Genomic DNA, 57,074 nt, shown 5'->3' with positions numbered 1-57,074 from the left:
GCTGCTGGCACAGCTGCTGGAGGTGGATGAAGAGGGGGAAGTCGGGCTCGATCGCCGCATCAAGGCTATGCTCCGTGATGCCCAGCTGGTTCAGAATCGCAACGGCAAAGTGGGTGTGGTGTCCAAAATGGACCTGATCGCCGGCCGGGTGCAGGGCCACAAAGATGGCTTTGGTTTCCTGATTCCAGACGACAAGACCCAGGGTGACCTGTTTCTCGCACCCCGGCAGATGGAAAACGTCATGGACGGGGACCGGGTGCTGGTCAGCAATGCGGGCTACAACCGTTTTGGCAAGAAAGAAGCCCGTATTGTCGAAATCACCGAACGTGTTGCCACAGAAGTGGTGGGCCGCTATTCCCGGGAAGCGGGGATCAGCTTTATTGAGCCGGAAAATCGCCGCATCACCAAAGAAGTCTTGATTGAGGACAAGAACGGCATCAAGCCGAACCCCGGCGACCATGTCCGCGCCACCATTACCCAGTACCCCAGCCGCGACCACCATGTACTGGTGCGCCTGGAAGAGATTATTGCCACCCCGGACGAAGCCGGCATGGAAGTTGAGGTGGCCCTGCGCCGCTTCGAGATTCCCCATGTCTGGCCGGAAGGAGTGGAAGCCGCCGCTGAGAAATTTGGCGACAAGGTGCCCCATAAGCCCAAGGCCCATCGGGTGGATCTGCGTGATTTGCCGTTGGTCACCATTGATGATGAGACCGCCCGGGATTTTGATGATGCGGTCTATGTAGAGCGTCGTCCCCGTGGGGGCTGGCGCCTGATCGTGGCCATCGCCGATGTGAGTCATTATGTGCATCCCGGCTCCGAACTGGATCAGGAAGCGGCCAATCGCGGTAATTCCGTGTATTTCCCCAATCGGGTGATCCCGATGTTGCCGGAGGCGCTGTCCAACGGATTATGTTCCCTGAACCCCCATGTGGACCGTCTGTGTCTGTACTGCGACATGAAGATTTCCGCCAACGGGCGCCTCACCCGGTTTATTTTCCGTGAAGGGGTGATGCGCTCGCGGCACCGTCTGACCTACAACAAGGTCGGCGCGATCATTGAAGAGCCGGAGTCCGAACTGGCGCAAGAGACTGTGGCCAGCCTGGATGATGAGTCTCTGGACATGATCTGGTCGTTCCACGAAATGTTCTTGGCCCTGCGCCGTCGCCGTGAAGAGCGCGGTGCCATCGACTTCGATAGCGATGACACCCGCATCATTTACGACGAAAACAAGAAGATCGAAGCGATTGTGCCGGTGCAGCGCAATGTGGCGCACATCATGATTGAGGAGGCCATGCTGGCCGCCAATATCTGTTCCGCCAAATTGCTGGAAAAAGCCGGTGTGCCGGCGCTTTACCGGAACCACGAGCCGCCCAAGGAAGAGCGCCTGAGCAAGTTGCAGCAATTCCTGGGTGGGCTGGGCTTGAGTATCGCCTGGTCGGAAGGGGCGGCACCAAAGCCTTATGTATTCCAGGACCTGCGCGAAGAGATTCTGGAGCGCCCGGATCGCAACGTGATCCAGACAATGATGTTGCGCACCATGAGCCAAGCCAAGTACGAGGCCGAGAACAAAGGCCACTTTGGTCTGGCCTACAAGGCGTACACCCATTTCACCTCGCCGATCCGTCGTTATCCGGATCTGCTGGTGCACCGGGCTATCCGGTTCCTGATCCGCAGTAACGGCGAGCCGAATCACGTGGATAATCCGGGGAGTTTGCCGGAGATCCCACGCGAGAAAATCCTGCCTTACAGCCAGGCGGACATGGTGGCGATTGGTGAGCAGTGCTCCATGACCGAGCGCCGCGCGGATGAAGCTACCCGCGATGTGGTGTCCTGGCTTAAATGTCAGTTCATGGAGGCGCATCTGGGGCAGGTGTTTGAAGGCACCATCAGTGGCGTGGCCAGTTTCGGGCTATTTGTACAGCTCAATGACCTGCACATCGATGGTCTGGTGCATGTGGCCAATCTGGACAGCGATTACTACCACTTCGATGAAGTGAGTCTGACCCTTACCGGTGAAAGCAGTGGTCGTCAGTTTGGCTTGGGTGATGCTGTCACGGTCTGCGTGGCGGCGGTGCACACTGAGGACCGCAAGATTGACCTGCAGCTGGAATCCTTTACCCCCAGCGGTAAAGGTCGCCCCAAAGCCGGCAGCAAGAAAAAGCCGTCCGGCAGAGGCAAGGGCGGGCGCTCGGGGAGTGCTGCAAAGGCGGACTCGGGCACGTCCGAGCGGGAAAAGCTGGCCAAGGGCGATATTTCCAAACCCAAGACCAAGCGCAAGGGGCCGCCCCGCGGCAAGAAAGCCGCGCGCCGTAGTAAAAAGAGCTAGCCCGCAGGAGCGGCACTTGAGCTGAATGGGTTGCCTTAATGGCAATGATTCGCCGCTTAAGCGCCGCTCCTGTGTTTTGATTTCACCTCCACTGCGTATCGCGTGTTTGCGTGGTGCGTCCAGCGTGCAGGCGTCGTTATGAATAAACCCTTGATGTATTCCGGCTTTCACGCGGTGGAGGCCTTGTTGCGGCATCGCCCGGAGGCGGTGTTGGAACTGTTTGTACAAGACACCCGGGTAGACCGGGATGACCCGCGCCTTGCCGCCATGATACAAGCGGCAAAGGACTTCGGGATTGCCGTGCAGCGGGCTCGCCGCGAGGTGCTGGAAAAGCACGCGGGGCCGCAGCATCAGGGTATCGTGGCGCGGGCCCGCCCTCGTCGGCCGGCGGACGAAAGTGCCCTGCTGCAGTGGCTGGACGGCAAGCCGGCCAGCCCGCTGTTGCTGATTCTGGAGAATGTCACCGACCCGCATAACCTGGGTGCCTGCCTGCGTAGTGCGGATGCGGCCGGGGTTCAGGCGGTGATCGTGCCGCGCCGCAATGCGGCAGGGCTGACGCCGGTGGCGTGTCGCACCGCGGTGGGCGCGGCGGAGAGCCTGGCCTATTACGAAATCGGTAATCTGGCCAGTTTGCTGGATCAGTTGCGTGATCGCGGCGTGTGGGTGGTGGGCACGGCTCTGGAAGAGCGAAGTGAGTCCTTGTTTACCTTTCGGCCCCCGGAATCACTGGCAATTGTCATGGGGGCCGAGGGTAGTGGGCTGAAGCGTCTGACCCGTGACAAGTGCGACCAGCTGCTGGAAATCCCCATGGCCGGAGAGGTGCAGAGCCTCAATGTGTCGGTGGCCACTGGTGTGATGTTGTTTCAGGTGAGGGCTCAGCGTAGCTGAGAATGGCTGACGAAATGCTGACGGTTAAGTTCGGGCGGCGGCAAGTTCGCCCGGCTGGCGGCCATTTCCCGTTGTAGGCGGGCATTCTCCTCCAGTAATTCCTCAGGGATCTCTTCTTTGGCCGGGTCTGCCGGCACGGGGCGTTCGCCGATCAATGCCTTCTCTGACAGCTGCTGTTGCGGCAATGGCGGCAGCGGAAAACTCAGGTGGGTGGTGCGGTCGTAGCGAATGGGTTCCTGGTAGTTCGGTTGTTTGTAGCCCTGCGCATTGTGCAGGGCGGTGTCCAGGTCTTCCGGGCCGGTAACATGGTGCCAGTTTGGCTGCGGCGCTGGTGCAGGAGGTGCAATGGACTCCCCCCGGGCGAGTTTGGCCTCCAGTTCGCTTTTGTGGCGCTGCCAGGCGAGCAGGTCGGTCACGAACCGGTCCTGACGCGTGTAGTCGCGAATTTCCGGCCTCGGTCCCAGCGCGCGGGCCAGCGCCTCCTGCGGTGATCCCACGTCCTGGGCGGCCAGTGCTTGTCCGTTCAGGGCCAGCATCATGACACTGATCAGCATAATGAAGGTAGGCAGCACGCACCCGGCCATGGTTACCTCAATCTCCCCTCTGCGGTGCCTTCTATACGTAAGGTTTCGCCGCTGTTATCCAGATACAGGAGCAGATTGCCGCTGCGATACACGCCGCTGAATTGCTGCTGAGTGTTGGCAATAAACGCTGCGCGGCTGGCTTGGCGCTCCTGCTTGGGAAGCAGCTCATAACTGAACTGGACCTCTTGTTGCTGTGCTTCGCCGCCATCATTGATGCCGTCGAGCTGCATGCCAACAATGGTCATGGGCAGGAATAGTGGTGTATCAGAGCCTGCGTTCGCCAGCAGGGTACGGATGCGTTCGCTGGCCAGGGAGTCGCCGCCGAGAGGGGGCAGCACAAAACTTTTCGAGGTGGAGCGGTTATACCAGGTGCGATTGCGCTGGTAATCGATCTGCTCCAGTTTGCCGGTGCGTGCCAAGGCGCTGGACAGGGTTTCCGGTTCGTCAATGACGGTCGGGTCGCTGCTGGCCATGGGCTGGGGCTGGTAGTCGTCGGGGCAGGCGTTGCGGTGGGCCGCCTGGTCTCGCTGGGCCTGCTTGTATTTCATGATCTGCAGCAGGAAATTGCTGTAATCCGGGTAGTCTTCCAGTAGCGGTTTGTCCGGCACCGCCACCGGGCTGCCACAGGGGGGCGGTGGCTCCTGGGCGTGAACTGGAGTCAGCAATAAAAAACCGCACAGGCCGGTGGCCAGGGCTCGGATGTACATTGTCGTATCCCATTGTTGTTGTTTTCCCCTGTCTTTTCAGGGGCTTGGGGTTGACGACGCTTTTTGTAAGCGTTTGTAGCGTTTTGTTTTATTTGAGCATACGTCCGTCGCCGGCAGATGGCAATGGATATGCCTTGAGGTTGCCCCCTGCAATGGGATAGAATCGCGCGCTTCCTGCGTCTCCCCCGGTTTCTCGGGGCGGGGATGCAGGTCTCCTTGCTTCACCGTGCGTTGATCATGATCACGGCGGGAAGCTGAATTGGCGCCGTGAGGCGTCGCAACCGTAAGGAGCTAACATGCGTCATTACGAAGTTGTGTTCCTGGTTCACCCGGACCAGAGCGAACAGGTCTCTGCCATGGTCGAGCGCTACAGCGCGATCGTGACCGATGGCAAAGGCACTATCCACCGTGTTGAAGATTGGGGCCGTCGTCAGCTGGCTTACCCGATCAACAAGATCCACAAAGCTCACTATGTGATGCTGAACATCGAATGTGACGGCGAGACCCTGGGCGAGCTGGAAAACACTTTCCGCTTTAACGATGCCGTAATCCGTCACCTCGTAATTCGTCGCGACAACGCCGTAACCGAGCCGTCGCCGCTGGCGAAGAACGACGAGAAGGAAGGGGCTGCCAGCTAATTTTGGAAAGCAACCACTGCGAACTCACTGGTGTGATCGTCACCTTGGAAAAGGTGGCCCTGACTCCAGCCGGAGTGCCCCGTCAGCGAGTCTGGCTGGAACATCGCTCCCGGCAACTGGAAGACGGACATCCCCGTGAAGTCCAGGCCCGCATCGCCGTGATTCTGGCGGGTGGGATGACCCAACAGGCCCAGGGCCTGAAAGAGGGTCAGCGAATCAAGGTAACCGGATGCCTCAGTCGCGCCGGTTACAAGGGAGACGCCCGGGACCGTTTGCAATTGCTTGCCCAAACGCTGCAAAGCCTTAACTAAGGATTCGACAGGAGATTATCCAATGGCCCGTTTTTATCGCCGCCGCAAGTTCTGCCGCTTTACCGCGGAAGGTGTTGAGTACATCGATTACAAGGATCTCGACACCCTGAAAGCCTACATCACCGAGACTGGCAAGATCGTGCCCAGCCGTATTACCGGCACCAAGGCACGCTACCAGCGTCAGCTGGCCTCTGCTATCAAGCAGGCTCGCTTCCTGGCGCTGCTGCCGTACTCTGACAGCCACGACAATTAAGCCGAGGGGACCATCATGCAAGTGATCCTGCTGGAAACGATCAAGAACCTGGGCGATTTGGGCGCAGTTGTAGACGTACGTTCCGGTTACGGCCGTAACTTCCTGATCCCGCAAGGCAAAGCGCTGCCTGCCACCAAAGCCAACCTGGCGGAAGTGGAACAGCGTCGTGCCGAGCTGGAAAAGCACGCTGCAGAGCAGCTGGGTGCTGCCCAGGAACGCGCCGAGAAGCTGAACGAAGCCGCAGTTTCCATCGCCGCCAAAGCGGGCGACGAAGGCAAGCTGTTCGGTTCTGTGGGTACCCGCGACATCGCGGAAGCCATTTCCTCTTCCACTGGCGTGGACGTGGAAAAAGCAGAAGTGAAGCTGCCCCACGGTGCACTGCGCACCACCGGTGAGTTCGAAATCGACCTGGCGTTGCACGCCGAGGTAACTGTGACCATCAAACTGGCTGTGGTTCCTGCCGAGTAATCGACAGAACTGACAACCGGTTTGCCCCTGCGGGGGTGCGGTGACAGAATCAGGGCATTGTCCGAAAGGGCAGTGCCCTTTTTCGTTAAAGTGATTTTGAGTTTCGAGAAGCGAGTATCGAGTTACGAAAGGCCGGGTTTCGGTGCTTTTCGGTACTCGCTTCTCGAAACTCGTTACTGATTTTCTGGTCTTGTGGAAGCCACCATGAACGAACCTATGTCGCTGGACAAACACCTGCCTGAGAACCTGCGTATTCCTCCCAATTCGGTGGAGGCGGAGCAGGCGGTACTGGGCGGTTTGCTACTCAATAACAGCGCCTGGGATGATGTGGCCGAGCGAGTGGGCGCGCGGGATTTCTACCGCAAGGAGCACCGCCTGATTTTCGACGTGATTGCCCAGCTGGTGGAAGAGGAAAACCCCAGTGACCTGGTCACCGTCTCCCAGGCGCTCAATAACCTGGGGCAGCTCGAATCCATTGGCGGCATGACCTATCTGTCGGAACTGGCCCGTAACACGCCCAGTGCGGCCAACATTACCGCCTATTCGGATATCGTCCGTGAGCGCAGCATCCTGCGGCAGTTGATCAATGTGTCGCACAAGGTGGCGGATAGCGCGTTTAATACCGAAGGGCGTAAATCCCTGGAAATTCTCGATGAGGCCGAGTCCTCCATTTTCGAGATTGCCGAGCAACAGAAAAAAGGGGATGGCCCGCAGAATATCAAGTCGGTGCTGAAAAAGGCGGTGGACCGCATTGATGAGCTGTACAAAACCAAGAGCTCACTCACTGGCCTGACCTCCGGTTTTGAAGAGCTGGATAAAATGACTGGTGGCTTGCAGCCCGCCGACATGATCGTAGTCGCCGGCCGACCCTCCATGGGTAAGACCACCTTCGCCATGAACCTGTGCGAAAACGTGGCGATCAAGAGTAACAAACCTGTCCTGGTGTTCTCCATGGAGATGCCGGCGGAATCCATCGTCATGCGGATGCTTTCTTCACTGGGGCGCATCAATCAGGGCGCCATCCGCTCCGGTAATCTGGAAAAGGATGACTGGCCGCGTATCACCTCTGCCATTCACATGCTCAGTGAGCAGCGCTTTTTTATCGACGACACGCCGGCACTGAGTCCGCTGGAAATGCGCGCCCGTGCCCGCCGGGTGGCCCGCGAATGTGGCGGCGAACTGGGGCTGATCATGGTCGATTACCTGCAGCTGATGCAGGTGCCGGGGGTGGAAAACCGGGTCAACGAAATCTCGGAAATTTCCCGCTCCCTGAAAGGGATCGCCAAGGAGCTGAATTGCCCGGTGCTGGCCCTGTCACAGCTTAACCGTTCCTTGGAACAACGGCCCAACAAGCGCCCGGTAATGTCGGATTTGCGTGAATCCGGGGCGATTGAGCAGGATGCGGATTTGATCGTCTTCCTTTATCGGGATGAGGTGTACAACAAGGACAGTAACGAACGCGGTGTGGCCGAGATCATTATCGGCAAGCAGCGTAATGGTCCTATCGGCACCGTGCGGCTGGCCTTCCGCGGCGAGTTCACCCGCTTCGATGACCTGGCTCCGGAATACTATGCCCAGCTGGCGGCAGGGGATGAATAGTGATGCAGCACGCTTCACGCAACATGCAACACGCAAGCGCACCTGAATAGGTAAAAGCCGAGCATGGGTATCCAGGTATTTTCGTTAACGCAGCGTGCTTTATTTTTTGCGTGGCTGCGTGATGCGTGCAAGCGTGGGAGCCTGCTCTAATGCGAGGCACCCGAATCGAAATTCGCCCTTCTGCGCTGGCTCATAATGCGCGCCTGGCCCGGCAGCTGGCTGATGGGGCTGAGGTGTTTGCCATGGTCAAGGCCAACGGCTACGGGCACGGCCTGTTGAGGGCGGCGGATGCCATGCACGACAACGTGTCGGGCCTGGGGGTGGCGCTGGTGGAAGAGGCGCGTGCGCTGCGAGAACACGGCATGACCTTGCCGATACTTGTGGCCGAAGGCTTCTTCGATGCCGAAGAGCTGAAGGAGGCGGAGCGGCTATCCCTTGAAGTGGTGGTGCACTCGCTGTGGCAAGTGGATTTGCTGCTGGCCAGCCCTTGCCCGGTTCGCATCTGGTTGAAAGTGAACACGGGCATGAACCGTCTTGGTTTTCGTCCGGACATCGCCCTGCAGGCAGCGGCGCAATTGCGGGCAGGGGGAATGGCACCGGTGGGTGTTATGAGCCATTTCGCCTGTGCGGATGTGAGTCGGGATACGTATTCCGAGAAACAGTTGCTGGTCGCCGGGCAGATAGCGGAGCAGTTGATGTTGCCGTTGTCGGCGTCCAATTCGGCAGCGCTACTGCGTTACCCTCAGAGCCGCGCGCAGCGAGTGCGCCCTGGCATCATGCTGTACGGCTCGTCTCCCTTCGACTGGCAAACGGCCAGCGAACTGGGCTTGGCGGTCAGCCACCGGTTCACCGCCCGTTTGATCGCCATTAATACCGTGGAGGCCGGTGAAAGCGTGGGCTACGGCGCAACCTGGACTGCCGCCGAACCCTGTCAGGTCGGTGTGGTGGCTGTGGGCTATGGCGATGGTTACCCGCGCCATGCCCCCAGTGGCACTCCGGTGGCGGTGAACGGGGCTGTCACGGAATTGGTGGGCCGCGTTTCCATGGATATGCTTACCGTTGACGTGACCGGGCTTGATGCCCGCGTGGGCGACGAAGTGGAGCTGTGGGGCGATGTGGTGGATGTGGATGACGTGGCCCGCGCCTGTGGCACCATCAGTTATGAACTATTCTGTCAGATTACCGATCGGCCAGAGCGCATTGTCGTTTAATCCGAAGGCCGCTGTAGGAGCACCGCTTGAGGTGCGAACAAAACAGTTACGAGTTGCGAGAAGCGAGTTTCGAAAACCAAACCTGTCAGGCTCGGCAGATTAAGGTTGCGCTTTTTTCTACTTGTAACTCGCTAACGCTCGTATTCGCACCTAAAGCGGTGTTATTTTCGCTGCGCTCACCCTTTGGGGCCGCACTCCGTGCGTTACTCCGCTGCGCTACGTTCCTGCAGCAGCTTTGTAGATAGCAATACACGAGAAGGACTTGTTTGTGGCCAAGAAAAAAATCGCGTTTGTATGCACGGATTGCGGAGCGGATTTTCCCAAATGGCAAGGGCAGTGTCCGGCATGCAATGCCTGGAATACCTTGCAGGAATTCGTTCACGATCCCGCCACGCCCTCGTCAAAAGGAGCGGGCAGCCGCGGCGGTTTTTCCGGGCAACTGTCAGAGGTGCAGAATCTCAACGATATTGTTCTGGAGGAAACGCCGCGCATCAGTTCCGGCATGGGCGAGCTGGATCGCGTGCTGGGTGGTGGGTTGGTGCCCGGCTCGGCCATTCTGATTGGTGGGCACCCCGGCGCAGGCAAATCCACCTTGTTATTGCAGACATTGTGCAAACTCTCGGACAGCCAAAGCTGCTTGTATATCACCGGTGAGGAATCCCTGTCCCAGGTGGCCATGCGTGCAGACCGGTTGAAGCTGCCCAAGGAAAAGCTTCGCCTGGCGGCGGAAACGGATGTGGAGCAGATTCTGGAACTGGCTCGTAAGGAAATGCCGCGCATCCTGGTGGTGGATTCCATCCAGGTCATGTTTCTGGCGGCGTTGCAGTCCGCACCGGGCAGTGTGGCCCAGGTGCGCGAATGTGCCGCCGCCCTGACCCGTTTTGCCAAACAGACAGGTACCGTGCTGCTGCTGGTGGGGCACGTGACCAAGGACGGTACCCTGGCAGGCCCTAAGGTGCTCGAGCATATGATTGATTGCTCACTGATGCTGGAAGGTTCTACGGATTCCCGCTTTCGTACCTTGCGTGGCCTGAAGAATCGTTTCGGTGCGGTGAACGAGCTGGGTGTGTTCGCCATGACCGGCGAGGGCCTGAAAGAAGTGAAGAACCCGTCTGCTATTTTCCTCAACAGGGCGGATGAGATTGCCTCGGGCTCGCTGGTTACCGTGGTCTGGGAAGGTACACGGCCGTTGCTGGTAGAGCTGCAGGCGTTGGTGGACGCCTCTCATTTTGGGAACCCCAGGCGCATCTGTGTGGGGCTGGAGGGAAACCGGTTGGCTATGTTGCTGGCCGTTCTGCATCGTCATGGCGGTATTCAGGTGGGCGATCAGGATGTGTTCATGAATGTGGTTGGCGGGGTGAAAGTCACCGAAACCGCCGCGGACCTGGCCCAGGTGCTGGCTATTGTGTCCAGCTTCCGGGACCGGGCGCTGGAGCGTGAGCTGGTGGTGTTTGGTGAGGTGGGGTTGTCCGGTGAAATTCGACCCGTTCCTCAAGGGCAGGAACGGCTTTACGAAGCGGTGAAGCACGGCTTCAAAAAAGCCATTGTGCCCAAAGCGAACCTGCCCAGAAAACTGCCCGACGGCGTGGAGATTATCGGCGTGAGCAATGTGGCTGAGGCGCTGGAGTACCTGTAATCAGTTGACAGTTGATAGTGGACAGTTGGCAGCTCGCGAACTGAGCGTTGTCGTTGTTTTAGATGGTTGAGGCCGCGTCCAGAGTCTCGGCGCGGGATTAAACACCTGATGAAATGACGGCGCTACACCCGCGCCGCTGTTAACTATCAACTGTGATCCGGGTGGAGGGTCAGGCGATCGCCCTGGGCCCAGCACCAGGCATCGACTACATCGAAGAACAGGCTGATGGCGTTGACCATGAATACCGCAAGGGTGAAACCCCATAGTGCCGGTGCCAGGTGATCGTCGCCCCAGCGCCCGGCCAGCTGCCCCAGCAGGGCGATTTCCAGTGGAATCCAGGCCAGCAGGTGCACCAGTGACATGTCTTTGTTCATGCCGCGGTGGTGCCACATCAGGGGCAGGTTTACGGCGAGAACCAGAAACAGAGCCAGCGTGATGGCCTGGCCGGAGAAGGTGTCCAGAAAGAACAGGCTGGCCCCGTTGAGTGGCATCAGAATGAGGAAGACCCAGCCCTGCAGCCAGTGAGGCAAGTTGCGAAACGACAGCCAGATACTGTGCAGGCGATGTATCGCGGTTGCGTGATAGGCGTCCATGCCATGTCCCTCCTGAGCCTGGTTGGATTACTGCGTATTCAGTGACCAGTCATAAGGTAAAAACTGCACCTCCATGTCCTCGCCGTCCAGTGCCTTTTGGCGATTGGCGGGTATGCCCAGCGTGTCCGAGTATTGCAGAAGGTAATGGGACAGGCTGCCGGCGGCGCCTTCAAAATCGTCTTCATACCAGTCGAAAATCTTCGAGACTTCCAGGGTGTCCTGTTCGCTGTTGTAGCGATTGCGCTGTTTGTCGCTGAGAAATTGCGTCGTGCTTTCCTCCAGCTGGGCTTCCAGCTGCTCACCGGTGTAGGCGGTGGCGCGAAGGGCAGGGCAGCCGATGGAGGCGCAGTTCACAGCGAAATGAATACGCGGGTCCATCAGGTCTGGATTGCCACGAATCATTTCATGTTCCAGTTCATCCAGCGTCCGGGACTCCCCCAGCAAGGAAAAGAATGCCTTGTCCCAGGGGCTGGAAAAGAGCGTGCCGATATCACGAATGGAGTCAGGCTGGTTTTCCTGAAGGATTAACTCAACCGTAAAGGCGTTGTAGGCATTGATCAGGAACGCGAGTTTTTCATCGCGTTCGAAGCTGTTGAACTCACCTTGAGTGGCCGCGGAAAGGCTATCCAGATACGATTGCAGAGCCTCACGGTTCGCGGCGATCCCGTCATAGTCCACGACAGTGGCAACACCGCCGCGTTGCGGTTGCACATGCTGATGAAGCAATGTGTTCCAGCGGCTGTGGTCAAACGCGATGACCTGGCTGCTTAGCAGAAGCAGGCTGATCACCAGTGCGGACATCCATTGACGCATGTGAGGCTCCTTGTGGTCTTCAGCTTTCAGTTAAGCATGGAAGGGTGACAACAGGGCGTCAACGTGCCTGTTGTCGTGCCAGCTTGCGGCGTTGGGCCTGCAGGCGTAACTGGCGTTTCTGCCACCACATGTAGGTGCCAGTGATAAAGAACAGCAGGGGCGTCAGCCCGCTGATCAGTACGATGATGCGCCCCGGCATGCCCAGGGCATCACCATTATGGAGTGGGAATTGCCAGATCATGAACTGGCTTCCGGCGGCCACATTGGGGGCGTCCCATACCGCCAGTACCTCGCCACTGTATTGGTCTACCCAGATACGACTGGCACCGTAATGCTGCCAGGGTTCTCCGTCCCGGTTGAACGCCAGCGAGTAGCTGCCGGTTTCGTTGCGGGGAAAATCCAGGCGAATCAGCGGGGCTTGTGGGAAAACGGTGCGGGCGATATCCAGTGATTGCTGAGGAGAAAGGGATGGGGCCCCGGGAGTGTCAGGGAGCGTTGACGAAGGCGAAGGCCGTTTTTCCAGAGGCAGAACCGTATCCACCAGTGCCGCTACTTGTGTCGGGAATATCAGGGTGACACCGGAAAAGGCGACCACCAGCAGTACAGGGAGAAAATAGATGCCGATGACCTGGTGCAGGTCAAAGTGCAATCGATAGGTGCCCGCGCCCCGTTTTATGGTCAGGTTACGGCGCCACTTTCCCTTGCGCTTGCCGGTGGGCCACCACAGATAAACACCGGTCAGGCAGAATCCCAGCAGGCACAGGCCGAGCACACCGACTACAATCTCGCCAATCTCGCCGGACAGCAGGGTGTAATGCAGGCTGTAGATCCAGGTCATCAGGTAATCGCCCCAGGTGCGAATCGCAAGCACCTCGCCGGTATAGGGGGAGACGCTGACCTGAATCGGGCCGGGTTCGCCCGGTGGAGCAAAAAAGCGCAGGGTGTGGGGGCTGCCGGGGGCCTGTGCCGGCTCGATACGCAATGCTTTGCGGCCCAGCTCGGCTTCGGCGTTGGCGACGATGTCGTTAAGGGGAAGCGTGCTTTTCCCCTGAGTCATCAGTTGCGGATTGAGCGACTCGTCCAGCCCCTCATGGAAGACCAGCAAACTGCCGCTGAGGCCGATAACCACCAGCAACAGTCCGGTGATCAGGCCGGTGTATTTGTGCAAAGTGAAAAGCAGGTTGCGCATAAAGTATCAGGCTCGGAAATAAAACGGGCAGCCATTGGCTGCCCGTTAGCTAGCTGGGCGACTTACTAGAAGTCCAGATTGTAGCCCAGAGTGACGGTACGACCACGGCCCTTGAAGTTCTGGTCATCACGGGTGGTGGCTGTTTGCGAGAAGTAGCTGAAGTAATCCTCGTTAAGCAGGTTTTCGATGCCGGCAGTGACTTGGCCTTTGGGCAGCGCGTATCCCAGAGACAGGTCAACCAGTTGGTAGGAGCTGAAGTCGTTCGTGTCGCCTTCGAAATCCTTGTTGAAGTAGTGAGTCCCCTGAAGCTGGGTATCCAGCTTGCTGGTCCATTTGGCATGCCAGCGCAGCTGAATGCTGTCAGGGGCGATATTGCGGCCATCCAGACGGGTGTCTACGGTGCCGTCATCATCACTGTCGAACTTGCCGCTGATGTGGGCATAAGTGGCGTTCAGGTAGTGCACCGGATTGATTTGCCATCCTGCGTCGGCCTCGATGCCCTGGATTTCGGTTCGCTCACGGCTGACTTCGAAGATGCCGCCGTTATTTTGCAGTCGTTGGCCCAGGTCGGAATCGGAGCTGAAATGGCTGAGCTCAAAGTGGGCGCCGCCGTTATGCAGGCGGATACCGATTTCGGTGTTGTCGGTCACAATGGGTTGCAGATCGAGGAAGTCTTCCACGCTCTGGTTGGCCTGGTTGATGCCTCGCAGAACACGGCCCACATCGGGCATGCCGAACCCTTCAGAGTAGTTGGCAAACAACTGCGCGTTCTCGGTGGCCTGGAAGACCAGGCCGTAATTGAGCAGGGTTTCGTCAAAATCCGGGCTGCCGCCTTCGACTTGCTGGCTGCCGTAGGAGGCCAGGGTGGTGAAATCGTCCACGTTCAGTTTCGCGTATTCATAGCGCACTCCGGCATTCAGGGTCAGTTGTTGCATGGGGCTGACTTCTGCCTGCAGGAAGGGCGCGATGTTGCGGAACTGGGTTTCCGGTACCCATTCGCGATTGGTCTGTGCCAGGATCTGGGTGGTTTCGTCCTGCAGCAGGTCCAGGCCGGTGGTCAGCTTCAGGCGGTTATTAAACATGCCGTCACGGGACAGGGTCAGTTTGCCGCCAATCTTGTCGGATTCGTTCTGGGACTGGTCGTAGACATTGGTCCCATAGGCCGGATCCTGGAAGGTAGCGAAGACCCCACCGCCGTAACGGGCCTTGAAGCTCTGGCTATAAAGCTGGGCAATAAAGTGATTCCCGGCAAGATTGCTGTGGGTGTAGTTCAGCCCGACGGTCAGTACTTCATTCATGGCGGGATCGCCTTGCGGGTCACCTTTTCGTGATGTGGTGGGGATGCCGTTAACCCAGTTGCCGTCCACCGCTTCGTAGTCATGTTTCCCTTCCAGGGAAAAACGGTTAATGCTGAGCTCTACGTTTTGTTCATCGCTGATCCAGTACCCCAGCTTGAGGAAGATGTCATGACTTTCGCTGTTCATGATGTCCCCTTGGGTGTTGTCCACTCCAATGAGCTCGCTTTCAGCGTCGTAGAACATGCCGCGATCGGTGTAGCTAAGGCCCAGAAGATAATCCCAGTTCCCTTTGATGCCATCGGCGCGATAATCCACTTTGTATCCGAGGCTGTTGGAATGGATGTCATTGGTGGGCGCGGTCATTTTTACGCCGACATGCTGATTCAGGGTGCCGGATTCCGGGCGACGGGTAACAAAGTTAATGATCCCGCCTGTGGCTCCCAGCCCGTGTTCGGCGCTGGCGCCATAAATCACCTCGATGCGTTCAACCATGGACAGGTCAATGGTGTAGCCATCACGTGACCCGTCGCGCAGGGGGTTGGATTGCGGAATGCCGTCGATGAGAAAGAGAGGATTGCGTCCCCGGAATGTTTCCCCTGAGTTGCTAAGCTTTTGACGGCTGGGTGTGTATGACGGAATCAGGTTGCTGAGTACCTGGGACTGATCAGAAGTGATGCGCAATTGCTCATCAATTTCGTCGCGGGTAATGACGGTAACTTTTTGGGAGGTCTTGCCAACTTCGCTATTGGCGCGAGTGGCGGAAACCGTAATGGCCCCCAGTTCGTTAGCGTCCGACTCCGCGATGGCAAGTGGTGAAGCAGCAAGCGTGAACAATGAGACAGGCAAGCCAATAAAGTAAGTACGGAGCACGGGGGCTCTCCTTATTGTAAGCAATGTAAATTCAGGCGTTGAAAGCTAAGGTTGGCGGGAATGATTGTCAATATCGTTTTGGTGGCGCCGGCAGCGTGGTTCTTTTAATGGGGAGGGCACGGGCTGCGGTAGAGCCCGTGCCGATGAGGCTAGAAATCTACGCTATACCCCAGGGTGTAGGTGCGACCACGCCCCTTGAAGTTGTACTCGTCACTCACGCGGGCGGCCTGGGAGTAGTAGGTGAAGTAATCTTCATCCGTCAGGTTCTCAATACCCAGATCCAGTTTACCCGCGGGCAGTTTGTAACTGAGCATGGCGTCGACCAGGCTGTAGCCGTCAAAATCCAGATCCGGGTCATCAAAGCCCCGGCTGAAGAAGTGGCTGACTTGCAGGTAGGATGAGACGGTGCTGTTCCAGCCGGCATTCCAGCTCATCTGTACCGTGTCGGGTGCAATGCTCAGGCCGCTCAGTTCGGTATCGACAACGCCGTTGCCATCGGTGTCCGATTCACCATCCTCATGGGAATAGGACAGTTTGACGCGGTGGGCGTCGTTAATCTGCATGTGCCCGGACACTTCCACGCCCTGAATTTCGGTTTTCTCCCGGCTGCCTTCGAAGGTGCCGGTGGCGCTGTTGAAGGTGAGGCGCTCGCCCAGATCCGAGTTGGACTCGTAGTAGCTCACTTCAAACCCGTAGCGTGCCCAGTTGAAGCGCCCACCAATTTCCTGGTTGTCGGTAACGATAGGCTGTAGATCCAGCAGGGTATCTACGTCCTGCCCGGGGGTGTTGATGCCACGCAATACGCGGCCCACATCGGGCATACCAAACCCTTCCGAGTAGCTGCCGTAGAGCTGTGCCCAGCTTGTTAGCTGGTATACCAGCCCGGCGTTGTACAGGGTTTCGCTGAAGTCCGGATTGCCGCCTTCCACGACCACGTTGTCATTAACCACGTTGGTCCGGTCGATGGTGGAGTAAGTGTCTACTTTCAGCTCGGCTTTTTCATAGCGGGCACCGGCATTCAGGTTGAGTTTGTCGGTGAGCTTGAAGCGGCCTTGCAGGAAGGGCGCGTAGTTGCGGTACTGGGTTTCCGGCACATAAGTGCGACCGGTATGCACCAGATCCTGGTTGGTTTCGTCCTGCAGCAGATCCAGACCGGTGGTGATGCCCAGTCGGTCGTTGAGCAGGCCGTTGCGGGTCAGGGTGAATTTGGCGCCAACCTTGTCCGATTCATTGCGGGTCTGGTCGAGCTGATCATTCCCGGCACTGTCCACGTAAGGGAAGAACGGGGTGGTGGCAAACTGGGCGCGGAACTGCTGGCTGTACAATTGCACGTCCGCCTTGTTGCCAAACCAGTCTGCATGGCTGTAGGAGAAGCTGGCGGTGGTCACCTTGTTGAAGCCCGGGTCGCCTACAGGGTCGCCTGGGCGCGCTCGGGTGGGGATGCCTTCATCCCGATTGCCGGGTACCGGCACATAATCGCCTTCGCCTTCCAACTCGAAGTGATTGAGCATCAGTTCAACGTTCTGGTTGTCGTCAATCCAGTAGCCGACCCGGCCCATCACGTCAAAACTGGTAGAGTTCTGCAGTTCGCCGGGGTAGGCGATGCCGACAAGCTGGTCGTCACCGTCATAGAAAACGCCACGCTTTTGCTGGCTGATAGCGCCCAGGTAATCCCAGTCGCCTTTCTGGCCACTGATGCTGTAGTCCACTTTGTGGCCCTGACCATCGGAATCAAAATCATCGTCAGACGTCAGGCTGACGGAGGCTTCCTGATTGATGGTGCCGGTGTCGGCACGGCGAGTAATGTAGTTGATGATACCGCCGGTGGCGCCCAGCCCATGCTCGGCACTGGCGCCATAAATGACTTCGATGCGCTCCACCATGGACAGGTCGATCGTATAGCTGTCGCGGGCACTGTCTCGTAGCGGGTTGCTTTGCGGTACCCCATCAATCATGAACAACGGTGAGCGGCCACGGAAGCTTTCCCCTGCATTGGAAAGCTTCTGGCGGCTGGGGGAATAGGAGGGAATCAGGTTGCTGAGCACTTGGCCCGGATCGCTACTGATGGCCAGCTGCTCTTCGATTTCTTCACGGGTGATGATGAGGACCTTCTGCGGTGTCTCATCAACTGTGGAGTGAGCCCGGGTTGCAGAGACGGTAATCTGGCCCAGTTCATGGCTGCCAGAGGCGTCTTCGGCCAAGGCAAATGGGGAACACGCAAGGGACAGAAGCGATATAGGCAAGCCATAACGGCAAAAGCGAAGCACGGCGCTCTCCTTGTAAATATCTTGGAGGTAGGACGGCCGTGCACCGTAATGATAATGAGAATAATTGTCAATTGTGTGGCGGTGATTAGCGCCGGATTTCGTGGAGACGCTCTACCCAGCGCAACAATCCCTCTGGCTTGCGGGCTTTTTTCCACTCTCCGGCGGCAAACTTGTTGGCTTCTGCCATGGTCGGGTAGATATGGATGGTGCCGAGTATCTTGTTCAGACCCAGCTTGTACTTCATGGCCAGTACGTATTCGGCAATCAGTTCGCCGGCGTGCTGGCCAACAATGGTGACGCCAAGAATCCGGTCGCTGCCCTGGGCAGTAAGTACTTTTACAAACCCCAGGTCGGCACTTTCGGCGATGGCCCGATCCAGGTCGTCGATGCCGTAGCGGGTGACCTCATACTCAATACCCTGCTCGTTGGCTTCCTGTTCATTCAGCCCGACCCGGGCTACCTCCGGATCGGTAAAGGTGCACCAGGGGATCACCCGGTAATCCACCTTGAACTTTTTGGCAAAACCAAACAGCGCATTGACCGAGGCATACCATGCCTGGTGCGAGGCAGTATGGGTAAACTGGTAAGGGCCAGCCACATCACCGCAGGCATAAATGTTCGGGAAGCGGCTTTGAAGGTGATCGTTGACGGTGATGGTGCCGTTGTCATTGGTGGGCAGTTTCAATGTTTCCAGTCCCAGTCCGGCGGTGTTGGCCTTGCGGCCCACGGCCAGCAGCAGCGTATCGAAAGCGATCCGCTTTTCTTGCCCGTCACCGCTGACATACAGCACTTTTTCACCGTCTTCCCGGGTGAAGCGTACGGTAGTGTGGTCGACCAGTACCGTTACCCCGCTTTCTTGCAGGGCGGTAGTAACCAGGGCTGCAGCGTCTTCATCTTCGCGGGGCATCAAGCGTGGGCCTTTCTGGACTTGCGTCACCTGGCTGCCCAGGCGAGCAAAGGTTTGCGACAGCTCACAGCCAATGGGGCCGCCACCCAGCACCACAAGGCGCTGGGGTTGTTCTTCAATGCTCCACAGCGTGTCGGAGGTGAGGGCCTCCATATCTTCAATGCCGGGCACTGGCGGAATAAATGGCTGGGCACCGGTGGCGATAATAATACTGCGTGCGGTCAGCCGTTCGCGGTGATCGCCGTTACGGATTTCCACTTCCCATGGTGAGACAAAGGTGGCCTCTCCGTAACGGCAGTCTACACCCAGTTCGCTGTAACGCTCCACAGAATCATGGGGTTCGATTTTATTGATAATGGTGTGAACTCTTTCCATTAGTGTGCGGAAACGGAAATCGTTGCGAATGCTGTCGAAGCCGAATTTCTCCGCCTGCTTTTCATAAAAAGCCACACGGGCACTCTTGATCAAAGCCTTGGACGGCACGCAGCCAGTGTTCAGGCAGTCGCCGCCCATTTTGTGTTTTTCGATCAGGGTCACTTTGGCTTTAACCGTGGCGGCGATGTAGGCGCTCACCAGGCCGCCGGAGCCTGCGCCAATAACGATCAGGTTGCGGTCGAACTGTTTCGGTTTCTTCCAGCCTTTATAGACTTTTCGTGACTGCAGGCGAGCCATAATCGCTTTGGCGATCCAGGGGAATATACCGAGCAACACAAAGGCGCCGATCAGCTCTACAGACAGCAACCCTTTGAGGCTGTCGATCTGGCCAAGCTGGGTGCCGGCGTTCACATAGACCGCCGTGCCGGCCAGCATGCCAACCTGGCTGACCCAGTAAAAGGTCCGCGCTTTGAGTGGGGTTAAGCCCATGACCAGGTTGATGATAAAAAAGGGAACAACAGGCACCAGACGCAACGTGAAAAGATAAAATGCGCCTTCTTTTTTGACTCCCTCGTTAAGTTTTTTCAGTCGCTCACCAAAGCGGTTTTGTACTGCGTCGTGGAACAGGAAGCGGGACGCAAGGAACGCCAGGGTGGCACCGGCTGAGGAGGCAAAGGAGACCAGTGCCAGGGCAATCCAGAAACCGAACAGGGCGCCGGCGGCCAGTGTCATAATGGCGGCGCCGGGCAGGCTGAGTGCCGTGACAATGACATACAGCAAGAAAAAGCCGCCAAGGATCAGTGCAGGGTTGCCCTGATACAGGGCATCAAAAGCACTTTGCTGCTCCTTGATATAACCGAGGCTGAAATACTGGCCCAGATCAAACACAAAGTAGCTGGCAATCAGCGCGGCGAGGATGGCAAAAAGTAGGCCTTTCTTGATGCTCATGTCAGGTCCTGTTGGTGGTACATGGATGAATAAAAAAGAAACAATAGTTTGTACGGTTTTGATGTTCGGACGGACGGAATATTACGGTGCAGCGATCAGTGATCAACAGCAGGCGCCAGTCGAATCGTTATTTCCTGCCTTGGCAAATGGCACGTTCAGCCCGCAGCCTTCGAAGATACCGTAATGGGTTGCAAAGTTGCCGATAAATTCAAAGTGTTCAACGAAGCGGCTTTTCTCCAGCATCAGCCAGGTGTTGCCACAAACCGGGAAGACTTTTCCGGCCTCAATGACGTGATGGTCGTCCAGTACAAAGCGGTCTGGGCTGTTTTTAAGGCTGCCTTTGTAGATGACTGCCTGACCGTAATCCTCGCAGGCTGGTTCCAGCGTATCGATATTGAAAAGCCGGTAGGTGGCCGAATAAAAGCGGATGTTGCCCAGCGTTTTTTCGATGGTCGGATTTTCAATGGTTAATGGACGGGATTCCACCAGTCTCGGGTCGGCAAAACCGCAGCGTTTGCTAAGGTTGATGAAGTCATTCCAGTACAGGGCGCCAGATAGGCACTCTCCGTACAAGACCGGGTCGTTGGCCAGAGAGGCAGGAATACGACGGTCTGCATAAACATCGGAAAAAAAGAACTCGCCGCCGGGTTTTAGCAGGCGTTTTACGTCGGTGATGACCTTGGTCTTGTCGGTGCTCAGGTTGATGACACAGTTGGAGATGACGATATCGAAGTAGCCGTCCTGCAAGTCCAGTTGGTCGAGTTCTTCGATATAGCCTTTCAAAAAAAGCACATTGCTGTTGGCGTAACCAAAAGCGTCACGGTGATAGTCGAGGTGGCGATTGGCTACCGCCAATTGTTCGTCGGTCATGTCCACGCCAACCACCTCGCCGTGCTCCCCAACCAGTGCTGAAAGCAGATAGACGTCACGGCCGGAGCCAGAGCCCAGATCCAGAATACGCATCCCTTCCAGTTGCTCGGGGGCAACCAGACCGCAGCCATAGTAGCGACTAACCACTTCATCATGGAGTTGTGCAAGCAAGGGCTTAAGGTGTTCCGGCGGCGCTTGATCACAGCAGGCATTGGTCTGCAGGTCTGCACTGGAATGCAGTTGTTTGCCGTAATAATCCTGCACGTCTTCACGCATTGCTGACTCTCCTGAGTATCAAGCTGTTAGGGTAATAATAGGATGCAGCAAATCGCTGCAGGTTACAGTGCTGATGGAATCTTTCGTGTGTTTGGGAGTAATGAGACCAATAAGACGCTCATCAATGTAATAGTTCCATGAGTGTTGCATCAAAGTGCCGCGGGTAACGTGAAGACAGCGGGCAGCCAGGAAGGAGAAAGCCGTGCAGTTTGTATTGAGGTGGTTGGGAGGGGCTGTGATTGTGCTCTTTCTGGTGGGGTGCGGAGAGTCTGGCAGTACGTTAACCGTTACCGGTTCCAGCACGATTGCGCCGCTGATGGCGGAGTTGGCGGAACGCTATGAAACTGAAACCGGCGTGCAGGTGGATGTGCAGAGTGGCGGGTCCGGGCGGGGTATTGGCGATGTTCGCCAGGGGCTGGCGGATCTGGGCATGGTGAGCCGCGCGCTGAAAGCGGATGAACAGGATCTGGATGGGCACCTGATCGGGCGCGATGGTATTGCCATTATCGTTCATCGCGACAATCCGGTAGTGGCGCTCAATGATGACCAGATTCGCGCCATCTACACCGGCAAGGTGCAGCGCTGGGACGCTGGATCAACCGAAGGCAGGCCCATTACCGTTGTTCACAAGGCGCAGGGGCGATCCACCCAGGAGCTTTTCCTCGCCCATTTTCAACTGGAAAACAGCCAGGTCCGGCCGGACCGGGTGATTGGCGAAAATCAGCAGGGCATCAAGGCGGTGGCGGGGGATCCTTTTGCCATTGGCTATGTGTCCATCGGTACAGCGATTTATGAAGCTGACAATGGCACGGCTATCCGGTTGCTGCCGCTGGAAGGAAAGCCTGCGTCCCTGGACGCACTGGCGCAGGGAGGTTACCCCCTGGTCCGCGAGTTGAATCTGGTGACCCATGGCGAGATATCGCAACCGGTGGCCGACTTTCTGGCCTTTGTAACCCGTACAGACATGGCGGATGTCTACCATGATTACTACTTCCTCCCTGCCGCTGAGTGATCGCCTGCTGGGGCTGGCGCTGCGCCTGTGCGGGTTGCTGGCGGCACTGGTGCTCGGCGGTATTGTGGTGGTGCTACTGGTGCGGGCATTGCCGTTTCTGATCAATGAAGGCGCGGGGATATGGCAAAGCACCTGGCAGCCTGGGCAGGGCGAATACGGAATGGCGCCGATGATTGCCGGGTCGCTTTTCGTCAGTGTGCTGGCATTGGTGCTGGCAGCTCCGGTGGCGGTCTTGCTGGCCGCCTGGCTGCGCTATTTTGCGCCTCGGCTGCGCCGCCCGGTGCTGGCCGGTGTGGAGCTGATGGCCGGCATCCCCTCTGTGGTGTATGGGCTGTGGGGCATGTTGGTGCTGGTGCCCTGGATCAATCAGTGGGTACCGCCTGGGGCTTCCTGGTTGGCCGGTTCGCTGGTGCTGGCGCTGATGATTGTGCCGTTGGCGTTGTTGGTGACGGACGCAGCGCTTGGGCAGTTACCGTTGCGCTATCAGCGCGCCGGTGAGGCGTTGGCGTTGTCCCGGGTGGGGATGCTGCGGCGGGTGCTGTTGCCCCGCGCGGCGCCCGGGATTGTGGGCGGTGTGGTGTTGCAGTTCGGGCGGGCGCTGGGGGAAACCATGGCGGTGCTGATGGTGTGTGGCAATGTGGTGCAATGGCCGGATTCGGTGTTTGCCCCAGTGCGCACGCTGACTGCCAATATCGCTCTGGAGATGGCTTACGCCACCGGTGACCACCGCGTGGCGCTGTTTGCCAGTGGCTTGCTGCTGATTGCCGTGACCGGGCTGTTATTGATGGCCAGTTGGCGATTGCGAGGAGTCTCCCATGGCTGATCGTATGGCCTGGCTGACCGGTTGGGTGTTACTTGCACTGGTGATGGTGCCGGTGGCGTTGATGGTGATGGCGCTCTGGCAGCAAAGTGCCGATGTGCTGAGTATGGGGTTTCTGTTGGAGGACCCGGGCCGGGCCGGTCGCAGTGGCGGTATTGCTGCGCTGTTGATCAGCACCGGGTGGATTCTGGCCTTGTGTCTGCTGGTAGCCGTGCCGGTGGGCCTTGGCTGCGCGCTGTATTTGAGCGAATCGCTGCCGGCGGATAGCCGCCGCGCGCAATGGCTGGGTGGGGTGCTGGATATGTTGGCGGCGGTGCCATCGATTGTCTACGGGCTGTTTGGTTACCAGTTTTTTGCCATCACGCTGGGCTTGGGGTTTTCCATTCTCAGTGGCGCCCTGGCCCTGTCACTAATGGTCTTGCCGCTGATGATTCGTAGTGCCGAACAGGCCATGCGTGCGGTGCCAATGGGGTATCGCCAGGCCCGGGATGCGCTGGCGCTGAGTCGTTGGGGCTGGGTACGCCGGATTCTGCTGCCCTGCGCGGCGCCGGGTATTGCGGTGGGCATTATTCTCAGTGCCGGGCGGGCGCTGGCGGAAACGGCGGTGCTGTTGTTTACCGCCGGCTACGTGCTGCGCCGTCCTGACTCCCTGTTTGATTCCGGGCGAACCCTGAGTGTGCATATTTACGATTTGGCCATGAATGTGCCCGGTGGCATGCCACGGGCAGCGGCCACAGCAGTGGTGTTGGTGGCCCTGCTGGTAGTGCTGAATCTGTTGGTGCGGCGAGTGCTGCGCCAGCCCATGACAGAGGCTTTGGTATGAGTGATCGGCTATGAGTGAGCAACGAACGCACCGGGCGCCGTCGCTGGTGCTGGAATCCGTGTCTGTCGCTTATGGTGAGCAAGTGGCGATCAGTGATGCGTCCTTGCAGGTGCAGCCGGGTGAGTTGATGGCGCTGGTGGGCCCCAGTGGCTGCGGCAAGAGCAGTCTTCTTGGGTCCATTAATCGCATGAGCGATGGGGTCAGCGGCTGTCGGGTGGGCGGCCGAATATGGCTTGATGGGGAGGATGTTCGGCAACGCCACGACCTGACGGTGTTGCGTCGGCAGGTGGGCATGGTGTTTCAGCAGCCCAATCCCTTTCCGCTATCCATCATCGACAACTTGCTGTTCCCATTGGCGGAGCACCGTGTTCCCCGGGGCCAGCGGCGTGCCCGTGCTGAACAGGCGCTGCGCGATGTTGGGCTGTGGGAAGAGGTGAAGGAGCGACTTTCCCAGCCAGCGTTGGGGTTGTCCGGTGGGCAGCAGCAGCGATTATGTATTGCCCGGGCCCTGGTGCTGGAGCCGCAAGTGTTGTTGCTGGATGAGCCTTGTTCCGCGCTGGATCCGGTTTCCTCCCGGGTGGTTGAGGCGTTGATTCGTTCGCTGAAAGGGCGCTATACGATCCTGATGGTGACCCACAATCTGGCCCAGGCCCGGCGTCTGGCGGATAGCGTGACGGTCTGTTGGCTGGAGGGGCAGTGTGGTTGTGTGGTGGAATCCAACGGCTGCGAACAGGTCTTCGAGAATCCTGCGCACCCGATTACCGCGGCTTATTGTGCGGGGGAGGCAGGCTAGTCTCTGAACCCCGCTTGCATGAAAGGCTTTCGCCGCATAGTGCCTCTGCGCAGTATTAGCCTGCGCAGAGGGGAGTGCCTTTATGCTTTGCTTTTGCGGCCATCAATGCTGAGCAGGGTGTCCTGATCGCGCAGCACATACAGGGCAACGCAGGCGGCCAGCATGGGCCAGGCGGCGAAGAACAGCAGGTGATTGAACGGGTCCAGGTATTGCTGCCAGGAAGAGAAGGTGGAGCCGGCATGCATGAGCAGGATGATGCCGTAGCTGTAGCGACGCAGGGCGCCGGCAGCAAAGGCTAATACGACGATAAGTTGCAGGCAGGCCAGTATGGTGAGGACGGAGCCTTCGAGCCCTTCCATTCCATAAAATTTGGCGAAAATCTTGCTGGTGTGGCCGGGATTGATGAATTTGTCCAGGGTCCACATCAGCATGACGATAAAGACACCGAGCCGTAACAATAACAATGAGAGAGCGAGTTTTCGTTCCATAATCAGCCTGAGGGTTGGGGTTGAGACGCCGCAATGGCAATTGCAATCACTGTTACAGGGACCTCGACACCGTGTCAGCGTTCCTGTGGGGCGTTGAGCTTGTCCAGAATTTCCCGGGTACGAGCATCATCGAGGCTATCCGGGTTGCGGGGTAGCGTGTTCAGCAGCGCACGTAACTGGCGCACATAACGACGACAGTGGTGGCACATCAGCAGATGCAGGCGCAGGGCAAAGCGCTCCCGCCTGGTCAGCGGGGCGCCGTCCACGAGGGCGTCAGCTTTTACGACGACGTGTTTGCACTTCAACATTCGCCTGTCTCCTGAAAATGATCCACCAGTTCGAACAGCCTTGCGCGGGCCCGGTGTAACAGCACACGGACATTCGATGCACTCACGTCCAGCATGTTACAGATGTCATCGAAATCCATGCCTTGCAGGTCTCGCAGTTCCAGCACCAGGCGCTGATTGTCCGGCATTTTTCCCAGGGTCTTTTCCATGCAGTGGCGTAGCTCGTCGCGGGTGAGCAGGGCATCCGGGCCGCTCAGGTCCCAGTGCTGTGGCGGGTGGTCCCAGTGCCCGCCGTCACGAAAGCGGTGGGCCAGGGCATCTTGCTCATCGGTGGGATCAAACTGAATTTCCCGGCCGCCTTTGCGCAGCATCATCCGTGCCTGGTTGATGACGATGCGGGTAAGCCAGGTGCGCAGCAGGCTGCGGCCTTCGAACTTGCCGATAGCGCGGTGGGCGGCGATCCAGCCATCCTGCACGGCTTCTTCAGCATCAGCTGCTGACAGCATGGTGCGGGCCGTGGCCAGCAACATGTTGTGGTGGCCTTTAACCAGTTGGCCAAAGGCTGCCCGGTCTCCCTGGCGCAGGCGTTCAATGAATTCCGGGCTTTCCAGGGTCGGGTCCAAGGTGTCAGGTCTCCGGGGTCAGCAGGCTGGCGGGGTCATCTTCGCCGTCGTCGCCCTGATGCAGCATGACAATGCGGCGAAGATGCTGCATGTCATCCACAGATGGGCGATCAAACATGATGCCGATCTCCAAGCCTTCCTGGCGTTGCATTTTTGCCGGAAGGGTCAGTGTGATATCGGAATCTTCCAGGGTAATGATCAGGATAACCCGGGACGCAGCGGGCAGCGTGAGCGGGGTGCTGCTGTTGAGTCGTGCGCCCATGACGGAAATGTCGTCCAGTGACACGGGGTGGTTATCCTGCTGGAAAACCAGGGTGGCTTCCCCGTCGAAGTCCACCCGATTGGCCCGCCGTCTTTCGTTCATGCTGTCGTCCCTGTTGCGTCCCCGTACCGGCTCGCCTTTCCTGTGCCGGCGTTATCCTGTGCGAATCAGACTTCGATTCGCTTGTACTTCATGCGCTTGGGCTGCAGGGCTGCATCGCCCAGCTGCTTGCGTTTGTATTCTTCATACTCGGTGTAGGAGCCTTCGAACCATTCTACCCGGGCATCCCCCTCGAAAGAGAGAATGTGGGTGGCGACGCGGTCCAGGAACCAGCGATCGTGCGAAATCACGATGGCGCAGCCGGGGAACGCCAGCAGGGCCTCTTCCAGTGCGCGCAGGGTTTCCACGTCCAGGTCGTTGGTGGGCTCATCGAGCAGCAGTACGTTGGCGCCCTGCTTGAGCAGCTTGGCCAGGTGTAAACGGTTACGTTCACCGCCGGACAGGTCGCCGACACGCTTCTGTTGATCGCCGCCTTTGAAATTGAACCGGCCCAGATAAGCGCGGCTGGGCACTTCATAGTTGCCGATACGCAGGATGTCGTTGCCGTCGGACACTTCTTCCCAGACCGTCTTGTTGCTGTCCAGGTCTTCACGGCTCTGGTCCACGTAGGCCATCTGCACAGTGTCACCAGTGACGATCTCGCCGCTGTCCGGGGTTTCCTGGCCGGCCAGCATGCGGAACAGGGTGGTTTTACCGGCACCGTTGGGGCCGATGATGCCGACGATAGCACCACGGGGGATCTGGAAATCCAGATCTTCGTAGAGCAGCTTGTGGTCGAATTGCTTGGCCACATTCTTGATTTCAAAAACCTGCTCGCCAAGACGCTCACCCGGCGGGATGTACAATTCCTGGGTTTCGTTGCGTTTCTGGAATTCCTGGCTGGCCAGCTCTTCGAACGCAGACACACGGGCCTTGTTCTTGGCGCGGCGGCCTTTCGGGTTCTGGCGTACCCATTCCAGTTCCTTCTCCACCGTTTTGCGGTGGGCCGACTCGCTCTTCGCTTCCTGTTCCAGACGCTGTTCTTTCTGCTCCAGCCAGGAGGAATAGTTGCCCTGCCAGGGAATGCCTTCGCCGCGATCCAGTTCCAGAATCCACTCACAGGAATTATCCAGGAAGTAGCGATCGTGGGTTACCGCCACCACGGTGCCGGGGAATTCGTGCAGGAAACGCTCCAGCCAGGCCACGGACTCTGCGTCCAGGTGGTTAGTCGGCTCATCCAGCAGCAGCATGTCCGGCGCGCTCATTACCAGCCGGCACAGAGCGACCCGGCGACGTTCACCGCCGGACAGGGTTTTTACGCTGGCATCCCAGGGCGGCAGGCGCAGGGCGTCGGCGGCGATTTCCAGTTTGCGCTCAAGGTTGTGGGCGTCGCTGGCTTCGATAATGTCTTCCAGCTTGGCCTGTTCGGCGGCCAGCTTGTCGAAATCCGCGTCTTCTGCCGCATAGGCTTCGTAGACTTCTTCCAGGCGCTGCTGGGCGTTACGGATATCTGCCACCGCTTCTTCGACGATCTCGCGGACATTCTTTTCCGGGTCCAGCTCCGGTTCCTGGGGCAGGTAACCGATATTGGTGCCCGGCTGCGGCCGTGCCTCACCCAGATAATCCTTGTCCACGCCGGCCATGATGCGCAGCAGTGTGGATTTACCGGAGCCGTTCAGGCCCAGTACGCCGATCTTGGCGCCAGGAAAGAACGACAGGGAGATGTTCTTCAGAATGTGTTTCTTGGGCGGGACAACCTTGCCCACCTTGTCCATGGTGAAGATGTACTGGCTCATAAACTCCGACCGCAGTCTGTATTAATGTGCGGGGCGCGCGGTGCAGGTTGGCTGCAGGCCCCGGCAGAGGGTACTTTGATTGGCGCCTAAGCTAACGGAAAGCGGCCGTGAGTGAAAGTGCGGGCCCCCTGATAGGGCGACGTAAGGCCGGATTGGCGCCAGAAAACCGGTGCCTGACGCCATGAGACGACTGGCCGGTTTCCATGAGCGGACTTCAAGTGCCATTGGCCCCGGATTTGGTTAGAATACGCGCCCCTGAATCCACCAATGACTCCGTAGGGTAGCCCATGTTCCCGAAATCCATGTCCATCGCCGAGTTTGATCCTGAAATCCAGGCCGCTATCAAGGCTGAGGAAGTCCGCCAGGAAGAGCACATCGAGCTGATTGCCTCTGAAAACTATGCCTCGCCAAGGGTCATGGAAGCCCAGGGCTCCGTACTGACCAACAAGTACGCCGAAGGCTACCCGGGCAAGCGTTACTATGGCGGTTGCGAGAATGTGGATGTGGTCGAGCAACTGGCCATTGATCGCGCTTGCGAACTGTTTGGTGCCGACTGGGCCAACGTGCAGCCGCACTCCGGTTCTCAGGCCAATGGCGCGGTTTACATGGCCATGCTGAAGGCTGGCGACACCGTGCTGGGCATGAGCCTGGATGCGGGTGGTCACCTGACCCACGGCGCCAAGCCGAACTTCTCCGGCAAGACTTACAACGCTATCCAGTACGGCCTGGACAACGAGACTGGCCTGATCGATTACGAGCAGGTGGCCTCCCTGGCCCGTGAGCACAAGCCGAAGATGATCGTGGCGGGTTTCTCTGCCTACTCCCAGGTTGTCGACTGGCAGCGTTTCCGTGACATCGCCGACGAAGTGGGCGCGATCCTGCTGGTGGACATGGCTCACGTAGCCGGTCTGGTTGCTGCGGGTGTTTACCCGAGCCCGGTGGGTATTGCCGACATCACCACCACCACCACCCACAAGACTCTGGGTGGTCCCCGTGGCGGCCTGATCATGGGCAAGGCCAACGAAGACATTCAGAAGAAGATCAACTCTGCCGTGTTCCCCGGTGGCCAGGGTGGCCCGCTGGAGCACGTGATTGCCGCCAAGGCAATCTGCTTCAAGGAAGCCATGCAGGGTGATTTCAAAGGCTACCAGCAGCAGGTAGTGAAGAACGCCCAGGCCATGGCCGGGGTGTTCATCGAGCGTGGTTTTGACGTGGTGTCCAATGGCACTGAAAACCACCTGTTCCTGCTCAGCCTGATCAAGCAGGACATCACCGGTAAAGATGCCGACGCCGCCCTGGGCCGCGCCAACATCACCGTCAACAAGAATGCCGTGCCCAACGACCCGCGTTCCCCGTTCGTGACGTCCGGCCTGCGTATCGGCTCCCCGTCCATTACCCGTCGCGGCTTTGATGAAGCCGACGCCAAGGCGCTGGCCGGCTGGATCTGTGACATCCTCGATAACATGGGTGACGAATCAGTGATCGAGACCGTGAAGGGTAAGGTCAAAGAAATCTGTGCGCGTTTGCCGGTTTATGAGCGTTGAGTTGAAAGTGGCAAGTTGAAAGTTGCAACGCGGGTTATGCCGCAGTGAATTTCAGCCGGAGAAGCCGCGTACCCGTGAGGGGCGCGGCTTCGTCGTTTCCGTGGTCATGGCGCGCAATCCTTTTCAACCTTACACTTTCAACTTGAAATTGATCTTCGGAGTTCTCCATGTACTGCCCGTTTTGTTCTGCTCAGGACACCAAGGTGATCGACTCCCGTCTGGTTGCGGATGGGGTGCAGATTCGGCGGCGTCGTGAGTGTTTGAGTTGTACCGAGCGCTTTACTACCTTCGAAACGGCAGAATTGGTGATGCCGCGATTGGTAAAGACCGATGGCACCCGCCAACCCTTCGATGAAGCCAAGTTGCGGGCGGGTATGCTGCGGGCGCTGGAGAAGCGGCCGGTGAGCATGGAAGACCTGGAGGCCGCAATCAGCCGGATTTGTCACCGTCTGCGTGCCACCGGCGAGCGTGAGCTTCCGGCTCGGGAGTTAGGCGAATTCGTGATGGAAGAGCTGCAACAGCTGGACGATGTGGCCTATGTGCGCTTTGCATCGGTGTACCGCAGCTTCCAGGATATTTCCGAGTTTTCCGCTGAAGTGGATCGCTTGAAAAAAGCTGGCGGCAAGCCCGGTGAGAAGCTGGAAGACCTGAAGGAATCATGAGCTTTTCTGCTACCGACTATCAGTTTATGAGCCGGGCGCTGCAACTGGCGCGCCATGGCCTGTACACCACGGACCCGAATCCGCGGGTCGGCTGTGTGCTGGTGCGTGAAGGCGCGGTGGTCGGTGAGGGTTTTCATGCTCGTGCCGGCGAGCCTCATGCCGAGCGCCATGCGCTGGCGGCGGCGGGTGACCGGGCGCAAGGGGCCACCGCTTATGTCACCCTGGAGCCTTGCTCTCACACCGGTCGTACCGGCCCCTGCGCGGATGCGCTGGTCGATGCCGGCGTGGTGCGCGTGGTAGCGGCGATGCAGGACCCTAACCCGCAGGTGGCAGGGCAGGGGCTGCAACGGCTGGCAGATGCGGGCATTGCGGTGGCGTCGGGCTTGCTGGAAACACAAGCACGGGCGTTGAATCCGGGGTTTATTGCCCGGATGACCCGCCAGCGGCCCTATATCCGCATCAAGATTGCCGCCAGTGTGGATGGCCGCACCGCCATGGCCAGTGGCGAGTCCCAGTGGATTACCGGCCCGGCGGCGCGGGAAGATGTGCAGCGTCTGCGGGCACGCAGTTCGGCGGTGATCACCGGCGTGGGGACCGTGCTGGCGGACCGGCCTTCCTATACGGTGCGCCCGGCACAATGGACACTGGCGGACTATCATTGCCGCCCAGATGAACACAGTCAGGCGGGCCGCGACTGGGTGCGCCAGCCTGTGCGGGTAATTCTGGACAGAACTCTGCGCACGCCCCCGGATGTGCCGGTGGTGAGTGCGCCGGGGCATTGCCTGCTGGTGGCTGGGGAACAGCACCCGGGGCGCCAGAATGCGCTGGAATCCGCCGGAGCTGAGGTCATGCACTTGCCGGCCTCTGGCTCCGGGATCGACCTGCAGCAGTTGTTGATCGAATTGAACCGGCGCGAATGTAATGAAGTGCTGGTAGAATGTGGCGCCACGCTGGCCGGTGCTTTTGTCCGTGAGGGCCTGTTCGACGAAATTATCGTCTATATGGCACCGACCCTGCTGGGCTCATCGGCCCGCCCGTTACTGGGGTTGCCCCAGCTGGCCAGCATGAGCGAGAAAGTGGCGCTGCGTTGGCAGGATGTGCGCCAGATCGGCGATGACCTGCGTTTGACGCTGGTTCCTGCCTGATTAACGCCGCTGCTGACGTCCGAATTCAAGAGGTTTTCCATGTTTACCGGCATTATCGAATCCATGGGCAAGGTGGCCGCCATGACCCCGAAAGGCGGCGATGTGACCTTGCTGATCAAGAGCGAAGGGCTGGACTTTTCCGATGTGCAGCTGGGCGACTCCATCGCAGTGAACGGCGTATGCCTTACCGCCACCGCGTTGCCTGGTGGTGCCTTTGAGGCGGATGTATCCGGGGAAACCCTGTCGCTGACCTCGCTGGCGCAAATCAGCGTGGGCAGCACGGTGAACCTGGAAAAAGCCCTGACTCCGTCCTCCCGACTGGGTGGCCACCTGGTCAGCGGTCATGTGGATGGCCTGGGCAAGATTGTCGAGATGAAGCAGGATGCCCGTTCGGTGCGTATCGATATCGAGGCACCGGCGGAGCTGGCCAAGTACATTGCCCACAAGGGTTCAATCACCGTCGATGGCATCAGCCTGACGGTGAACAGTGTGGCCGGAGCGGTGTTTTCCCTGAACATTATTCCGCACACCCAGGAGGTAACCACCATCGGCCAATGGCAGGTGGGGACGCCAGTGAACCTGGAAGTTGATATCATAGCCCGCTATCTGGAACGTCTGCTCCTGGGAGAGAAGGCCGCCGAGCCCACTTCCGAGGGGATTTCCATGGCGTTCCTGGCGGAAAACGGGTTTTTGAAATAACGCTGCAGGCATTACGCAGACACGCATCATGCAGGCGTGTCGCGTGTTGCGTGCCAGCCTGAAGGCGGTTTTATGCAACTCAACAGTATTGAAGAACTGATCGAAGATATCCGTCAGGGAAAGATGGTTATTCTGATGGACGATGAGGATAGGGAGAACGAAGGCGACTTGGTGATGGCGGCGGAGCATGTGACTGCTGAAGCCATCAACTTCATGGCCAAGTACGGCCGTGGCTTGATCTGCATGCCCATGTCCCGCGAGCGCTGTGAGTTGCTGGATCTGCCGTTGATGGTGCAGAGCAATGGCAGTGGTTTTGGCACCAAGTTCACGGTGTCTATTGAAGCCCGCGAAGGGGTGACCACCGGGATCTCTGCCGCCGACCGTGCCCGCACCGTGCAGGCGGCCGTAGCCCGCAATGCCCGCGCCTATGACATTGTTCAGCCGGGTCACATCTTCCCGCTGATGGCGGAGCCGGGTGGCGTGCTGCGCCGTGCCGGTCACACCGAAGCGTCCTGCGATCTGGCGGCGCTGGCCGGTTGTGAGCCGTCCGGGGTGATCTGCGAAGTGATGAACGAAGATGGCTCCATGGCGCGCCGGGAAGACCTGGAAGTGTTCGCTGCAGAGCACGAATTGAAGATCGGCACCATCGCCGACCTGATCCAGTATCGCGCCCTGAACGAACAGACCATCGAGCAGGTGTCCGACCACGAGCTGGATACCTGGTACGGCGATTTTCGCCTGGTGGCGTTCCGCGACACCGTGGACGGCTTGACCCACGTGGCGCTGGTGAAAGGTGACATCAGTGAAGACGAAGAAGTGACAGTACGGGTACACCAGGTAGATCCGCTGCGTGACCTGATGAGCGCCAAGATGAATGGCCGTACCGGGTGGAACATGCACCGGGTTCTGGAAACCGTCTCCCAGTCGGATGCCGGGGTGGTCATTATTCTGGGGCAGGATTACGCCTCCAACGATATCGTGGAGCGCCTGGATGCCTTCTTCGGTGGCACCGCAGGCAAGCCCAAGGGCGAATCCCGTGCCTACCGGAACATTGGCACAGGCTCCCAGATTCTGAAGGCGTTGGGCGTACGCAAAATGCGTTTGCTCAGCTCCCCCATGAAGTTCAATGCACTGAGTGGTTTCGACCTGGAAATCACCGAGTACGTGGACGCGGATAGTTGAATGAGACGCCCGATGCCTGACGCCTCAGGCCTGACGCATTCGATCTCAGCGTTGGGCATCGGGCTTCCGGCGTCAGGCAGCTAATCGAAACCACTGGAAGTTCCTGGTTTGCCAGGTGCGACCAGCGATCAGGACAAGACACATGCAAAACATCAAGACTCTCGAAGGTACCCTGAGCAACGTCGGTGGCCGTTACGGTATTGTAGTGGCGCGCTTTAACAGCTTTGTGGTGGAGGCCCTGCTGGACGGTGCTGTTGATGCATTGGTGCGTCACGGAGTAAGCCGTGACGATATCGAAATTATCCGGGTGCCAGGTGCCTGGGAAATGCCGGTGGCCGTGAAAAAGGTTATCGAGAAGCGTAGTTACGATGCGGTGATTGCGTTGGGCGCGGTTATCCGCGGCGGTACCGCCCACTTCGAGTTCGTGGCCGGTGAAGCCGCCAAAGGGATTGCTTCCGTTCAGAACAGCACCGGCATCCCGGTGGCGTTCGGCGTGTTGACCGTGGACACCATTGAGCAAGCCATCGAACGTTCTGGCACCAAGGCCGGCAACAAGGGCGCGGAAGCGGCTCTGTGCGCACTGGAAATGGTTTCGCTGTTTAAAGCCTTGTAAGAGTACGCTTGAGGCAGAACGCCTGACGCCGGACACCGCCCTCTTTCCAGCCCTTCCCATTGATTGGTGAGGCGCAGGGAGAGGGCCGCTTTTATTTGTTGAGAACACTATGAGCCAAAGCAGCCCCAGTGCCCGTCGCAAGGCGCGGCGTTTCACTCTTCAGGCCCTGTACCAATGGCAGCTGGCCGGCGCGGCAGTGAGCGATATTGAAGCCCAGTTTTTGGCGAACCAGGATTTTGCCAAGGTAGATCGTGAGTATTTTCATGATTTGCTGCACGGCGTGCTGGGGCAGGTTAAAGCCCTGGATGAACTGCTCACGCCGTATCTGGATCGGCGGGTGGAGGAGTTGTCGCAGGTGGAAAAAGCGATTCTGCGACTGGGCGCTTTCGAGTTGAAAGAGCGCCAGGATGTGCCCTACCGGGTGGTTATCAATGAAGGCATCGAGCTGGCCAAGGTGTTTGGCGCGGAAGATTCCTTCAAATACGTTAACGGGGTGCTCGACAAGCTGGCCCGCCAGCTGCGTTACGCGGAAGCGTCGGAACGCCGTCCCCGTGACTGATATCTCCTGATAACGTTGGCTTACCGTGCGTTCTGGCGGCAAGCCGCGTTATGCTTCTGTTATGACTGATCCCGCCGATTTCTCGCAACCGTCAGTGCAGCCCGCGCCTGCTCCCCTGGATGAATTCGCCCTGATTCGGCGGTATTTCCATCACCGTCAGGGCGAGTCCGTGGTGTTGGGGCCCGGGGATGATGGCGCCTTGCTGGTGCCTCCCGCCGGCCAACAGTTGGTGATGACCCAGGATACCAGTTTGGTGGATCGGCACTTTCCGGCAGATATGGCGCCGGCGGATGTGGGCTACCGCTGTCTGGCGGTGAATCTTTCTGACCTGGCCGCCATGGGTGCAAATCCGCTCTGGTTTCTGCTTTCGCTGACCCTGCCGGAAGTAAATGAAGACTGGCTGGCTGAGTTTTCCCGGGGGCTGTTTGAACTGGCGGATCAGGCGGGAATCAGCCTGGTAGGCGGCGATATTACCCGTGGCCCGCTGGCGGTTTCCATTCAGGCCACCGGCTCCGTGCCGCCGGGGCTGGCGTTGCGGCGCGACGGGGCCCGGGTGGGGGACCAGATTTGCCTGGGGGGCGTCACCGGGGCCGGGCTGCTGGGGCTGGAGCAGTGGCAAGCCGGCCAGCGTCACGGGCCTGCCATCGGGCATTTCCGGCGCCCCCGCCCGCAATGGGAGCTGGGCATGGCCCTGCGCGGCCAGGCCAGTGCTTGTATCGATATATCCGATGGGGTGCTGGCGGATCTGAGCCATATCCTGCAGGCATCGGGGGGGCTGGGAGCGTGTCTTGATGAAGCGGCCTTGCCGGACGATCCTCCCGTGCTGGCCGGTTGCAGTGCGGATAAGCAGCGGGCCTTGCAGCTGCAGGGCGGCGATGACTATCTGCTATTGTTTACCCTGCCGGCCGCGCAATCGATGCCCGGAGGGTGCTATTGCCTGGGGCAGGTGGACGCCCAGCCAGGTATTCGTTTGCGTCAGAGAAACGGGGCGGTGGGTGCCCTGACAGTGGCCGGCTGGCAGCATTTTTAACGAGAGACGCCTGCACGCAGCACGCAACAAGCGGCACGCTAACAAGACAAAAATCACAGAGATTGCCGAGACAGAGCCTGAGAGGAATACCATGGAATTTCAACGCCCCAGTATGCGTAACCCGGTGCATTTCCTGGCCTTTGGCTTCGGCTCCGGGCTGGCTCCGATCGCGCCGGGCACTTTTGGCACAGTGGCGGCCATGCCAATCTGGTGGCTGTGTGCCCAGCTACCCCTGTGGGGCTACCTGGCGGTGACGGCTGCGGTGATCGCCGTGGGGCCCTATCTGTGCGGCAAGACCTCTGACGATATGCACGTGCACGATCACCCGGGGATTGTCTGGGACGAGATCGCCGGCCTGCTGATTACCATGATTGCTGTGCCGATCACTCCCTGGGGGGCGTTGGCCGGCTTTGTGGCGTTCCGGGTGTTCGATATCATCAAGCCCTGGCCGATCGGCTGGCTGGATCGCCGGGTGGCCGGAGGCCTGGGAATCATGGTCGATGACTTGCTGGCAGGGGTCTATGCCGCGGCCGTGGTGCAATTACTGCTCTGGCAATTTCCTGTCATCTTTACCTGATATCGTTTTGTCACTACCGCTGGCGCCAAAGGGATGGCGCTTCTGAAGGTTAACTTTTAACCTGCAGGGAGATTCATTCGCAAAGGATTTGCAATGTCAGACACGGATCCGCGCTCACGACGGGTGGTGGTGCCCGGGGTGCGCTGGTTGCGCTTTCCTCGACGCCTTGAAGGTGAATACCGGGAGTATCAGTGCCAGGAAGCGGTGGAAAGCTTCCGGGTTAATGCCTTCTATATCCTGCTGCTCTACATGCTGTTGATAACCGGCATTTACGCGTTGGCGCCGGAGCAGGTCCGGGGCTGGTGGTTGTCCACCTATATCTGGGTGGGGATCATCGTGTTGGTGGCTGGCTTGCTTGCCCAGGTGCGGGCACTGGACCGTTATTTCCCTCTCTATGCCGGCATTGGCAGTTTTCTCGCTGTGGCCGTATCCGTGGCCATTCCCGGTTTTATGCGCGACAGCGGTTCCATCCAGCTGGCCCACGTCTCGGTGATTTATGCCCTCGTTATTGTCTACGCCATGGTTGGCCTGCGTTTTACCGTGGCGTCGCTGGCCGGTTGGGGCGGCGGGTTGGTGGGCGCGCTGATCGCGGAAAAGCTGGGGCAGGGGCTGGACTGGCAAGTCCTGCACCGTACCTATACCGGGATCAGCTTGCTGGGCATGTTCTTGTGCTATTCCACGGAAGTGCGCGACCGGCTGCTTTTTTTCAACCAACGCCAACTACTGCGCCAGCAGCGTCGCACCCAGGCACTGGCAGAGCGCCTGCACCGGTTGAGCCGGGAAGACAGCCTCACGGGCCTGGCCAACCGGCGTTTTTTTGATGAGGCCTTCGACAGAGAGTGGCGCCGCTGCAAACGCAGCCGACAGCCACTGACCGTGATGTTGGTGGATGTGGATCGGTTCAAGGCCTACAACGACCATTACGGACACCTGCAAGGGGATCTCTGCCTGCAGAAACTGGCGGCCGAGTTTCGCCGCTATAGCCGCCGCGGAGGGGATCTGGTGGCGCGCTTTGGTGGGGAGGAGTTCGTGTTGTTGTACCCGGAAACCGATGAGGTAGAAGCGCAGCAGCTGGCCTCCCGGCTCTGCCGGTCGGTGCGTTCACTGGCCATTCCCCATGCGGACAATCCGGAGATGCAGGAGGTGACCGTCAGTGTTGGGGCCGCGATGATGATACCCGGTGACCGCCACAGCGCGGGGGACTTGTTGGAAGCGGCGGATCGCGCTTTGTATCTGGCCAAACAAGGGGGACGGGACGACTGGCGGATGTATGAAGCGCCGCCGCCGGTGCGGTTGGTCAAGGAGCGTAAAAATGACGAAGGGGAGCGGTAATCGCTCCCCTTTGTCATTCTGTGTCAGCGCTGTTTGTCTGGGCGGTTAACGCTCGAGAGCTTCGCGCAGGGTCTGCTGACGGCTCAGGCGTTCGCGGATCTGGCGTTCAATGCCGTCAGCATCCAGCCCTGCTTCGGCCAGTAACACGTCCCGCTTGCCGTGGTGAATAAAGTGATCCGGCAGCGCCAGGTTGAGCACATCCGCCACCACACCTTCCGCGTGCAACAGTTCATTCACGGCAGAGCCGGCGCCCCCCATTTGCTGATGGTCTTCTGCAGTGACCAGTAGTGCGTGCCCGGCGGTGGCCTTGAGAATGGCGTCCCGGTCCAGGGGTTTCACCCAGCGCATATCCAGCACGGTGGCATTGAGTGCGTTGGCCGCTTCAAGCGCGGCCGGCACCAGTGCGCCAAAGGCCAGGATGGCAACTTGCTGGCCGTCGCGCAGGGTGCGGGCCTGGCCGATGGGCAGTGCGGTCATGGTGTCTTCGATGGTGGCACCGGTGCCGGTGCCGCGCGGGTAGCGCACGGCTGCGGGCCCTTCGTGCAGGTAGGCTGAGTAGAGCAACTGGCGGCACTCGTTTTCATCCGAAGGGGCCGCGATGATCATGTTCGGGACAGTGCGCAGGTAGGCAAGATCGAATACACCCCCATGGGTGGCGCCGTCTTCGCCCACCAGGCCGGCCCGGTCCAGACCGAAGGTCACGTCCAGTTCCTGCAGCGCTACATCGTGGATCAGCTGATCATAGCCGCGCTGCAGGAAGGTGGAATAAATGGCCACCACCGGTTTTTGATTCTCACAGGCCAGGCCGCCCGCCAGAGTAACTGCGTGTTGCTCACAAATGGCCACGTCATGGTAGCGATCCGGGAAGCGGCGGCTGAATTCCACCATGCCGGACCCTTCGCACATGGCCGGTGTGATGCCAACCAGACGTGGATCCTGCTCGGCCATGTCGCACAGCCACTGGCCGAAGATGTCCTGGTACTTGGGCAGCTTGGGTTTGCTGGGAACGGCCACCTGGACCTTGGGTTTGGGTTCGATCTTGTTGATGGCGTGGTAGCCCACCGGGTCGGCTTCAGCCGGTGCAAAACCTTTGCCCTTGGTGGTGTAGATATGCAACAGCTGCGGCCCTTCCAGGTCGCGCAGGTTGCCCAGGGTGCGGACCAGTTCGTCCACATTGTGGCCGTCGATAGGGCCGATGTAGTTGAAGCCGATGGCCTCGAACAGCATGTCCGGGCTGACCATGTTCTTCATGCTTTCTTCGGTGCGGCGAATAAAATCCCAGGCCGCCGGCATGGTGGAGAGGACCTTCTTGCCGCCTTCGCGCAGGGCGATGTAGCTCTTGCTGGCCCAGATCCGGGCGAAGTAGTTGGATAGCCCGCCCACATTGTGGGAAATCGACATATTGTTGTCGTTGAGGATCACCAGCAGATTGGAGCGCGTATGCGCTGCGTGGCTCATGGCTTCAAAGGCCTGGCCTGCCGTCATGGCACCGTCACCGATGATAGCCACGGCACGGCGGTCACTGCCGGCCATTTCCGCGCCCAGCGCCATGCCCAGTGCCGCGCTGATGGAAGTGGACGAGTGGCCCACACCGAAGGTGTCGTATTCGGATTCGCTGCGCTTGGGGAAGCCGGACAGACCGCCCGCCTGGCGGATGCTGGTGAGCGATTCCCGGCGCCCGGTAAGAATCTTGTGGGGGTAGCACTGGTGGCCCACATCCCAGACCAGTTTGTCGTCCGGCGTGTGATACAGGTAATGCAGGGCGACAGTCAGCTCTACCACCCCGAGGCCTGCGCCGAAATGCCCGCCACACTGACCTACCGCGTAGAGCAGATATTCACGTAATTCATCGACCACGCGCTCCAGTTGGGAGGCGGGCAGCTGCCGCAGGTCCGCAGGGCTGCTCAGGGTGTCCAGCAGCGGGGTATCGGGTCGCGTCAGCGGAATTTGTGTAAACGTCTTGGGCATAGGGTCATGCAGCCTGATGAGTGCAGGCCAGATAATGGCCAGTGGTCGTCAGTGGAACGCGGAGTAATCAGGGCGTACCGCCTTCCGCCTGAACCGCTAGTATAACTGTCTGGGGGGGTGGTCGTCAGTGCTGGATCAGTGATTCCGGGTAATGATGTATTGCGCTAATTGTTGCAGCGGCAGGGCGCGTGGGCCATAGCCGGCCAGGACTTGTTGCGCCTGGTCACACAGTTGCCGGGCGCGTTGCTGGCTTTGTTCCAGGCCGAGCAGGGATGGGAAGGTGCTCTTTTGCAGCTTTTCATCGGAGCCGGAAGGTTTGCCGAGCTGTTCGGTGGCGGCTGTGATATCGAGGATGTCGTCCTGAATCTGGAATGCCAGGCCAATGGCATCGCCAAAGTCGGTCAGGTTGCTGAGCAAGGCGGGATCGTCGTTTTCTGCCGCAAAGTACCCCAGCTGCAGGCTGGCGGTGATCAGGCGGCCGGTTTTCAGGTAGTGCATTTCTTCCAGCGCCGCCACGGTCTGTTGCTGGCCCTGGGCGAGCATGTCCTGCATCTGGCCGGCGGCCATGCCGTCTACGCCTGCTGCCTGGCACAGGTGTTGAATCAGGGCGATGCGGCTATCACTGCGGTAATCGCCATGGCAGGCCAGCAACTCGAAAGCGCGGGTGTGCAGGGTGTCGCCAGCGAGGATGGCGGTGGCTTCGTCGAAGGCCTTGTGGCAGGTGGCCTGGCCCCGGCGCAGGTCGTCGTCGTCCATGGCGGGCAGGTCATCGTGAACCAGGGAATAGGCATGGATCAGCTCCACCGCCACGGCGGGCACATCGGCCTGGGCCGGGCTGGCACCTGCCAGCTGGGCGGCGCCGTAAACCAGTAGTGGGCGAATGCGTTTACCGCCGCTGAGTGCGGCGTAGCGCATGGCCTGGCTGAGCCGGGAAGCGGCACTCTGGGCAGGCAGGTAGTGGTCCAGGGCCTGTTCCAGGCGGGCCTTGGCTGTCTCGGTCAGCTGGTCCAGCGCGACGAAATCGCCGGGCGTGGCCTTGCGGGTTGTCTCATTGCTCATTGTCACCACCGGTGAAGGGGGCAGGCTCGGCGCGGTCGTTCTGCTCCAGCAGAATACGTACTTTCTGTTCAGCCTGTTGCAGGGCCTGTTGGCATTCCCGGGACAGGCGCACTCCTTCCTCAAAGGCTTTGAGGGAATCTTCCAGGGTCAGCTCACCGGATTCCATCCGTTCCACCAGGGCTTCCAGGCTGTCCAGCGAGGTTTCCAGCGCGGGGGCTGCGTTTTTTGCCATGAGCGTCTCCTCGGATCCGTCACCGGGACCCCGTCTTTGCTGTGTCTGCCCCTGCTGCGGGCTATGCTGGCGGCAACAGTAATGCAGCGGCTGTGGTGAATCAATTCCGGGTTACGAGCCGGCAGGGAGGATGGATCCGAGCCGGGGCAACCGTTCAACTGATTTGATCTATTCTAAGTGATTGATATAAAAAGGGTAAGGCGGGACAGGAAAAGAGGCTGGGAGGATTGATTCCAAATGGTTCTAACCAGGGGCTTCCGCCCGGTTGCTGCGGCTGATTATATTGAAAGGCCCGCCGGAGCTCGCAGGCTGCTTCTTCCTCTGATCTCCTAAGCTATGGCGTTTCGCTTGCGTCAACCGGCGGGGATTCTGATTGAGCACGCTTCATGCTGCGCGCAACACGCATCATGCGCTAGAACCCTGCGAATGTTTTCCAGGTAAAACCAAACAGGCCGCGCCGAGGTTTCGAGCGCGGCCTGTTTGGTTTTCGGTGTGCATTACAATCAAACGCGTTGTTGCGTCCAGCGTGATGCATGCTGTCGGTTCTTAAAAATCAAACCGCATGCCCACGGTGAATACCTGACCGTCGCTTTCCACCTGATAGCCCGCCAACGGGTTGAAGCTTTCGGAGTTGGGGGTGTAGATGGCGTAACCCAGTTCTTCGTAGAAGTATTCCGCAAAGAATTTGAGGTTTTCGGTGTGGCGGTAGTCCAGCCCGACCTGGGCAGAATCCCCCTGGAAGAACGCATCCCCCTCGTCGGATTCCTCACCGTGGGCAACCATGGCGCGCAGGGTGTACTTGTTCCAGCTGTAGGAACCCAGCAGGTTGTAGGTCACCGGATCATCGTCCTGAAGGGTGTCATCGTTGCTGAGCAGCTGTTCTACCTTGGCAGCAAAGCGCCAGTTACCCGGCGACCAGGCTGCGGAAATGCCGGCTTGGTCGGCATGCTTGGCGGAATCTTGCTCGCTGTCCTGGTAGCCGATACCAAAGGCCAGTTCGTCGTTAACTGCATAGGACAGTGCGTACTGCATGGTGTCCAGGTAACTGGTGCCCTGCTGGTCGGTCAGGTCGACACCGGAAACGGTGGCCGTGAACCCGCCCATGTTGGGGGTGGTGTAAGTGAGTGCGTCGCGGCGAAAAGTGGCCTGTGTGGCATAGCCGGAATAGAAAGAGCTGAAGAAATCCAGCGGGTAGGCCACGTTGTTGTAGTACGCCAGCCACTGGGTACCAACGCGCACGCTACCAAAGCGATCGTGGGCCACGGTAATGTCGGCGACCCGTGGCTTGTTGTTGCCTTTGTAGCTTTCCTGGAAAAAGGTCGGGTCTTCCGCTTGCAGGCGGGCGGAGTTAATCGGGAATTCCACCGTGGCAGAAATATCAAAATGTTCGAAATCATTATAGTTGGCGTTGACGCCCAAGCGGGAGTACGCGTCCCGTAGCCCGGTGTAGGAATCGTCTTCGCCGGGTTGCGCCTGATCGACAGAAACGGCTTCCGTCTGGATGCGCAGGGAGCCGTAGGGGGTGACCTCCAGATCCGCCTGGGCAGGCAGGGCGGCAAAGCCAGCCAGCAGGGCTGTCGATAATGGCAAAATACGTTGCTGTTTCATCAGTTTCTCTCCCTCATTTTTTATCGCAAAAAACGTGCGGCCTGGCGCGAGTGAAGCGACAGGCCTATGAATTGTGGGGTGGTGTAAGGCGAAATATTGCGTATTCGCGTTTCGGTGTCGGCAGCGTGTCGCGCAGTGCACACGACGCAATAAGGGAAGGAAAAGCACACACAGCATACGGTGGGTGCGTGGAGATGGAACACTTGGTAAGCCAGAGAAAAGGCGGCAGACTTTCTCGGCAGTGTACCCTCTTGTGCCTTCCCGATAAGGCGTTGACGGCGTTAACCATGCAGGAAAAAGCATGCTAATGCCGTGTCGATGGCGCTCGCGAATGATGCTTTTTTCATTGCGTTCCCTCACGTTGTCAGGGGCGCCTGCTATCGCATTTCCGGCGTGCGGGTGTCCCCGAGTAGCGTCCATTCTTGCGCAAATTGTTATTTACCGTGGCAAATGAACACCGTTATTGCAAGAGAAGCCGGATGTTTTGTGGTGTGGTTCGACGTGGGGAAGAAAGAAGGTTGAATGCATTTTTGCCCGCAATTACGCGTATTCGGCAGCGCTTCAGTAGCCTAGAATGCGCGCCATGAAATTGATTCTGGCCCCTATGGAAGGACTGGCGGATTTTTGGGTTCGCCAGGCACTGACGGATGTGGGCGACTACGACTGGTGTGTCAGTGAGTTTGTCCGTGTCAGCGGGCTGCTGTTGCCGCCCAAGGTGTTTTATCGCTGGTGCCCCGAGTTAAAACTTGGCGCGCGCACCCGGGCGGGCACGCCTGTGCATCTTCAGTTACTGGGCTCCGAACCTGATTGCATGGCAGAAAATGCGGTGCGTGCAGTGACGCTTGGAGCGCCAGCGATTGATCTGAATTTTGGTTGCCCGGCGAAAACGGTGAACCGTCATCGTGGCGGTGCGGTGTTGCTGGATGAACCGGAGGTAGTCCATGCGGTGACGGCCGCTGTGCGCGAAGCTGTGCCGGCCCATGTGCCGGTGTCGGTGAAAATGCGCCTGGGTAATGAAGATGATGCCCGGGCGCTGGATAATGCCCGTGCAGTGGTTGACGCCGGAGCTGCCTGGTTGACGGTACACGGGCGTACCAAGCGCCAGGGGTATAAGCCGCCGGCATTCTGGGATCGTATCGGCCACATCCGTGAGGTGGTATCGATTCCGGTGATTGCCAATGGTGAGATCTGGACTGCGGACGATGCCGCCCGCGCTCGCCAGGAAAGCGGCTGTGATGATCTGATGCTCGGGCGTGGCGCGGTGGCCAACCCGCGCCTGGTCTCCGTGTTGCGGCACGGTGGGGAGACCGGCTGGGATGCGATCTTGCCGATCCTGCAACAGTTCTGGGTGGATGTGGCAGGTACCGGCACCGATGCGCAATTGGCCGGGCGCATTAAGCAATGGCTGAGTTACTTGCGTCGGCGCTGGCCGCAGGCGGCGCAATTGCTGGAGCAGCTGAAACGCGAAACCCGGCCTGAGGTTATTGCCCGGATACTGACGGACTTTGTGCCCCGGGGGTTAACGTAAACGGCTGAAAGGGCGGCAGCACCCAAAAGTCGCCGTCGTGTCTGTCCGCCAGTGCATGAAACGAGTTATGCATGTTGTCCAGTCCCCAGGGAAGAGGTTTCACGTCTGGTGTCAGCTCACTGAAAAAATCATCCCAGTGCACCGGTATCACCGTGTGTGCGCCTACCGCGATGGCGGTTTCTTCCATGAACGTCTGCTGATAACGATCGGATTGTTTGCCCAGGCTAGCACTGGCGAGCAGGGCATAGTCTGCCTGGTAACCCGTCAGCGCCCCGGGGACCGCTCCGGAACTTCCCTGAATCAACAGCGATCCGGCGGGATGGGTAATGACCACGGCGTAGCTTTGTCCTTCCTCCCAGGCTCCTACTCTTGCGGGCGGGGTAACCGGTTTGGCGATGTCTCCTTTGCCAGTCATGGCTTCCACTGGCGCGGGCAGTGGCACATGGCTGGCCGGGACAAAGTGCACGGTAAATTGCCCAAACGAATACGGCTGATGGGGGACGATGGTGGTGATGCGGGAATCCGGCAGGCCGCCGCCCTTGCCCACCATGGCGGTAGACGAGGAGCCCAGCAATTGTGCGCCGGTACGTTTTGCCACCTCCGCCACATCCATGGCGTGATCAAAATGAGAGTGCAGCACCAGCTGGGCGTCCAGTGAGGTAATGCCTGCCTGTGCCAGGGCGTGCTCAATGCGCTGTGAATTCGGTGCTATCCGGGTGAACAGCAATTGCGGGATGGAAACCCGTGAGAAATACCCATCGGTGAGCAGATGGGTGTGGCCGTCGCTGATCAGGATAGTGCTGGTGCCCAGGTAGGTGAGCGTGACCGAGCCCTTTTCCGGGACTGATTGCGTGGGTGCCACAGGCCAACGTGTCAGGTCGGGAGAAAGCGTGAGCAGCAATGAACCGCTGAGAATCACAAGCAGAAACGCGGCCAACAGCCATCGCGCTATTTTCATTATCTATCCATGATTGTTTTTATCGACTCGAAAATTCCCTGTCTGAGCCATGGGGCTCAACGAACAGACCCGCGAGTTTAACGGAAAACCGCCGATATCACAGGCCGGGGGTGCCTTTTTCCGGGCAGCTCGCTTTCCCATGCGCTCCGGCCTGCCATTACGCGGCTGTGCCCTGGCCGACTTCGACTAAAGTCATACTGTGCTGCCATGGCCCTTTGGCTAGTCTGGGTACCGAGCCTATCCCTTGTCTGCCTGAAAAGAGGGTGGCCTGATTTCCTGATTACGCAGAGGGACGAGTAATGAAAGAAGAAAACGCCCGCGCCTACTGGGCCGCTAACCTGCGATTGATTTTTACCTACGTTGCTATCTGGTTCGTTGTCTCTTATGGCTGCGGCATATTGCTGGTAGATGAACTCAATCAAATCCAATTCTTCGGTTTCAAGCTGGGCTTCTGGTTTGCGCAGCAGGGAGCGATCTATGTGTTCCTGGTGCTGATCATCAAGTACGCGCACTCCATGAACAAGCTGGACCGTAAATTTGATGTCCACGAAGACTAACCGCTGAAAAGCAGATAAAGAGACCGATAAAGAGAGACATCCTATGGATATTCAGACACTCACTTATCTCTTTGTAGGCGGTTCGTTTGCGCTCTACATCGGGATTGCGATCTGGTCACGGGCCGGGTCGACCAAGGATTTTTATGTGGCTGGTGGCGGGGTTTCCCCGATCGCCAATGGGGCCGCCACCGCTGCCGACTGGATGTCAGCGGCTTCGTTCATTTCCATGGCCGGGATTATCGCTTACTCCGGTTACGATGCCTCGGTGTACCTGATGGGGTGGACAGGCGGGTATGTGCTGTTGGCTATGCTGCTGGCACCTTACCTGCGCAAGTTCGGTAAATTTACCGTGCCGGACTTTATTGGTGACCGTTACTACTCCAACGTAGCCAGAACGGTGGCAGTGATCTGTGTGATCTTCGTGTCCTTTACCTATGTGGCCGGGCAGATGCGCGGCACGGGTATTGTGTTCGCCCGCTTCCTGGAAGTGGACGTGAACGTGGGCGTGGTGATCGGCATGGCCATCGTCTTTTTCTATGCTGTTCTTGGTGGCATGAAAGGGATTACTTATACCCAGGTAGCGCAATACTGTGTATTGATTTTTGCTTTTCTGGTGCCGGCGGTTTTCCTGTCTATCATGATGACCGGCCACGTTCTTCCGCAAACCGGGTTTGGTGCTACGGTGCTGGATTCCGCCGGTGGTGATAGTGGCGTCTATTTGCTGCAAAAGCTGGATCAGGTGGTGACGGATCTTGGCTTTACTGAATACACAGAAGGCTCCAAATCCACCATTGATGTGTTCTTTATTGCGGCGGCATTGATGTGCGGTACCGCGGGCCTGCCCCACGTAATCGTGCGCTTCTTTACCGTGCCACGAGTAAAAGATGCTCGTATCAGTGCCGGCTGGGCGTTGTTTTTCATCGCCTTGCTGTACACCTCCGCACCGGCAGTAGGTGCGTTCGCACGGCTTAACCTGATCGACACCGTAAATGAAACCCAATACACCGAACTGCCGGAATGGTTCTATAACTGGGAAAACTCCGGGCTGATCGGTTGGGTAGACAAGAATGGTGATGGTGCTGTGCAGATGCGTGCCGGTGCGCCTTTCGAAGGCAAGCCCACCTACGCCGGCAGCCGTGAAGAGGCCAAAGGTAGCTATGGTGAGCGGGTGTTGACCAATGCGCCGACGGATAACACCTCTGAAGTGTATATCGATCGCGATATTATCGTGCTGGCCAACCCTGAAATCGGCAATTTGCCGGGCTGGGTGATTGCGCTGGTGGCGGCCGGTGGCGTGGCGGCAGCATTGTCCACGGCAGCAGGGCTGTTGTTGGTGATATCCAGTGCTATCTCCCATGACTTGTTGAAGAAAACCCTGATGCCGGATATCAGTGAGAAGCAGGAGTTACTGGCGGCTCGCGGGGCGGCAGTGGTGGCTATCGTTATTGCCGGTTACTTCGGGATAAACCCACCCGGCTTTGTCGCCCAGGTGGTGGCATTTGCCTTCGGCCTTGCCGCTGCCAGCTTCTTCCCGGTGATCCTCATGGGCATCTTCTACAAGCGGATGAACAAGGAAGGGGCCATCGCCGGGATGCTGGTTGGTCTGGTCTTTACCTTCAGCTACATCGTGTTCTTCAAGTTCATCTCGCCAGAGCTGAACACCGCGGAACATTGGTGGCTGGGTGTGTCCCCTGAAGGTATCGGGACCCTGGGTATGGTGCTCAACTTTGTGGTGGCCTTCTCGGTCTCCCGTGTGACTGCACCGCCTCCGGAGCATATCCAGCATATTGTGGAAGACATCCGTATTCCGCGAGGTGCCGGTGAAGCCTCCGCACACTAAGTACGGGTAAAACAGGAACCGGTGCGGGATAGTTCCCCGCACCGGTTTTTGCGTTTAATAATGGCAACAAAGACGCAATGGCGGGGTGAACCGAATGATTGAACAGGAACTGAACCAGTACCCGTTCAGCCAGCTGAGTGAAGCCGGGCGCCGCCGTTTGCAGGAAGGAACCGATCTGGCCTATTACGAGCCAGATGACATTATTCTCGATGCGGCCAGTACCAGCGATTCTGTCTTTCTTGTGCACAAGGGCAGTGTGGCAGAACTGGACGTGAACGCGCCGGATAGCCGTCGGCAGGTGGGAGTGTATGCCGCCGGGGATCTGTTCGGGGCGATTAGTGTGCTGAACGGCCAGAGCCGCTACCGGTTTCGGGCCGAACAGCAAACCCTGTGTTACCTGATCCCCGCAGGCATGTTTCGCGAACTGTGTGCAAGCGAGGCCGAATTTGGCCGTTATTTTAGCCAGCGCCTGGCGGAGAAAAACCAGCGCCTGGCAGAACGCCGGGAAGGGGGCGTGACGCTGGCGGGCTTTATGCTGGCACGGGTGGACGCGTGCATGCGTGAGCCCCTGATTATGCCGGAACAGGCCACCGTGCGTGATGCCGTGACCGCGCTGAAACAACACGGCGTGGACAGCGTGCTAATACAGCATCAACAGCATTACGCCATTGTCACCAAGACGGATTTGTTGACCGCGCTGGTGATGAGCAATCAATCGCCGGATACCCGTCTGGCTGAGGTGGCAGAAACCGAGTTGGTTACTGCCCGTCCGGGCGATTACCTGTTCGCAGCCTTGACCCGCATGACCCGGCACAAGGTGGCGCGGGTGGTGGTCATGGAAAATGGCGTTGCAGTGGGCGTAGTGGAGCTCACCGATGTGCTTAGTTTCTTTTCCAGTCGTTCCTATGTGGTTGGGTTGGAAATCGAAAAAGCGGATACGCTGGAGGCGCTGCAACTGGCCAGCGCTCGACTGCCTGACCTAGTGGATACCTTGATGGCGCAGGGCGTAAAAATGCGGTTTGCCATGGATTTGCTGGCCGCCCTCAATGGTCGCCTGATGAGTAAAGCCTTCGAAATGGTGGTGCCCGCCGACCAGCAGCGTGCCTGCCTGATGGTCATGGGCAGCGAAGGGCGGGGTGAGCAAATACTGAAAACCGACCAGGATAACGGCCTGATTTTGGGCGACCATCAGCAATGGCCCGGTTGTGATCAGGAGATGCAGCGCCTTACCCGCACGCTGCTGTCGTTGGGTTACCCTCCCTGTCCGGGTAACGTAATGGTTTCCAATTCGCAGTGGACCGGGCCGGTGTCGCGTTGGCAGCAGCGCGTGCATGACTGGGCCGCTGATCCGGGCGGGAAAGGCCTGCTGAACTTGACAATCCTCACCGATGCCCACGCAGTAGCCGGTGATGCCGGGCTGCTGGAAGCCGTGCGCGATACCCTGTTTTCACGGTGCAGCGATGATCAGTTGCTTCTGGCCCACTTTGCCCGCCCGGTCCTGCAGTTTTCCACTCCACTGAATCTGTTTGGGTCGCTGAAGAAAGCCCAGCATGGTATCGATATAAAGAAGGGCGCCCTGTTTCCCTTGGTGCATGGTGTTCGGGCCATGGCCTTGCAGTGCCGAATCCGGGAAACCTCAACCCTGGCGAGGCTGGACAAGCTGGTCGCCGCAGGGGCGCTGGAGCCCGGCTTTGCCGAAGATCTGGGCGAGGCCATGGAGCTTTTCAGTGAACTGCGCTTGACTCGACAGCTGGCCAAATTGCAGGGCGAAGACGATGCCGTGGAAGATAATCATATCGTGGTGCAACAGCTGTCTTCACTGGAAAGAGATCTGTTACGCGACGCGTTGCATCTGGTTAGCGATTTTAAACAACGGTTGTCGCGCCGTTTTCATTTGGAATATTGAGCATGCGCGGTGAGTCATGGTGGAAAAATATGTGGCCGCAATGGTCCAGATCCAAATGGCGTCGTCTCCGTGATCGCTATCGCCATGGGCTAGGCCCCTATGCACACCTGTTTGCCGCCTATGCTGGGGATCAGGTCGTTGCCATCGATTGCGAAACCACGGGTCTGGACAGTCGCACCGCAGAACTGGTCTCCATTGCGGCGGTGGTCATAAAAGATGGACGGGTACTCAGTAGCCAGAGTCTGGATGTGAAGCTGATGCCGCCGGACAGCCTCAAGGAGGATACGATTCGCATCCACCGGTTGCGTCCGGTGGATCTGGAAGGCGGTGAAAGTGTGCGCGACGCGCTGGATGCCTTGCTGGCATTCATTGGTAATCGCCCGCTGGTGGGTTGGTGTGTGGCTTTTGATGTGGCCATGATTAATCGCTATTTGCGTCCGTTAATGGGGTTCGATTTACCCAATGACACCATCGAGTTGTCGGCCTTGTATCAGAAAAAGATGCGCTATTGGCAACCAGAGATGACTCCGGATCTGCGCTTTGATGCCATGGCAGGTGCCTTGCAGGTGCCGGTGATGGAGCGGCACACCGCCCGGGGAGATGCGGTCACCAGTGCGCTGATGTACCTGCAACTACAGAAATCTACTTTGAATTAACGACGGCCGATAAAAAGGAAGGAAGTGCTGATGTTCTATGCAGAAAAAATAGCGCTGATAGCGGGCCTCTGCCTGGTTCTATACGCCTATTTTCGCTACTGGCGCCGTACCGGCGATGGTCAGGGGCTGGTCATGTTCTGGCGCCGGGCCATGGCACTCAATGTGGTGGAGTTTAAATTGCAGCGTGGCGGCATAGCTCTGCTACTGGTAGCGGTGGTGCTACGCTTTGCCCAGGCGCTGCTATAAGCTCAACAAGAGTCGCAACAGGCAGCATGCTCGACGCAACAGGTAAATGCGCGAAGCGCGCTTGCTGAATTCGGCGGGTTCAGTCACCAACGGGGAGAGGCGGTGTTTTCATTGTGGCAATTGGGTGCGTTGGCGCTGGCTTATGTGTTGGTGTTGTTCGTTATCGCCTGGTGGGGCGACCGCGCTGCCCGGCAGGGCCGCAAGACCTTCCACAATGCCTGGGTGTACAGCCTGGGGCTGGGTGTCTATTGCACCTCATGGACTTTCTACGGCGCCGTTGGTGAAGCCGCCCAGAATGGCTGGAACTATCTGCCGATTTATCTGGGGCCGATCATTACCGTATTGCTGGGCGGTTCACTGATCTACAAGATGGTGTCGGTGGCCCAGCAGCAACACATTACCTCCATTGCCGATTTCCTGGCCGCCCGTTACGGGAAATCCCGCCGGCTTGCTGTGCTGGTCACCCTGGTGGCCATTGTCGGGGTGCTGCCCTACATCGCCTTACAGTTAAAAGCCGTCACCCTGTCGTTTGATTATGTGCTGGAGGCGTCTGCGCCGGGCCAGGTGGATACGGCGCTGGTGGTCGCTGCGCTGATGGCTATTTTTACCTTGCTGTTCGGTACCCGACATATCGATACCACCGAACACCAATCCGGCTTGATGCTGGCGGTGAGTTTTGAATCCTTTATCAAGGTTGTGGCGTTTGTCGGGCTGGGCTTGTATTGCCTGTATGCCATTTTTGATGGCCCGGTGGATATGTGGCAGCAGCTGAGCGAGCGCAGCGATGTCATGCAGAGTTTTGAACCGACCCTGTTTTCGCAAAGTTTCGTCACTTCGTTATTGCTTTCCATGGTGGCGATTCTCTGTCTGCCCCGTCAGTTCCATGCCGGTGTGGTAGAAAACAATGACCTGCGCCATTTGCGCACCACACGCTGGTTGTTTCCGTTGTACCTGGCGCTGTTTGCGATTTTTGTTCTGCCGATTGTGATTGCCGGCGTGATTACCCAGCCCTACCTGATCGGTCATGCGGACACCTACATGCTGTCACTGCCCATGGCTCAGGGCAGCCATGGCATGTTGATGCTGTCGTTTATTGGCGGGATTGCGGCGGCCACTGGCATGGTGATTGTCTCCACCATGGCGCTGGCCATTATGTTGACCAACGAAGTGCTGCTGCCCATGTGGTTGCAGTCGCGGCTCAATGAAAAGGATCAGCTGTCGGATCTCAGCACGCAACTGCGCTTTCTGCGCCGGGCCAGCATTCTGGTACTGCTGGGGCTGGCGTTTGCCTTCCATACGCTGATCGACCGGTTCGACGGCCTTGCCAGTATCGGGCTGCTGTCGTTTGCCGCAGTGGCCCAGTTCGCCCCATCACTGATCGGTGCCCTGTACTGGCGCAATGGCCATAAGCAGGGCGCGTTCATCGGCTTGGCGCTGGGGTTTGTGGTGTGGTTTTACTGCCTGCTGACACCGGTGATTTTGCCCGTGGAGTGGGTGACCGTGCTCAATACCCAGGGGCTGTTCGGCCTGGGGCTGCTACGTCCCCATGCCATGTTCGGTATCGAAGGGCTGGAGCCGCTGACCCACGGGGTGTTCTGGTCTGTGTCGGTGAATTTGGCCGCGTTTATCTACTATTCCCGCCGGGCCAACCATGATGCCCTGGATGAAGCCCAGGCCGCCCGGTTTGTGGATATGCCCACGGACTGGTGGCGCGAAGGCATGGGCCACCCCTCCATTACCACTATCGAGTTGCTGGAAGTCTGCAAGCGCGGGTTGGGGCATCCACGGGCGGAACCCCTGTTCTTCGATTACATGCGCCGGCGTGGAGTGTCGGAAGAATTGGAATTGCCGGCGCCCCTGCATTTGGTGCGATATGTGGAACGGTTGCTGGCGGGCACCATGGGGGCGTCCACCGCCCGCATTGTGATGAGCTCGTTGCTGCGCAAACAGAATGGCCGCCACGATGATGTGGTGCGGATGATGGACGAAGCCTCTGAGCTGATTCAGTTCAACCATCAGCTGCTGCGCACCACCATTGAAACCATTAGTCAGGGCATCTGTGTGGTGGACCGGGATATGCAGGTGGTGGCCTGGAATCAGGCCTACGTAAAGCTGTTTGATTATCCGGACGGGTTGATTCGGTTGGGGCGCTCCATCGCCGACGTGTATCGCTATAACGCTGAACGGGGTTATTACGACGGCGAAAATATGGAAGAAAACGTGACGCGACGGGTGCAATTGCTGCGCGAAGGCTATGCCCACCAGTTCGAGCGGGAGCTGCCCAATGGCATCGTGGTGGAAGTGCGTGGTACTCCCATGGTGGGCGGCGGTTTTGTCAGCACGTATATGGACATCACCGAGCGCAAGCACGATGAAAAAGCGCTGCGCCAGATCAATGAAAATCTGGAGCAGATGGTCTCGGAACGCACCCGGAAACTGTCAGAGTTGAATGCTAAGCTGGCACAGGCCAATGAAGGGAAAACCCGGTTCCTGGCGGCCGCCGGCCATGACTTGATGCAGCCTTTGAATGCCGCGCAGTTGTTTACTTCATCGTTGCGTCAGCAGTTGCGTAGCCAGGAAAAGGGGCAGTTCGACCATGAGGTGCAGGTACTCGGACATATCGACAGTTCCCTGCAAGCGGCCGAACAGATTATTTCTGCGTTGCTGGAAATCAGCAAACTGGATACCGGCACCATGGCGACGCACATCCACCCTTTGCGTTTGTCGTCATTGATGACGCCGCTGAGTCAGGAGTTTTCTGCGCTGGCCAGCGCGCAAGGGCTGACGTTGCGAGCGGTATCGTGCAGTGCGGTGGTGGACAGCGATGAAGTGTTATTGCGGCGGGTATTGCAGAACCTGCTGTCCAATGCGGTTCGATATACGGATTCCGGGCGCATCCTGTTCGGTGCGCGCCGGCTGCACAATGCCGTGCGCATTGATGTGTGGGATACCGGGCCGGGGATTCCCGGTGATCAGCATGAACAGATCTTCCGGGAGTTTCATCGCCTGCCTCAGCTGCATAATCGTGAGGTAAAAGGTCTGGGGTTGGGGCTGGCCATAGCCGACCGGATTTGTCGTTTGCTGGGCCATGCGTTAACCGTCCGCTCCTGGCCGGATAAAGGCACCGTCTTCAGCGTAACGCTGCCGCTATCGACAGGGGACGTGCCACCATTGCTGCAGGATGAACCGTTGCGTGAGCGCCGGGATATCCAGGGCGTGCGTGTTTTCTGTGTGGATAATGATTCCGCGCTGTTGGCGAGCCTGGTGGCGGCCCTGCAAACCCTGGGTTGCGAGGTGGTCGCAGCCAGCGGCCTGCAGGAAGCACAGGAGAAGGCGGCGCAAAGCTGGGTACCGGATGTATTGCTGGTGGATTTCCAGTTGGATCATGAAGACGGGTTTGATGTGATTGAAGCGCTGGATCATTGCTGGGAAGACGTTATTCCCGCCGTGTTGATGACCGCAGACCGGCGCCCGGAAGTGCGCGCCAGAGCCGAAGAGCAAGGCGTCGGGTTCCTGCAAAAACCGATTTCCGAAGCCATCCTGCAGCGAACGCTGGAAGGGCTTTTGTAAGCTGCGGGCAGCTGGGAAATTTCGACCCGGATAGTTATTTTATCGCGGCAGGAGCGTCGCTGGTGAAGCGATAGCCTCAGTTGCAAGTAACGAGAAGCGAGAAGCGAAAATCACCGGGCTTTCCCTCTGGTTACGGTTTGTATTTCGAAACTCGTTTCTCGCAACTCGACACTCTGGCCTGGCGCGCCCCCAACACTTCTGCAGCAAGTCGCTCTCCATCAAGCTTTTGCGGGTTAGTCCAGGCCGGGGGGCTCGATGGCGAGGTCTTTGAGGGCCAGCACCGCCTGGGTGCGGTTGCGTACACCCAGCTTGCGAAAAATGGCCGTCATATGGGCTTTTACCGTGGCCTCCGACACATCCAGCTCGTAGGCAATCACCTTGTTCTGCATACCTTCCATCAGCATGCCCATGACCCGGAACTGCTGGGGGGTGAGGCTGGTGATCCGCTCGCTCATGGCGGAATGGTCTGGCAGCGTTGGGGGCATGGCTCGGCGGGCTTTTTCCGGTAACCAGCGTTCGCCGTCCATGATCTTGCGCATGGCATCGGTCATGGTGTCCACGGAAGTGGATTTGGGAATAAAGCCGTCGGCCCCAAAGTGAATGGCGCGCTGGATCACGTCCACGTCTTCGGTGGCTGAAATCACCACCACCGGGACTTTCCGGTATTGCTCACGCAGGTACACCAGGCCGGAAAAACCGTGGGTGCCGGGCATGTGTAAATCCAGAAGAATGACATCGAAGGGAATGGCTTGCTGGCCCAGCACTTCCAGAGTGGCGAGGGAGTCGGCTTCATGGATGGTGGCACCGGCAAAGCTGGCCTCTACGGCCTGTATCAGGGCCGCACGGAACAGGGGGTGATCATCGGCAATCAGTATGGTTGTCATGGCTCTGATTTAAGCATGTTGCGTGCGAAGAGCCCAAAAAAAGATGGGAATGAAAAAAAGATGCTGCCCGGGGAGGGCAGCATGGAGAAAGGAAACACAGAGAACATCCATGTTTCATCAGCGTATGCGGTTTTAAACGGCTTCTGTATCAACGGTTCAGCCGGGTTTCAACCAGGTTGGCGACCACTGCCGGGTCGGCCAGGGTTGAGATGTCGCCCAGGCTGTCGTGTTCGTTGGCCGCTACCTTGCGCAGGATACGGCGCATGATTTTGCCGGAGCGGGTTTTCGGCAGCCCGTGAGTAAAATGGATCAGGTCCGGGGTGGCAATGGGGCCGATTTCCCGGCGTACCCATTGGCGTAATTCGTCGTGCAGCGCATCGCTGGTGTGCTCGCCGTCGTTCAGCGTTACATACACATAAATGCCCTGGCCCTTGATGGTATGGGGGTAACCGACGACGGCGGCTTCGCATACCTTGGGGTGGGAAACCAGGGCGCTTTCCACTTCCGCGGTGCCCATGCGGTGGCCGGACACATTAATGACATCGTCTACGCGCCCGGTAATCCAGTAGTAGCCGTCTTCGTCACGACGTGCGCCGTCACCGGTGCAGTAATAACCGGGGAAGCTGGAAAAGTAGGTTTGGACAAATCGCTGATGGTCGCCCCACAGGGTGCGGGCCTGGCCGGGCCAGCTATCGGCGATAACCAGATTGCCTTCTGCTGCGCCGTGCAGCAGCGTGCCGTCGTTATCCACCAGCGCCGGCTGGACACCGAAAAAGGGCAACGTGGCAGCGCCGGGTTTGGCCTCAATGGCACCGGGTAGAGGACAAATCATGATGCCGCCGGTTTCTGTCTGCCACCAGGTGTCGACCACGGCGGCCTGGCTGTTACCCAGCTGGTCATGGAACCATTGCCAGGCGGCCGGATTGATAGGCTCGCCGGCCGTGGCCAGGATGCGCAGGCTGTCGCGTTGACTGTTGGCACAGCAATGATCGCCACCGGCCATTAATGCGCGGATGGCGGTGGGGGCGGTATAGAGAATGTCCACGTTGTAGCGGTCAATAATGTCACCAACACGTTGGTCATCCGGGTAGTTGGGTACCCCTTCGAACATGACACAGGTGGCGCCGTTGGCCAGTGGGCCATAAACCAGATAGGTGTGGCCGGTAATCCAGCCCACATCGGCGGTACACCAGTACACCTGCCCCGGGTGGTAATCGAAGGCCAGCTGGTGGGTCAGAGAGGCATAGACCATATAGCCGCCTGTGGTGTGCATTACGCCCTTTGGCTGCCCGGTGGAGCCGGACGTATAAAGGATGAATAGCGGGTCTTCCGCATTCATGGGTTCTGCTGGGCATTCAGCGTCACTGAGTGACAGCTGCTCATGGAAATCCAGGTCACGTTGTGCAAACCAGTGGCTGTCACAGCCAACATGGTTGACTACTAGAACGGTTTCCACGCTGCCGGTGCCGTCCTGTTCCAGGGCCGCATCCACGTTGTCTTTAAGCGGAACGATCTTGCCGCCACGGCGCCCGCCATCTGCGGTAATCACCATTTTGGCACCGCAATCGGCGATGCGGCCGGCCAGTGCATCCGGCGAAAAACCAGCGAACACCACCGAGTGAATGGCGCCGATACGGGCGCAGGCGAGCATGGCGAATACCGCTTCGGGGATCATGGGCATGTAAATCATCACCCGATCACCTTTGCCAATGTCCTGCTGTTTGAGGGTGTTGGCCAGCTTGCCGACGTGTTGGTGTAGCTGCTGATAGGTAATCTGCCGGCGATCCTGGTCCGGAGAGTCCGGTTCCCACAGTAGTGCAATGCCGTCTCTGTTAGTGGCCAGGTGGCGGTCAATACAATTTTCTGCGGCATTCAGCTCGCCATCATGAAACCAGCGAATGTGCAGGTCATCGGGGCTGAAATGGGTGTCGCGAATCTGTTGGGGGAAGTGCTGCCAGTCGATGCGCTGTGCCTGACGGCGCCAGAAGCCAACGCTGTCATCCAGACTCTGTTGGTACAACGCATGGTAATCATTGCCGTCAATCCAGCAGCGGTCTTTCAATGCCTCTTTAACCGGCATACGCAGGCCCGTTTCCATGGGACTTCCCTCACTTGAAAAGTGCTCACCAGAAAAGTGGAGCAGAAATGAAGTCAAGAGTGTGCAAAAACAGGAGGCCGTGCTGAATTAGACCTTGGTATTAGAGGCGCAATACGCAACACGCTCCAGGCAACAAGGAAAACCGCCAAGGCATGGCTTCAGGGTTATCCCTCTTTTGTGGGCAGCGATGCTCGCATCGTGCGGTATTCCGTCGGCAGAAACCTTGTTGTCTCTCTCGCTTTTTTTGTCAGGCATCTTGCATTGGGGCTTTGGCGTTTAATCACCTTCGACCTATGGCTAATAGAGTGTTGGTACAACGCTCAGCAAGCTGTCAAGCGAAGTCACTTTCGTGTTGATGACAACAAGAGGACAGGGCCATGACAGCAAGAAAAGCCACGTATCTGTGCAGTGCCTTGGTGTTGGCGCAGGCAGGCATTGCCGGCGCAGATACTACGCTGGAGGAACGTATCATTGTGCTTGAAGAGCGCATGGATGGGGTGAAAAGCGGTAATACACAAATTGATTTCGGCGGTTTCATCAAAGCCGATACCATGTTGAGTAAATACAGTGACGGTGATTTGGCGGGTGGTTCTATTGGGCGTGATTTTATGGTGCCGTCCACCATTCCTGTTGGTGGTGGGGCTAGCTCGG

General features: G+C 58.5%; 51 protein-coding genes and 1 pseudogene (1 of these 52 running past the window's edge). 31 read left to right on the top strand and 21 right to left on the bottom strand.

Going from position 1 to position 57,074, the window contains the following annotated elements; all coding sequences use genetic code 11:
* Nucleotides 1-2,326: the 3' portion of a ribonuclease R gene (gene rnr, locus CL546_RS12985; protein ID WP_290495664.1), read on the top strand. 128 nt of this gene lie to the left of the window's left edge; the window shows 2,326 of its 2,454 coding nt (coding positions 129-2,454); the start codon falls outside the window, past its left edge; it ends in the stop codon at nt 2,324-2,326.
* Nucleotides 2,327-2,464: 138 nt separating this feature from the next.
* A complete protein-coding gene (gene rlmB / locus CL546_RS12980; protein WP_290495662.1) occupies nt 2,465-3,214 on the top strand; it encodes a 23S rRNA (guanosine(2251)-2'-O)-methyltransferase RlmB in 750 nt (249 codons plus the stop codon).
* Here the strand turns inward: rlmB and CL546_RS12975 are convergent.
* The gene (locus tag CL546_RS12975) at nt 3,202-3,798 is read right to left on the bottom strand and encodes a hypothetical protein (RefSeq protein ID WP_290495660.1); all 597 of its coding nucleotides are present in this window, start codon (nt 3,796-3,798) and stop codon (nt 3,202-3,204) included. The genes rlmB and CL546_RS12975 overlap by 13 nt on opposite strands.
* Before the next feature lie 2 nt (nt 3,799-3,800).
* Nucleotides 3,801-4,505: a hypothetical protein gene (locus CL546_RS12970; RefSeq protein WP_290495658.1), complete on the bottom strand. Its 705-nt coding sequence runs from the start codon at nt 4,503-4,505 to the stop codon at nt 3,801-3,803.
* Between the two features lie 296 nt (nt 4,506-4,801).
* On the opposite strand from CL546_RS12970, the gene rpsF reads away from it, so the two are divergent.
* The 7 genes from rpsF to radA all read left to right on the top strand — a co-directional run bounded on the left by rpsF (nt 4,802) and on the right by radA (nt 10,621).
* Complete coding sequence (gene rpsF, locus CL546_RS12965) at nt 4,802-5,143, top strand: 30S ribosomal protein S6 (RefSeq protein ID WP_290495656.1); 342 nt, start codon at nt 4,802-4,804, stop codon at nt 5,141-5,143.
* 2 nt (nt 5,144-5,145) lie between these two features.
* Nucleotides 5,146-5,454, top strand: coding sequence for a primosomal replication protein N (priB, locus tag CL546_RS12960; protein ID WP_039926398.1), 309 nt, complete (start codon nt 5,146-5,148; stop codon nt 5,452-5,454).
* A 22-nt stretch (nt 5,455-5,476) separates the two neighbouring features.
* Nucleotides 5,477-5,707: a 30S ribosomal protein S18 gene (gene rpsR / locus CL546_RS12955; protein ID WP_007148676.1), complete on the top strand. Its 231-nt coding sequence runs from the start codon at nt 5,477-5,479 to the stop codon at nt 5,705-5,707.
* A gap of 15 nt (nt 5,708-5,722) precedes the next feature.
* Complete coding sequence (gene rplI, locus CL546_RS12950) at nt 5,723-6,175, top strand: 50S ribosomal protein L9 (protein WP_007148535.1); 453 nt, start codon at nt 5,723-5,725, stop codon at nt 6,173-6,175.
* 204 nt (nt 6,176-6,379) lie between these two features.
* Nucleotides 6,380-7,774, top strand: coding sequence for a replicative DNA helicase (gene dnaB, locus CL546_RS12945; protein WP_007150454.1), 1,395 nt, complete (start codon nt 6,380-6,382; stop codon nt 7,772-7,774).
* Between the two features lie 149 nt (nt 7,775-7,923).
* A complete protein-coding gene (gene alr / locus CL546_RS12940; protein WP_290495650.1) occupies nt 7,924-8,985 on the top strand; it encodes an alanine racemase in 1,062 nt (353 codons plus the stop codon).
* Between the two features lie 268 nt (nt 8,986-9,253).
* Nucleotides 9,254-10,621 (top strand): DNA repair protein RadA, encoded by a 1,368-nt coding sequence (radA, locus tag CL546_RS12935; protein WP_290495648.1) that lies wholly within the window; start codon nt 9,254-9,256, stop codon nt 10,619-10,621.
* Nucleotides 10,622-10,767: 146 nt separating this feature from the next.
* Here radA and CL546_RS12930 read toward each other — a convergent pair whose 3' ends face one another.
* From CL546_RS12930 to CL546_RS12900, 7 genes are all read right to left on the bottom strand, one after another.
* Nucleotides 10,768-11,214 (bottom strand): hypothetical protein, encoded by a 447-nt coding sequence (locus tag CL546_RS12930; RefSeq protein ID WP_290495646.1) that lies wholly within the window; start codon nt 11,212-11,214, stop codon nt 10,768-10,770.
* A 27-nt stretch (nt 11,215-11,241) separates the two neighbouring features.
* The gene (locus CL546_RS12925) at nt 11,242-12,027 is read right to left on the bottom strand and encodes a DUF547 domain-containing protein (protein WP_290495644.1); all 786 of its coding nucleotides are present in this window, start codon (nt 12,025-12,027) and stop codon (nt 11,242-11,244) included.
* A 58-nt stretch (nt 12,028-12,085) separates the two neighbouring features.
* Nucleotides 12,086-13,216, bottom strand: coding sequence for a PepSY-associated TM helix domain-containing protein (locus tag CL546_RS12920; RefSeq protein WP_290495642.1), 1,131 nt, complete (start codon nt 13,214-13,216; stop codon nt 12,086-12,088).
* 65 nt (nt 13,217-13,281) lie between these two features.
* Nucleotides 13,282-15,384 (bottom strand): TonB-dependent receptor, encoded by a 2,103-nt coding sequence (locus CL546_RS12915; protein WP_290495640.1) that lies wholly within the window; start codon nt 15,382-15,384, stop codon nt 13,282-13,284.
* A 149-nt stretch (nt 15,385-15,533) separates the two neighbouring features.
* The gene (locus CL546_RS12910; protein ID WP_290495691.1) at nt 15,534-17,585 is read right to left on the bottom strand and encodes a TonB-dependent receptor; all 2,052 of its coding nucleotides are present in this window, start codon (nt 17,583-17,585) and stop codon (nt 15,534-15,536) included.
* 151 nt (nt 17,586-17,736) lie between these two features.
* A complete protein-coding gene (locus tag CL546_RS12905; protein ID WP_290495638.1) occupies nt 17,737-19,881 on the bottom strand; it encodes an FAD-dependent oxidoreductase in 2,145 nt (714 codons plus the stop codon).
* A 102-nt stretch (nt 19,882-19,983) separates the two neighbouring features.
* A complete protein-coding gene (locus CL546_RS12900) occupies nt 19,984-21,027 on the bottom strand; it encodes a methyltransferase domain-containing protein (protein WP_290495636.1) in 1,044 nt (347 codons plus the stop codon).
* Between the two features lie 202 nt (nt 21,028-21,229).
* On the opposite strand from CL546_RS12900, the gene CL546_RS12895 reads away from it, so the two are divergent.
* Genes CL546_RS12895 through CL546_RS12880 form a run of 4 tightly spaced genes read left to right on the top strand, consistent with a single transcriptional unit; the run spans nt 21,230 to nt 24,475 of the window.
* Nucleotides 21,230-22,039, top strand: a complete 810-nt coding sequence (locus tag CL546_RS12895) for a phosphate ABC transporter substrate-binding protein (protein WP_290495634.1) — start codon at nt 21,230-21,232, stop codon at nt 22,037-22,039.
* Entirely contained in the window at nt 22,008-22,862 is an 855-nt protein-coding gene (gene pstC, locus CL546_RS12890) for a phosphate ABC transporter permease subunit PstC (protein WP_290495632.1), read from the top strand. The genes CL546_RS12895 and pstC overlap by 32 nt, the downstream gene beginning before the upstream one ends.
* Nucleotides 22,855-23,682 (top strand): phosphate ABC transporter permease PstA, encoded by an 828-nt coding sequence (gene pstA / locus CL546_RS12885; protein WP_290495630.1) that lies wholly within the window; start codon nt 22,855-22,857, stop codon nt 23,680-23,682. The genes pstC and pstA overlap by 8 nt, the downstream gene beginning before the upstream one ends.
* A 10-nt stretch (nt 23,683-23,692) precedes the next feature.
* Entirely contained in the window at nt 23,693-24,475 is a 783-nt protein-coding gene (locus CL546_RS12880) for a phosphate ABC transporter ATP-binding protein (RefSeq protein WP_290495628.1), read from the top strand.
* An 80-nt stretch (nt 24,476-24,555) separates the two neighbouring features.
* Here CL546_RS12880 and CL546_RS12875 read toward each other — a convergent pair whose 3' ends face one another.
* From CL546_RS12875 to ettA, 5 genes are all read right to left on the bottom strand, one after another.
* On the bottom strand, nt 24,556-24,963 hold the full coding sequence (locus tag CL546_RS12875) for a hypothetical protein (protein WP_290495626.1): 408 nt from the start codon (nt 24,961-24,963) through the stop codon (nt 24,556-24,558).
* 74 nt (nt 24,964-25,037) lie between these two features.
* Nucleotides 25,038-25,271, bottom strand: a complete 234-nt coding sequence (locus CL546_RS12870) for an anti-sigma factor family protein (RefSeq protein WP_290495623.1) — start codon at nt 25,269-25,271, stop codon at nt 25,038-25,040.
* Entirely contained in the window at nt 25,265-25,873 is a 609-nt protein-coding gene (locus CL546_RS12865; RefSeq protein ID WP_290495621.1) for an RNA polymerase sigma factor, read from the bottom strand. The genes CL546_RS12870 and CL546_RS12865 overlap by 7 nt, the downstream gene beginning before the upstream one ends.
* A 4-nt stretch (nt 25,874-25,877) precedes the next feature.
* The gene (locus CL546_RS12860) at nt 25,878-26,237 is read right to left on the bottom strand and encodes a PilZ domain-containing protein (protein ID WP_290495618.1); all 360 of its coding nucleotides are present in this window, start codon (nt 26,235-26,237) and stop codon (nt 25,878-25,880) included.
* A 65-nt stretch (nt 26,238-26,302) separates the two neighbouring features.
* The gene (gene ettA / locus CL546_RS12855; protein ID WP_290495616.1) at nt 26,303-27,970 is read right to left on the bottom strand and encodes an energy-dependent translational throttle protein EttA; all 1,668 of its coding nucleotides are present in this window, start codon (nt 27,968-27,970) and stop codon (nt 26,303-26,305) included.
* A gap of 287 nt (nt 27,971-28,257) precedes the next feature.
* Between ettA and glyA the strand changes: the two genes are divergently transcribed.
* The 10 genes from glyA (at nt 28,258) to CL546_RS12805 (ending at nt 37,313) form a co-directional block, all read left to right on the top strand.
* A complete protein-coding gene (gene glyA / locus CL546_RS12850; protein ID WP_290495613.1) occupies nt 28,258-29,514 on the top strand; it encodes a serine hydroxymethyltransferase in 1,257 nt (418 codons plus the stop codon).
* Nucleotides 29,515-29,681: 167 nt separating this feature from the next.
* On the top strand, nt 29,682-30,176 hold the full coding sequence (gene nrdR, locus CL546_RS12845; RefSeq protein WP_290495611.1) for a transcriptional regulator NrdR: 495 nt from the start codon (nt 29,682-29,684) through the stop codon (nt 30,174-30,176).
* Nucleotides 30,173-31,321, top strand: a complete 1,149-nt coding sequence (ribD, locus tag CL546_RS12840; RefSeq protein WP_290495608.1) for a bifunctional diaminohydroxyphosphoribosylaminopyrimidine deaminase/5-amino-6-(5-phosphoribosylamino)uracil reductase RibD — start codon at nt 30,173-30,175, stop codon at nt 31,319-31,321. Before nrdR ends, ribD begins: the two co-directional genes overlap by 4 nt.
* 39 nt (nt 31,322-31,360) lie before the next feature.
* Nucleotides 31,361-32,020, top strand: a complete 660-nt coding sequence (locus CL546_RS12835; RefSeq protein WP_290495606.1) for a riboflavin synthase — start codon at nt 31,361-31,363, stop codon at nt 32,018-32,020.
* A gap of 72 nt (nt 32,021-32,092) precedes the next feature.
* The gene (gene ribBA / locus CL546_RS12830; protein ID WP_290495605.1) at nt 32,093-33,202 is read left to right on the top strand and encodes a bifunctional 3,4-dihydroxy-2-butanone-4-phosphate synthase/GTP cyclohydrolase II; all 1,110 of its coding nucleotides are present in this window, start codon (nt 32,093-32,095) and stop codon (nt 33,200-33,202) included.
* 142 nt (nt 33,203-33,344) lie between these two features.
* The gene (gene ribH / locus CL546_RS12825; protein ID WP_290495602.1) at nt 33,345-33,815 is read left to right on the top strand and encodes a 6,7-dimethyl-8-ribityllumazine synthase; all 471 of its coding nucleotides are present in this window, start codon (nt 33,345-33,347) and stop codon (nt 33,813-33,815) included.
* 109 nt (nt 33,816-33,924) lie between these two features.
* Nucleotides 33,925-34,374, top strand: a complete 450-nt coding sequence (gene nusB / locus CL546_RS12820) for a transcription antitermination factor NusB (RefSeq protein WP_290495600.1) — start codon at nt 33,925-33,927, stop codon at nt 34,372-34,374.
* 61 nt (nt 34,375-34,435) lie between these two features.
* Nucleotides 34,436-35,404 (top strand): thiamine-phosphate kinase, encoded by a 969-nt coding sequence (gene thiL, locus CL546_RS12815; protein ID WP_290495597.1) that lies wholly within the window; start codon nt 34,436-34,438, stop codon nt 35,402-35,404.
* 91 nt (nt 35,405-35,495) lie between these two features.
* Nucleotides 35,496-35,981 carry a phosphatidylglycerophosphatase A family protein gene (locus CL546_RS12810; protein WP_290495594.1) on the top strand — a complete coding sequence of 162 codons (486 nt, stop codon included), beginning with the start codon at nt 35,496-35,498 and terminating at the stop codon, nt 35,979-35,981.
* Nucleotides 35,982-36,074: 93 nt separating this feature from the next.
* Nucleotides 36,075-37,313, top strand: coding sequence for a GGDEF domain-containing protein (locus tag CL546_RS12805; protein ID WP_290495592.1), 1,239 nt, complete (start codon nt 36,075-36,077; stop codon nt 37,311-37,313).
* Nucleotides 37,314-37,358: 45 nt separating this feature from the next.
* Here CL546_RS12805 and dxs read toward each other — a convergent pair whose 3' ends face one another.
* From dxs to CL546_RS12785, 4 genes are all read right to left on the bottom strand, one after another.
* On the bottom strand, nt 37,359-39,281 hold the full coding sequence (gene dxs / locus CL546_RS12800; protein ID WP_290495589.1) for a 1-deoxy-D-xylulose-5-phosphate synthase: 1,923 nt from the start codon (nt 39,279-39,281) through the stop codon (nt 37,359-37,361).
* A gap of 135 nt (nt 39,282-39,416) precedes the next feature.
* A complete protein-coding gene (locus tag CL546_RS12795; RefSeq protein WP_290495587.1) occupies nt 39,417-40,340 on the bottom strand; it encodes a polyprenyl synthetase family protein in 924 nt (307 codons plus the stop codon).
* The gene (locus tag CL546_RS12790) at nt 40,330-40,572 is read right to left on the bottom strand and encodes an exodeoxyribonuclease VII small subunit (RefSeq protein ID WP_007149734.1); all 243 of its coding nucleotides are present in this window, start codon (nt 40,570-40,572) and stop codon (nt 40,330-40,332) included. The genes CL546_RS12795 and CL546_RS12790 overlap by 11 nt, the downstream gene beginning before the upstream one ends.
* A 546-nt stretch (nt 40,573-41,118) precedes the next feature.
* Entirely contained in the window at nt 41,119-42,180 is a 1,062-nt protein-coding gene (locus tag CL546_RS12785; protein ID WP_290495584.1) for a porin, read from the bottom strand.
* A gap of 574 nt (nt 42,181-42,754) precedes the next feature.
* Here CL546_RS12785 and CL546_RS12780 point away from each other — a divergent pair.
* Nucleotides 42,755-43,708, top strand: a complete 954-nt coding sequence (locus tag CL546_RS12780; protein ID WP_290495582.1) for a tRNA dihydrouridine synthase — start codon at nt 42,755-42,757, stop codon at nt 43,706-43,708.
* Here the strand turns inward: CL546_RS12780 and CL546_RS12775 are convergent.
* Nucleotides 43,662-44,666 carry an MBL fold metallo-hydrolase gene (locus tag CL546_RS12775; RefSeq protein ID WP_290495581.1) on the bottom strand — a complete coding sequence of 335 codons (1,005 nt, stop codon included), beginning with the start codon at nt 44,664-44,666 and terminating at the stop codon, nt 43,662-43,664. The two genes, CL546_RS12780 and CL546_RS12775, sit on opposite strands and share 47 nt — an antisense overlap.
* 299 nt (nt 44,667-44,965) lie before the next feature.
* Here CL546_RS12775 and CL546_RS12770 point away from each other — a divergent pair, with 299 nt between their 5' ends.
* From CL546_RS12770 to CL546_RS12745, 6 genes are all read left to right on the top strand, one after another.
* Entirely contained in the window at nt 44,966-45,223 is a 258-nt protein-coding gene (locus CL546_RS12770; protein WP_007150358.1) for a DUF4212 domain-containing protein, read from the top strand.
* 43 nt (nt 45,224-45,266) lie between these two features.
* On the top strand, nt 45,267-47,063 hold the full coding sequence (locus CL546_RS12765; protein WP_290495579.1) for a sodium:solute symporter family protein: 1,797 nt from the start codon (nt 45,267-45,269) through the stop codon (nt 47,061-47,063).
* Between the two features lie 94 nt (nt 47,064-47,157).
* Nucleotides 47,158-48,969 carry a DUF294 nucleotidyltransferase-like domain-containing protein gene (locus CL546_RS12760; protein ID WP_290495576.1) on the top strand — a complete coding sequence of 604 codons (1,812 nt, stop codon included), beginning with the start codon at nt 47,158-47,160 and terminating at the stop codon, nt 48,967-48,969.
* A 2-nt stretch (nt 48,970-48,971) separates the two neighbouring features.
* Nucleotides 48,972-49,625: a 3'-5' exonuclease gene (locus CL546_RS12755; RefSeq protein ID WP_290495574.1), complete on the top strand. Its 654-nt coding sequence runs from the start codon at nt 48,972-48,974 to the stop codon at nt 49,623-49,625.
* Between the two features lie 30 nt (nt 49,626-49,655).
* Nucleotides 49,656-49,871 (top strand): hypothetical protein, encoded by a 216-nt coding sequence (locus CL546_RS12750; RefSeq protein ID WP_290495572.1) that lies wholly within the window; start codon nt 49,656-49,658, stop codon nt 49,869-49,871.
* A gap of 102 nt (nt 49,872-49,973) precedes the next feature.
* Nucleotides 49,974-53,441, top strand: coding sequence for a hybrid sensor histidine kinase/response regulator (locus tag CL546_RS12745; RefSeq protein WP_290495570.1), 3,468 nt, complete (start codon nt 49,974-49,976; stop codon nt 53,439-53,441).
* 233 nt (nt 53,442-53,674) lie between these two features.
* Here CL546_RS12745 and CL546_RS12740 read toward each other — a convergent pair whose 3' ends face one another.
* Together CL546_RS12740 and acs are read right to left on the bottom strand one after the other, a co-directional pair.
* The gene (locus CL546_RS12740; protein ID WP_290495568.1) at nt 53,675-54,325 is read right to left on the bottom strand and encodes a response regulator; all 651 of its coding nucleotides are present in this window, start codon (nt 54,323-54,325) and stop codon (nt 53,675-53,677) included.
* A gap of 148 nt (nt 54,326-54,473) precedes the next feature.
* Entirely contained in the window at nt 54,474-56,423 is a 1,950-nt protein-coding gene (gene acs, locus CL546_RS12735; RefSeq protein ID WP_463671042.1) for an acetate--CoA ligase, read from the bottom strand.
* Nucleotides 56,424-56,800: 377 nt separating this feature from the next.
* Here acs and CL546_RS12730 point away from each other — a divergent pair.
* Nucleotides 56,801-57,074: pseudogene (locus tag CL546_RS12730) on the top strand (DcaP family trimeric outer membrane transporter); the annotation flags it as partial.

It is taken from the genome of Alcanivorax sp., assembly GCF_002726155.1.
In the GTDB taxonomy this organism is placed as follows: domain Bacteria; phylum Pseudomonadota; class Gammaproteobacteria; order Pseudomonadales; family Alcanivoracaceae; genus Alcanivorax.
This window is presented reverse-complemented; position numbering and strand designations above follow the sequence as displayed.

What these genes read in the sequence shown, in the direction of transcription:
- CL546_RS12925 (WP_290495644.1), bottom strand. Translation starts at nt 12,027, where the DNA reads ATGCGTCAATGGATGTCCGCACTGGTGATCAGCCTGCTTCTGCTAAGC.
- ribBA (WP_290495605.1), top strand. Translation starts at nt 32,093, where the DNA reads ATGCAACTCAACAGTATTGAAGAACTGATCGAAGATATCCGTCAGGGA.
- CL546_RS12970 (WP_290495658.1), bottom strand. Translation starts at nt 4,505, where the DNA reads ATGTACATCCGAGCCCTGGCCACCGGCCTGTGCGGTTTTTTATTGCTG.
- CL546_RS12870 (WP_290495623.1), bottom strand. Translation starts at nt 25,271, where the DNA reads ATGTTGAAGTGCAAACACGTCGTCGTAAAAGCTGACGCCCTCGTGGAC.
- CL546_RS12900 (WP_290495636.1), bottom strand. Translation starts at nt 21,027, where the DNA reads ATGCGTGAAGACGTGCAGGATTATTACGGCAAACAACTGCATTCCAGT.
- CL546_RS12755 (WP_290495574.1), top strand. Translation starts at nt 48,972, where the DNA reads ATGCGCGGTGAGTCATGGTGGAAAAATATGTGGCCGCAATGGTCCAGA.
- rpsF (WP_290495656.1), top strand. Translation starts at nt 4,802, where the DNA reads ATGCGTCATTACGAAGTTGTGTTCCTGGTTCACCCGGACCAGAGCGAA.
- CL546_RS12905 (WP_290495638.1), bottom strand. Translation starts at nt 19,881, where the DNA reads ATGAGCATCAAGAAAGGCCTACTTTTTGCCATCCTCGCCGCGCTGATT.
- ettA (WP_290495616.1), bottom strand. Translation starts at nt 27,970, where the DNA reads ATGAGCCAGTACATCTTCACCATGGACAAGGTGGGCAAGGTTGTCCCG.
- rpsR (WP_007148676.1), top strand. Translation starts at nt 5,477, where the DNA reads ATGGCCCGTTTTTATCGCCGCCGCAAGTTCTGCCGCTTTACCGCGGAA.
- acs (WP_463671042.1), bottom strand. Translation starts at nt 56,423, where the DNA reads ATGGAAACGGGCCTGCGTATGCCGGTTAAAGAGGCATTGAAAGACCGC.
- CL546_RS12770 (WP_007150358.1), top strand. Translation starts at nt 44,966, where the DNA reads ATGAAAGAAGAAAACGCCCGCGCCTACTGGGCCGCTAACCTGCGATTG.
- dnaB (WP_007150454.1), top strand. Translation starts at nt 6,380, where the DNA reads ATGAACGAACCTATGTCGCTGGACAAACACCTGCCTGAGAACCTGCGT.
- CL546_RS12875 (WP_290495626.1), bottom strand. Translation starts at nt 24,963, where the DNA reads ATGGAACGAAAACTCGCTCTCTCATTGTTATTGTTACGGCTCGGTGTC.
- CL546_RS12860 (WP_290495618.1), bottom strand. Translation starts at nt 26,237, where the DNA reads ATGAACGAAAGACGGCGGGCCAATCGGGTGGACTTCGACGGGGAAGCC.
- CL546_RS12920 (WP_290495642.1), bottom strand. Translation starts at nt 13,216, where the DNA reads ATGCGCAACCTGCTTTTCACTTTGCACAAATACACCGGCCTGATCACC.
- rplI (WP_007148535.1), top strand. Translation starts at nt 5,723, where the DNA reads ATGCAAGTGATCCTGCTGGAAACGATCAAGAACCTGGGCGATTTGGGC.
- CL546_RS12930 (WP_290495646.1), bottom strand. Translation starts at nt 11,214, where the DNA reads ATGGACGCCTATCACGCAACCGCGATACATCGCCTGCACAGTATCTGG.
- ribH (WP_290495602.1), top strand. Translation starts at nt 33,345, where the DNA reads ATGCAAAACATCAAGACTCTCGAAGGTACCCTGAGCAACGTCGGTGGC.
- CL546_RS12790 (WP_007149734.1), bottom strand. Translation starts at nt 40,572, where the DNA reads ATGGCAAAAAACGCAGCCCCCGCGCTGGAAACCTCGCTGGACAGCCTG.
- nusB (WP_290495600.1), top strand. Translation starts at nt 33,925, where the DNA reads ATGAGCCAAAGCAGCCCCAGTGCCCGTCGCAAGGCGCGGCGTTTCACT.
- thiL (WP_290495597.1), top strand. Translation starts at nt 34,436, where the DNA reads ATGACTGATCCCGCCGATTTCTCGCAACCGTCAGTGCAGCCCGCGCCT.
- CL546_RS12785 (WP_290495584.1), bottom strand. Translation starts at nt 42,180, where the DNA reads ATGAAACAGCAACGTATTTTGCCATTATCGACAGCCCTGCTGGCTGGC.
- CL546_RS12765 (WP_290495579.1), top strand. Translation starts at nt 45,267, where the DNA reads ATGGATATTCAGACACTCACTTATCTCTTTGTAGGCGGTTCGTTTGCG.
- CL546_RS12760 (WP_290495576.1), top strand. Translation starts at nt 47,158, where the DNA reads ATGATTGAACAGGAACTGAACCAGTACCCGTTCAGCCAGCTGAGTGAA.
- CL546_RS12750 (WP_290495572.1), top strand. Translation starts at nt 49,656, where the DNA reads ATGTTCTATGCAGAAAAAATAGCGCTGATAGCGGGCCTCTGCCTGGTT.
- nrdR (WP_290495611.1), top strand. Translation starts at nt 29,682, where the DNA reads ATGTACTGCCCGTTTTGTTCTGCTCAGGACACCAAGGTGATCGACTCC.
- CL546_RS12780 (WP_290495582.1), top strand. Translation starts at nt 42,755, where the DNA reads ATGCGCGCCATGAAATTGATTCTGGCCCCTATGGAAGGACTGGCGGAT.
- CL546_RS12805 (WP_290495592.1), top strand. Translation starts at nt 36,075, where the DNA reads ATGTCAGACACGGATCCGCGCTCACGACGGGTGGTGGTGCCCGGGGTG.
- CL546_RS12740 (WP_290495568.1), bottom strand. Translation starts at nt 54,325, where the DNA reads ATGACAACCATACTGATTGCCGATGATCACCCCCTGTTCCGTGCGGCC.
- dxs (WP_290495589.1), bottom strand. Translation starts at nt 39,281, where the DNA reads ATGCCCAAGACGTTTACACAAATTCCGCTGACGCGACCCGATACCCCG.
- rlmB (WP_290495662.1), top strand. Translation starts at nt 2,465, where the DNA reads ATGAATAAACCCTTGATGTATTCCGGCTTTCACGCGGTGGAGGCCTTG.
- pstA (WP_290495630.1), top strand. Translation starts at nt 22,855, where the DNA reads ATGGCTGATCGTATGGCCTGGCTGACCGGTTGGGTGTTACTTGCACTG.
- glyA (WP_290495613.1), top strand. Translation starts at nt 28,258, where the DNA reads ATGTTCCCGAAATCCATGTCCATCGCCGAGTTTGATCCTGAAATCCAG.
- CL546_RS12835 (WP_290495606.1), top strand. Translation starts at nt 31,361, where the DNA reads ATGTTTACCGGCATTATCGAATCCATGGGCAAGGTGGCCGCCATGACC.
- CL546_RS12775 (WP_290495581.1), bottom strand. Translation starts at nt 44,666, where the DNA reads ATGAAAATAGCGCGATGGCTGTTGGCCGCGTTTCTGCTTGTGATTCTC.
- CL546_RS12795 (WP_290495587.1), bottom strand. Translation starts at nt 40,340, where the DNA reads ATGAGCAATGAGACAACCCGCAAGGCCACGCCCGGCGATTTCGTCGCG.
- CL546_RS12880 (WP_290495628.1), top strand. Translation starts at nt 23,693, where the DNA reads ATGAGTGAGCAACGAACGCACCGGGCGCCGTCGCTGGTGCTGGAATCC.
- CL546_RS12975 (WP_290495660.1), bottom strand. Translation starts at nt 3,798, where the DNA reads ATGGCCGGGTGCGTGCTGCCTACCTTCATTATGCTGATCAGTGTCATG.
- alr (WP_290495650.1), top strand. Translation starts at nt 7,924, where the DNA reads ATGCGAGGCACCCGAATCGAAATTCGCCCTTCTGCGCTGGCTCATAAT.
- ribD (WP_290495608.1), top strand. Translation starts at nt 30,173, where the DNA reads ATGAGCTTTTCTGCTACCGACTATCAGTTTATGAGCCGGGCGCTGCAA.
- CL546_RS12810 (WP_290495594.1), top strand. Translation starts at nt 35,496, where the DNA reads ATGGAATTTCAACGCCCCAGTATGCGTAACCCGGTGCATTTCCTGGCC.
- pstC (WP_290495632.1), top strand. Translation starts at nt 22,008, where the DNA reads ATGATTACTACTTCCTCCCTGCCGCTGAGTGATCGCCTGCTGGGGCTG.